The organism is Streptomyces sp. NPDC024555, assembly GCF_055559335.1.
On record NZ_JBVHKV010000019.1, the window covers coordinates 1 to 54,131 of the forward strand.

Below are 54,131 nucleotides of genomic sequence, written 5' to 3' on the forward strand. Positions count from 1 at the left end.
GCCTGTTGGGGGGCCCGCGCCCCCGCGGGGCCCGGCGGCCCGGCGCCGGGGGGGGGGGGGGGGGCCGCCCCCCCGGGGGGCCCCCCCCCCCCCCCCCGGGGGGGGGGGGGGGGGGGGGGCCCCCCCCCCCCCCCCCACGGCCGGATCAGGCGTACGGGTAGAACCCGGACCCGGTCTTGCGGCCCAGCCGGCCCGCGTCGACCATGCGCTGGAGCAGCGGGGGAGCGGCGTACAGCGGCTCCTTGTACTCGGCGTACATCGAGTCGGCGACCGAGGCGACCGTGTCCAGGCCGATCAGGTCGGCCAGCTTCAGGGGGCCCATGGGGTGGGCGCAGCCCATCTCCATGCCGTTGTCGATGTCCTCGCGGCTGGCGATGCCCGATTCGAACATCCGGATCGCGGAGAGCAGGTACGGGATCAGCAGCGCGTTGACGACGAAGCCGGAGCGGTCCTGGGCGCGGATCGGGTGCTTGCCCAGGACGTCCTGCACCAGGGCCTCGGCCCGGGTGACGGTCTCGTCCGACGTGGTCAGCGCGGGGATCAGCTCGACGAGCTTCTGCACCGGCGCCGGGTTGAAGAAGTGGATGCCGATGACCTGGTCCGGGCGGGAGGTCGCGACGGCCAGCTTCACCAGCGGGATGGAGGAGGTGTTGGAGGCCAGGATGGCGTCCGGGCGGGTCACCACCTGGTCGAGCACCTGGAAGATCTCGGTCTTGACCTGCTCGTTCTCCACGACGGCCTCGATGACGAGATCGCGGTCGGCGAACTCCCCGAGGTCGGTGGTGAAGCTGAGGCGGCCGAGCGTCTCGTCGCGCTCCTCCGCCGTGATCTTGCCGCGCTCGGCGGCCTTGGACAGGGAGTTGTGGAGCCGGGTGCGGCCGATCTCCAGCGCCTCGCCGGTGGTCTCGGCCACCTTGACGTCGAGGCCGCTGCGGGCGCACACCTCCGCGATGCCCGCGCCCATCTGGCCACAGCCCACCACTCCGACGCGTGCAATGTCGGCCATAGAGTCCGTCACCTCGTGCCTTTCGCTGTTCACGTTCGGCGGCTTCCGTCTGATTCCGGGCTCCACCACGACCCCACGACGTTACTCCGCGCCTCCCCGGGATCGGGGGCTGGGGCGGGCATGCTCGTTCCACCCCCGGATTCCCGGGGGACAGGGCGCGGACCGAGACGGCAGGAGCGGGGCGATGGGACGGATGGACCGCAGGGCGTTCATGACCGGGGCCACCGGCACGGTGGCGGGGGTGGTGGCCGCCGCGGCCCTCGCCGGAGACGCCGCGGCGACCGGGAGGGGCGGGGCCGGAGCGGCCGGTCCGGCCGGTGGCGCGCGCGACGTGGTCCACCGGGAGCTGAGAGGGATGTGGATCGCCACCGTGGCGAACATCGACTGGCCCTCGAAGACCGGTCTGACGGCCGCGAAGCAGCGCGCCGAACTCGTCTCCTATCTGGACGAGGCGGTCGACCGGCGGCTGAACACCGTGATCCTCCAGGTGCGCCCCAGCGCCGACGCGCTGTGGCCCTCCGCCTACGAACCGTGGGCGGCCTGTCTGACCGGCACCCAGGGCAAGGACCCGGGCTGGGACCCGCTGGGGACCGCCGTCGAGGAGGCCCACGCCCGCGATCTGGAACTGCACGCCTGGTTCAACCCGTACCGCGTCGCCAACCACACCGACCCCTCCCGCCTCACCGCCTCCCACCCCGCGCGCCGCAACCCCGGCTGGGTCGTGCCCTACGGCGGGAAGCTGTACTACAACCCCGGTCTGCCGGAGGTCCGGTCCTTCGTCCAGGACGCGATGCTGGACGCGGTCCGCCGCTACGACATCGACGCCGTGCACTGGGACGACTACTTCTACCCGTATCCCGTCTCCGGCCAGAGCTTCGCCGACGACGCCGCCTTCAAGAAGTACGGCGGGGACTTCTCCGGCCGGGCGGCCTGGCGGCGCGACAACATCGACCGGCTGGTGCGGGAGACCGGGGAGCGGATCAAGGCGCTCAAGCCGGGCGTGCGGTTCGGGATCAGCCCCTTCGGGGTGTGGCGCAACGCCTCCACCGACGCGCTCGGCTCACCGACCTCGGCCGGGGTGGAGACCTACGACGACCTGTACGCCGACACCCGGGGCTGGGTCCGCAAGGGCTGGGTGGACTACATCTGCCCCCAGCTCTACTGGAACATCGGCCTCGCCGCCGCCGACTACCGGAAGCTGGTGGGCTGGTGGGACACGACGGTCCGGGGCACGGAGGTGGACCTCTTCATCGGCGAGGCCCTGTACAAGGCGGGCGACCCCGCCCAGCCCGCCGCCTGGCAGGACCCGGCGGAACTCTCCCGCCACCTCGACGTCGCGGCCGAGTACGACCAGGTCCGCGGCCACGCCTACTTCTCCGCGAAGAGCGTGGTCACGGACCGCATCGGCGCGATGGACCGGCTCGTGGCCGACCACTACCGGTCGCGGGCCCGCGCGCCCCGCTGACCGGCCCCTGTCAGGACCGCGGATCCCGGTCCCGGCAGGCGCCGTGCCGCACGACGCTGTCCGGGCCGGGGGCGATCAGGTGTTCGTGTCCGTCCTCGGAGCGGACCCGGTACGGGGGAGTGCCCCCGTCCCCGAGCACTTCGAGGATCTCGGCTTCCCGGTCGTGCTGCCCCACGGTCCTGCCGTGCGTCAGCAGCCGGTCGCCCGTGTGTGCCTCCATCGGGAGTGACCTCCTCACGGGATGGCGTCCATGTCGACAAGTCTATGACCGGACGGCCGCCGGCCGCCGGGCCGCGACGGTCCCGGCCGGTAGGGTCCGGACATGACGCAGACATCCCAGGAACGTTACGAGATATCGTCCGACCCCTCCCGGCTGGACGCCGCCCGGATCCACGACTGGCTCTCCACCACCTACTGGGCCGAGGGGCGCGCCCGTGAGCACCACGACCGGGCCATGGCCGGCTCCCTGAACTTCGGCGCGTACGCGGTCGGCTCCGGCGAGCAGGTGGGATACGCCCGGGTGGTGACCGACTCCGCCACCTTCGCCTGGCTCTGCGATGTGTACGTCGACCCCGCGGCCCGGGGCCACGGGCTCGGCGTACGCCTCGCCACCGAGGCGCGCGACCACCTCGCCGCGGCCGGGGTCCGCCGGCTGCTGCTCGCCACGGACGACGCCCACGGCGTGTACGAGAAGGTCGGTTTCCGGCCACTGGAGCAGCCGGACCAGTGGATGAGCCTGCGGCTCGCCTGAGAACGGCCCGCGAAGGCGCTCTTGACCCGGGGCGCGTTCGGACCCACGATCTCGGCCATGAGTGTTCGAGTCACGCTCGTCGCCGCGGCACGCAGTTCGGCGCTGCTCGGCGAGCGCTTCGACGACGACCGGCCGCTCGACGAGGCCGGCTGGCACGAGGTGCAGTTCGCCGCCCCCGCGCTCGTCCCGCTGGGGGCGGCCGAACTGCGCTACTGCTCGCCGACCGCCCGCAGCCGTGCCACCGGCGACATGCTCGGCTTCGCGCCGCTGGTCCAGCCCGCCCTGCGCGACTGCGACATGGGGCGCTGGCGCGGCCGCACCCTCGCCGACGTCACCGCGCGCGAACCGGCGGCGGTGGACGCGTGGCTGGCCGACCCGCGCTCCGCGCCCCACGGCGGCGAATCCCTCCTGGCCTTCATCTCGCGGATCGGCGGCTGGCTGGACACCCGCCCCGCCGTCGAGGGCTCCATCGTCGCGGTCGCCGAACCGGCCGTCGTCCGGGCCGCCCTCGTCTACGCGCTGAAGGCCCCGCCCCCGACGTACTGGAACGTGGACGTCCGCCCGCTCTCCACGATCACGCTCACGGGACTGCCGCGCCGCTGGAGCCTCTGCCTGGAGACCGGCGTCCGCTGACCGGGAATCCCCGCGGATCACCGCCGCCCGCCCCTTCCCGCCGGTCCGACCAGTCGGTACGTTGAACGCGCACCGGGTCCACCGGGCGCGACCGGGCGAGGAGAGACCCCCAGTGCTACCGATCCAGGGCCACTGCGACGAGCGGTTCGCCGCGGTGCGCGCCGCGTTCGAGGCCAACTTCGCGACGCGGGACGAGCTGGGGGCGGCCTTCACCGTGCTGGTCGACGGCCGGCCCGCGGTCGACCTCTGGGGCGGCTGGGCGGACGCCGACCGCACCCGCCCCTGGGAGCGCGACACCCTCGTCAACGTCTGGTCCACCACCAAGGGGCCGCTGGCGCTCTGCGCCCATGTCCTGGCGGACCGGGGGCACCTCGACCTCGACGCCCCGGTCGCCGCCTACTGGCCGGAGTTCGCCGCGGCCGGCAAGGAGAACGTCCTCGTCCGGCATCTGCTCTCGCACCGGGCCGGCCTGGCCGGGCTGCGCGAACCGCACGCGCTGGAGGAGCTGTACGACTGGGAGCTGACGACGTCCCGGCTCGCGGCGACCGCCCCGTGGTGGGAGCCCGGCACCCGCTCCGGCTACCACGCCCTGACGTACGGCTTCCTGGTCGGCGAGGTGATCCGGCGGGTCGCCGGGATGTCGCCGGGGGAGTTCCTGCGGCGGGAGCTGGCCGAACCGCTGGGCGCGGACTTCTCCGTCGGGCTGCCCGAGAAGGCGGCGGACCGGGTCGCGGACCTCGTCGCCCCGGCGTCCGGCCGGCGCTCGCAGACCGCGCTCCTCGCACAGCTGGGACCGGTCGCCGTCGCCGCCCTGCTCAACCCGCCCACGGGCGCGAAGGCCGCCAACAGCGCCGGCTGGCGCGCCGCCGAGATACCCGCGGCCAACGGCCACGGCACGGCCCGCGCGGTCGCCGCGCTCTACGGCGTCCTCGCCGGGGGCGGCAGCGCGGACGGGGTCCGGATCCTGTCGCCGGAGGCCGCCGAACGGGTCCGCGAGGGGCAGGGACGCTGCCACGACCTGGTGCTCGGCGGCGGTTTCGCCCAGGAGACGGAGATCGCCCTGGGGCTCTGGCTGAGCGGGCCGGACGCCACCTACGGACCCAATCCGAGGGCCGTCGGCCACGACGGGGCGGGGGGCTCCTTCGGCCTCGCCGATCCGGAGAACGGGATCGCCCTCGGGTACGTCATGAACCGGATGGGCCCGCACCTGGCGAACGACCCGCGCAAGACGGCGCTGATCGGCGCGGTGTACGCGTCGCTGTGACCGGCGGCCCGGGGTGCCGGTGGAGGGTCCGGCGGCGCGACGGGGTCTCCGCGACGCCGCCGGACCCTCCGGGGGGCCGGGTCAGTCCTTCTCGCCGGTGTCCGGGGCGCCCGCGGTGAGGACCGCGAGCATCTCGGTGACGGCCGCCTCGGCGGCGGCCTTGTCCAGGCCGAGCCCGGTGAGCAGGCCCGCACCGTCCTCGTGCTCCAGCAGGGCCAGCAGGATGTGCTCGGTGCCGATGTAGTTGTGCCCCAGCCGCAGGGCCTCGCGGAAGGTCAGCTCCAGGACCTTCTTCGCGTCGGCGTCGAACGGGACCAGCTCGGGCACCTCGCCCTCGGTGGCCGCCGGAAGCGCTTCGGTGGCGGCCTGGCGGACGGTGTCCAGCACCACGCCCTGACCCTTGATGAAGACCGCCGCGAGCGCCTCCGGCTCGCTGAGCAGGCCCAGCACGAGGTGTGCGGTGCCGATCTCGGTACTGCCCGCGGCCCGTGCCTCGTTCTGCGAGGCCATCACGACGTTCCTGGCGCGGGTGGTGAAGCGGCCGAAGCCCTGGTTGGGGTCGAGGCCGGAGGCCCCGCCGGGGTCCTTGGCGACGAAGCGCTTCTGGGCGGCCTGGCGGGTCACGCCCATGCTCCTGCCGATCTCCGTCCAGGAGGCGCCCGAGCGCCGGGCCTGGTCCACGAAGTGACCGATCAGGTGGTCGGCGATGTCGCCGAGGTGGTCCGCGGCGATGACGGCGTCCTGGAGCTGGTCCAGGGCGTCCGTGTGGGCCTTCTTGATGGCTGCGATGAGGTCGTCGAGACGGACGGGGTGGCTCATGCCCTTGGGTTGCGTCATGTGTCAACGGTAGGTTGACAGTAAGGGCGGTGTCAACCTTTGGTTGACAGTGAAGATGTGTGCGATTCCGAGCCCGCGGGCCGCCCGGGAACGACAGAAGCGCCGGCCGACGGGGTACGTCGGCCGGCGCTTCCGGTTCAGCTGCGCCGTGCGCGGGCGGGGATCAGAGAACGCCGGAGTCGGCGATGGTGACCTTCGCCTTGGTGCGGCCGCTCTGCGAGCCCAGCGACTCGATCTTCTTGACCAGGGCCATGCTCGTCTCGTCGGCGACCTCGCCGAAGACCACGTGCTTGCCGTCCAGCCACGAGGTCACGATCGTCGTGATGAAGAACTGCGAACCGTTGGAGTTCGGGCCGCTGTTCGCCATGGACAGGAGACCCGGCTTGGTGTGGGCCAGCTTGAAGTTCTCGTCGTCGAACTTGGCGCCGTAGATGCTCTTGCCGCCGGTGCCGTCGCCGCGGGTGAAGTCACCGCCCTGGAGCATGAACTCGGGGATGACGCGGTGGAACGACGAACCCTTGTAACCGAAGCCGTGCTGGCCGGTCGCCAGCTCGCGGAAGTTCTGCGCGGTCTTGGGGACGATGTCGTCGAAAAGGTTGAAGACGATCCGCCCGGAGGGCTCGTCGTTGATGGTGATGTCGAAGTAAACCTGGCTCGTCATACAACCATCCTGACATCCCCCGGTGCGTCCGTGACGGGCGGGAGCGGTGATACGTCGCTCACGCCCGCGCGCGCCGGGGTTCCGGGCACCGGCCGGCGGGGCGCCCTCACACCCCGGTGGCGCCGTCGATCCGCTCCCGCAGCAGGTCGGCGTGGCCGCAGTGGCGGGCGTACTCCCCGATCATGTGCGTGTAGATCCACCGCAGGCTCACCTCGCCGCCCATGAACGGGGCGGTGTCCTCCGGCGAGCGCGCGGCGCAGGCGGCCCGTGCGACGGCGATCTCCTCCTGCCAGCGGGCGACGGCATCCGCGAGGGTGGCGTCCCGCGCCAGGTCGAAGCCCCCGTCGTGGCCACCGGAACCGGGCGCGTCCCCGTACACCGGCGGCACGTCCTCCCCGCCCAGAACCCGGCGGAACCAGTTCCGCTCCACCTCCGTGAGGTGCTGGACGAGACCCAGCGGCGTCAGCTCCGAGGGAGCGGCGGAGGCCGTCCGCGCCTGGGCGTCGGACAGGCCCTCGCATTTCAGCGCGACGGTGGCGCGGTAGAAGTCCAGCCAGGCGGCCAGGGAGGTGTGCTCGTCGGCGTTCAGGGGCGGCATCGGGCGTTCGGTGTGCGTCATGATCACCGATGGTGCCAGCAGGGTCTGACAACGACCTGCCGCACCGGCCTACGAGCGCCCGCGGGGCTTGCCGCGCTTGGCCGGCCCGCCGCCCTTCGCGCCCCGGGCGCCGCCCTTGGCCCCCTTGCCGCCCTTGGCGCCGCCCCCGGACCCCTTCGGGCCGCCGGAGCCGCCGCGCGGGTTCTTCCCCGCCGTCCCGCGGCGCGCGCCGGCCTCGCCGCGTGCGGACCTGTCCTTGGCCGGGGGAGCGGTGGTGCGGCCCCGGGAGCTGTTCACGGTCCGGCCGCGCACGATCCCGATGAAGTCCTCCACCAGATCGGTGGTCCGGTCCTCGGGCCAGGACAGCGCGACCTGCGACTCGGGCGCCCCGGTCAGCGGGCGGTAGGTGAGGTCCTTGCGGTGGTGCAGCCGGGCCAGCGACTGGGGGACGACGAGCACCCCGATCCCGGCCGCCACCAGCTCCACGGCGTCCGCCGTCGTCGCGGGCCGCTCGACCGCCGGCTTCCCGGGCAGTCGCTCCCAGTCCAGGGTGTCGTCGAGCGGGTGCAGCACCACGTCGTCGGCCAGCTCCTCCGGGGAGACCTCGTCGACGGCCGCGGCCACGTGGTCCTTGGGGATCACGACCACCGTCTGCTCGGTGTACAGGGGGATCGCGCTGAGCGCCGTACGGTCGACGGGCAGCCGGACGAAGCCCGCGTCGGCGCCGCCGTCGAGCAGCAGCGCCTGTGCCCCGGCGGCGGGCACCGGGACGAGGGTCAGGGGGATGCCGGGCAGGCGCTCGTTCCAGATACGCACCCACTTGGTGGGCGTCACCCCCGGGACATACGCGAGCCGGAACGAAGGGGATACGTCCGAGCCTGTCACCCCGCCAGGTTACCGGCCGTGGTCGGAGCCGGCGCACACGCTCGATACCCTGGAGCCATGACGTCGCACCAGACCGCCCAGACCATGAAGCCCGCGACCGCGGCGAAGAAGCTGGGTGTGTACCTCGAGGCCACCCCCGCCGAGTTCCAGGAGGGTGTCGTCTCGCGCGCCGAACTGGCGGCGCTCCAGAGCGACCCGCCCGAGTGGCTCCGCGAGCTGCGGCGCACCGGTCCCCACCCCCGCCCCGTCGTCGCCTCCAAGCTGGGCGTCTCCATCTCCGGCCTGGCCCGCGGCGGTGTGACGGAGGCCCTCACCACCGAGCAGATCGACGCGCTCAAGCAGGAGGACCCCGAGTGGCTGCGCAAGGAGCGCGCCACGCAGGCCGAGGTCCGCAAGGAAACCGTGCGCATCAAGGAGCGCGACGCGGAGCGCCGGGCGCGCTCGTAACCCGCTCCGTACCGACACCGCCGTGGGGGCGGTCTCCGCACCGCCGCTCAGCCGCGGCCCCGGAGGCCGCCCCCACGTCCGTACGCCGGACAGGGCCCGGAGAACGCCGCGTCCGCGGCGGCGGCCCGGAAAACCGGATGACGGGCGGCCGGCCCGCCGTCTACCGTGATGCGCATGGGAACGCTGTGATCGCCCCGCCCACGACCGCGTAGAGCCTCGCTCCGCCGTCGTGGCGCCCGACGCGTCCGTATCGAATCCGTTCCGCCGGCACGGCCGGGAACAGGGGCTTCCTCATGCACTCAGCACCTATCCATGCAGCACATTCATCCCGTACACCGCGCTCCCCGCACCCCGTGGAGCCTTCGCAGCTCGCGCTGCGCGACGTCACCAAGCGCTACCACGGGCGGACCGTCCTCGCCGAGGTCTCGCTGACCCTCGCCCCCGGCGAGAAGGCGGGCGTCATCGGGGACAACGGGGCCGGCAAATCGACCCTGCTCCGTCTTCTCGCGGGGGAGGAGCGGCCGGACGCGGGCGAGGTGACCGTCGTCGCCCCGGGCGGCACGGGCCATCTGGCCCAGGCGCTCTCCCTGGGCGCGCGGGCCACGGTCCAGGACGCCGTGGACATCGCCCAGGCGGACCTGCGCGCCCTGGAGACGGACCTGCGCCGGACCGCGGCCGCCCTGGCCGGGGCGGCACCGGGCCCGGAGCTGGACTCCGCACTCGCGGCGTACGCGCGTCTGACCGAGCGGTACGAGGCACGCGAGGGCTACGGGGCCGACGCCCGCGTCGACGCCGCCCTGCACGCGCTCGGACTGCCGGGGCTCGCCCGGGACCGGCGGCTCGGCACGCTCTCGGGCGGTGAACGCTCCCGGCTGGCACTCGCGGCGACGCTCGCCTCCCGGCCCGAACTGCTCCTCCTGGACGAACCGACGAACGACCTCGACGACCGGGCGGTGCGCTGGCTGGAGGACCAGCTGCGGGCCCACCGGGGGACCGTCGTGGCCGTCACCCACGACCGGGTGTTCCTGGAGCGGATCACCGAAACCGTCCTGGAGATCGACGGCGGCCGGGTCACCCGGCACGGGAACGGCTACGCGGGATACCTCACCGCCAAGGCCACCGAGCGCCGCAGACGCCAGGAGCGGTACGAGGCCTGGCGGGCCGAACTCGACCGCAGCCGTACGGTCTCGGCGTCCAACGCGGTCCGGCTGGCCGCCATCCCGCGCAAGCTGGACCTGGCCGGTTCCGGCGCGGGGGCGTTCCGGGCGCGCAGCCGCACCCACGGGGCGATGAGCCGTATCCGCAACGCGAAGGAGCGCGTCGCCCGGCTCACCGCGAACCCGGTGACGCCCCCGCCGGACCCGCTGGTGTTCACGGCCCGGATCACCACCGATGCCGGACAGGACCCGGGCCACGGGCCGGCGGCCGTGCTCGACGGCCTGGTCGTCGACGGCCGGCTCGGTCTGCCGGAGCTGCGGATCGGCCGCACCGAACGGCTGCTGGTCACCGGCCCCAACGGCGCCGGCAAGAGCACCCTGCTGCGGGTCCTGGCCGGTGAACTCCGCCCGGACGCGGGCACGGTGTCGGTGGCGGGCCGGGTGGGGCACCTCCGGCAGGAGGAGACGCCGTGGCCCGCGCACCTCTCCGTCCTCGGCGCCTACGCCCACGGCCGCCCCGGCGACCGCGACGCCCACGCCGAACGGCTGCTGTCGCTGGGCCTGTTCGAACCGGACGTCCTCGGGCGGCGGATCGGGGAGCTGTCCTACGGTCAGCGCCGCCGCGTGGAACTCGCCCGGCTGGTCAGCGCACCGGTGGACCTGCTCCTGCTGGACGAGCCGACCAACCACCTCGCCCCCGCACTGGTCGAGGAGCTGGAGGCGGCCCTCGCCGGCTACGGCGGAGCGCTGGTGCTGGTCACGCACGACCGGCGCATGCGGGCCCGGTTCGACGGCACGCGTCTGGAACTGGCGGACGGGAGGGTCGCCGGGACGCGCTGACGTTCCGGATCAGGAAGCGTCGGGAACACCCCGGGTGTCTACGGACCCCGGGGCGTTCCCGTCCCGCGTACCCCCGTCCCGCGTACCCCTGCCGTCCACCCCCCTGGCGTCGGCCCGCAGGCGCAGCAGATAGGCGGCGGTGAGGGCCACGGCGCGGTCGGGGTCGTGTGCGAGGTCCTCCAGCGCGCGGTCGGCCGCCGCTCCGGGGATGCCGGCCAGCGCCTGGGTCAGCCGGCCGCGTGCGGCCGGCGGGGTGGTGCCGGAGAGACGGCCGACCAGGTCCGCCGTGATGCGGTCGGCGGCGCCGGGGTCGTCCGCGAGGACGGCGAGCGCGTCGGCCGCTTCGGTGTCGTTCCTGCCCGCCACGATCAGGTCGACGAGGGTGGCGACGGCGGCGCCCGCGCCCCGCGCCCCGAGGGTGAGCGCCGCACGGCGGCGGACCACGGGGTCGCCGTGGTCCAGGGCCCCCTCCAGCCGGGCGGCGGCATGGTCGCCGGGCAGCTCGGCGAGGGCGAGCACCGCGCGTTCCCGTACGGCCGGGTCGGCCGCGTTCAGCCCCTCGGCCAGCAGGGTCGTCGCCCGGCCGTCCTCCGACCGGGCCAGCGCCCAGCGCAGCGCCCCGGCGACCACCGGATCGGCCTCGGCGAGCACGGCCTCCACCAGGGCTTCCGCAGGGACCGGCACCTCGTCGGCCGAGGAGAGAGCGGCCCGCTGACGGGCATCGGCGCTCGGCGATCCGAGCGCCCGCAGGATCGCCACCACCTGGAGCACGTCCTCCCAGCCGGCCGGCCCGGCGGCGTCGATCCGGCGCAGCCGGGTCAGCAGCTCCCGCTCGGCCGCGAGCCGCTCGCGCGTGCGCCGGACGAGATCGCCGACCAGGGCCGAGGGCGCGAAACCGGGATCGTCGAGCGCGCGCCCGATCTCGCGCAGCGACAGCCCGAGCGAGCGCAGGCTCTCGATGTGGAAGATCCGCCGGATGTCCTCGCCGGAGTACTCCCGGTATCCGGAGTCCGTACGCCCCGAGGGCCGCACCAGCCCGAGCGACTCGTAATGCCGGAGCATCCGGGCACTCACCCCGGACCGCCGCGCCACCTCACCGATCAGCACGCCCCGCCGTCCCTCCTCGTCGAACCCGCCCGGCGCGCGCCGCGCTCGGCCTTGTCGGTCAGTACGTCCTGCCGTCTCTCCGCGCGGGGCCTGCCCGGTATGCGCCGCGCTCGGCCTCTTCGATCAGTACCCCCTGCCGTCCCTCCTCGTCGACCCCGCCCAGCGCGCTCCGCGCTCGGTCTCCTCGGTCAGCACCCCCTACCGTCCCTCCTCGCCGGGCCCGCCCAGCGCCACGACGCGCTTGGCCTCCTCGGTCGCGTACCCGAAGTCGGCGTCCGGGTCACGCAGGAGCCGCAGGGTCGCGAGGGCGTGCGCCCGCGCTTCGGGCCGGCCGGCGGCCGCCGCGGCCTCCAGGACCGGTTCGACCGCCGCGCCCAGCGCGACCAGGGCCCGGCTGAGGCTCAGCCGCGTCTCCCGCCCGCCGCGCCCCAGCTGCCCCGCCATCACCGAGGCCGGTGCCCGCTCCCCGCCCTCCGGCACGAGCACGGCCGCGGCCCGCCAGGCGCTCCGCGCCACCGCGTCGTCCGGGTCCGTCAGCAGGGCATCGGTGATCGCCGGCCAGGCACTCCGGTCCCCGATCTTCGAGAGCGTGTGCAGCGCCTGACTCCGCGCCTGCGCCCGTTCCGAACGCAGCTCCCGCAGCAGCGGCGGAAGCGTCGCCTCCACCGGATGCCGGGTCAGCGCCCACGTCAGCATGTCCCGTACGAAGAACTCGGGCTCCACCCCGCACCGCTCGACCAGCACCCCGACGAACCGCACGTCCGGCGCCGACCCCACGGCCATCGCCGCCCGCAGCCGTACGGACGCCCGCCCGTCCTCCAGCCCCCGCAGCGCTCGTGTCACCGCGTCACCGTCCCGTTCCGTGATCGCCATCGTGACCACCTCCTCGCACCGCAGTGAAGTGCTTGTCACGGTGTCAAGGTCAAGCGGACGCACTGTAGCCTCGGCCCGGCCGGTCCGGGCGGGCCGTTGGCGAACGATCGGGGGCGGGGATGGACGACGTGCTGCTCCACGCGGTCCGCCGAGGAGACACCCGCGCCGTCGCGGCGCTCCTCGCCGACGGCGCGGACCCCGACACGGTCGGCGACGACGGCCTCCCCGTGCTCTGCGCCGCCGTCGACGCCTGCGACGACGCGGTCGCGGCCGTACTGATCGAGGGCGGTGCCGACCGCGACCGCAGGCTTTCCGACGGGAGCACGCCGCTGCTGAGGGCCGTCGACAGCGGTTCCCCTCAGCTCGTCCACGCCGCGTGGTGGGACGCCGGGGGGAAACCGACGACGACCGGGGCCGACGAACTGCTGGCCCGCGCCCGGCAGGGCCGCGAGGACGGCATCGCGGGCGTGCTGCGCCGCAGAACCGGTGCGGCGGGCCCGCTCCGGAGACGGCGCGTCGACAACGAGTGGTTCGCGTCGTGCGAGGAGGCCGGCCTGGCCGGGGTCACCGTGCGCGACGGACACGCGGCCGTCCTCACCCGGATCGAGTCCCACGTCGGGATCCGGGCGCCGTTCGCCGTCCTGCTCGCGCGTGCGCTCACCCGTCCGGACCCGGACCACGTGGTGTGGTTCGAGGTCCTTCTCAGGCTCGGGGACCGCCAGGACGAGGAGACCTGGCGGGCCGCCGTGGAGCTGGGCACGCACCCCGACCCCGTACGCCGCCGCTTCGCCGTCGACGTGCTGTTCACGACCGCCGTCTGGGCGCCGCCGCACGGCACCGAGGTGTCCGTGTACGAGGGGCGAGTCCTGGAGGTCCTGCTGTCCTGGGCGGCGCGCGAGACGGATCCACTCGTCCTGCAGGGCATCCTGTGCGGCCTCGCCCAGCACATCGACCCGCGGGTCGAAGCCGTGGGACTGCGCCACGTCGGGCACCCCGACCCCCGGATCCGCGCCGCCGCGGCCGCCACCCTCCAGGGCTGGGGCGAGCTGTTCTCGGAGGCGGCCCGGGGCGCGCTCGCCGCCCTGCTCCAGGACCCCGATCCGGCCATCCGCGCGGTCGTGTGCAACCGACTCGCCGAATGCGCCTCCACGTCCCCCGGAATCCCCGACCTGCTGGCCGGCCGCCTCGACGACGAGGACGGCACCGTACGGCTCTGGGCCGTCTACGGCCTGGCCGAACGCGACGACCCCCGCTGTCTCACCGTCGCCCGTCCGCCCGCCGAGGTGCCCGGCCCGGAGTGGTCCTGGATCCGGGAGGCGGCGGAGCGCTACGAGAAGCGGCGGGGGTCCCGTACGACGTGACGTGACGGGGGGCCGTGCCCCTGCGGCGTGCGTCGTGGGGCCGGGATCAGGCGTGCGCGGCCGCTTGACGTACGGTCAGCTCCGCCTCCCGCAGCCAGCCGAGGTACCAGTCGGCGAAGGTGACCGGCTGTCCGGAGGGGTCGAGGAGCGGGGCGAGGTCCATGTCGTCCGCCCGGGGATCGGACCAGACGGTGCCGCGATGGGTGCCGCTGACGATCAGCCACTCCCGCTGGGCGCAGCCGAGATGCGATATCACGAGGGCGCCCGCGGTGCGCTCGGGAGCGAACACGAGGGATGCCCAGCGCTCGTCCCACGCCTCCATGGCGTCGTCGAAGTCCTCGATCTCCTCGAAGTCCTCCTCCTCGGGGCGCACGGCCAGCAGCGCGTCGAGGACCTCGGGGTCCGGGCCCCGGTCGGGGAACGGCCGGGCGAGCAGCGAGGGATCGGCCAGGTCCGCGCCGTCCCCCTCCCAGCGCCAGCGGCCGTCCACCCGACGGGCCGGGAAGAGGCCGTAGGCGGGACCCGCGCCGCCCGCGGCCACCGAGGTGAGGAAACTCCGGTAGTCGTCCGGCAGCCGCACCCCTGTCTGCGCTTCGAGTTCGGCGAGCTCTTCGTCCGTCAGCGGGTCCTCCAGGACCCACCCGTGTCCGAGCGAGCCGAACACCGTGCCGCTGGACGGCTGGGCGCCCAGCGCGGCCACCCGCCGGCGGACGCCGCTCCACTGCTGATCATCCATGTGCAGAGCGTAGGGGGAGCCACTGACAGCGGGAGCGGTCGCACCGGCGCCCTGTCACGCGGGGGTGCCGAGCGGCGGCCCGTCGAGCACGCGGGGCTTGTACTCGACCAGTTGGATGCTGTCGTCGAAGGTGCGGTGCCCGGTCATGTCGAGGGCGACGTCCGGATAGCCGTCGTAGATGCGCTCCTCGCCCGTGGCCCCGGTGATCACCGGGAACATCACGACCCGGAAGCGGTCGACGAGTCCGGCCCGCAGCAGGGACCGGCACAGGGCGAGGCTCCCGATCGTGCTGAGGAGCCCCGTACCGTCGGACTTCATGGCCCGGACCGCCTCGACGGCGTCGCCCCGGACGAGCGTGCAGTTGGGCCAGGCCAGGGGCTCCTTGAGCGAGGAGGAGAACACCACCTTGGACGCCCGCGTCAGTTCGTCCACGGACGCCTCCTCCTCCGGCCTGAACTCGTCCTGCCCGTCCGGGACCTCGCCCCCGGCGAATCCCGACATCAGGCGGTAGGTGTTCGCCCCCATCAGATAGGTGACCTCGGGCTGCTCACCGAGCCAGGCGAGGTACTCCGGGCCCTCCATGCCCCAGAACCCGGGCCAGCCCTCTCCCGACGCACAGCCGTCGAGCGACGTGATGAAGTCGACGAGAAGCTCCGACATGACGTTCTCCCTCTCTCGGTTGTCATGAGCTTGGACCGGCCGGGAGCCGCGAACTCATCGGCCGCGCGGGGAACGGGCGGGAATCGGCCCGGCCGGCCCCGCACCCGCCACCCGCCGAATGATCACCACTCTTTGCATAAAAGTGCATGCATGCGTATAGTCATGCCATCGACGAGGAGGGTTCCGATGGTGGTACGTGCAGCGGTGGCAGGAGCGAGCGGATACGCCGGCGGGGAACTGCTGCGCCTGTTGCTGGTCCACCCCGAGGTCGAGATCGGCGCGCTCACGGCGAACTCCAACGCGGGGCAGCCCCTCGGCGCCCTGCAGCCGCATCTGCGACCGCTCGCCGGACGGATCCTGGAGCCGACCACCGCGGAGGTGCTCGCCGGGCACGACGTGGTCTTCCTCGCCCTGCCGCACGGGCAGTCCGCCGCCGTCGCCGAGCAGCTCGGCGACGAGGTGCTGGTGGTCGACATGGGCGCCGACTTCCGGCTGAGGGACGCCGCGGACTGGGAGAAATTCTACGCCTCGCCGCACGCCGGCACCTGGCCGTACGGGCTGCCCGAGCTGCCCGGGGGACGGGTGGCGCTCGCCGGGAGCAAGCGGGTCGCGGTGCCGGGGTGCTACCCGACGGCGGTCTCGCTCGCGCTGTTCCCGGCGTACGCGGCCGGGCTCGTCGAGCCGGAGGCCGTGATCGTCGCCGCCACCGGGACCTCCGGTGCCGGCAAGGCCCTCAAGCCGCATCTGCTCGGCTCCGAGGTCATGGGCAACATGTCGCCGTACGGCGTCGGCGGCGTGCACCGCCACACGCCCGAGATGATCCAGAACCTCAGCGCCGTCGCCGGTGAGCCCGTCTCCGTCTCCTTCACGCCGACGCTCGCCCCCATGGCCCGCGGCATCCTCGCCACGTGCAGCGCCAAGGCGAAGCCCGGGACGAACGCCGCATCGCTGCGGGCCGCGTACGAGAAGGCCTTCGCCGACGAGCCGTTCGTCGACCTGCTGCCCGAGGGGCAGTGGCCCGCCACCGCCGCCGTCTACGGCTCCAACGCCGTGCAGATCCAGGTCGCGTACGACGAGGCGGCCGGCCGCGCCATCGTCATCAGCGCCATCGACAACCTCGCCAAGGGCACCGCGGGCGGCGCCCTGCAGAGCATGAACATCGCCCTCGGACTCCCCGAGGACACCGGACTTTCCACGATCGGAGTCGCACCGTGAGCGTCACGGCAGCACAGGGATTCTCCGCGGCGGGCATCGCCGCGGGAATCAAGCAGAGCGGTAACCCGGACCTGGCCCTCGTGGTCAACAACGGCCCCCGCCGCGCCGCCGCGGGCGTCTTCACCTCCAACCGTGTCAAGGCCGCCCCGGTCCTCTGGTCCGAGCAGGTCCTCAAGGGCGGCGAGGTCACCGCCGTCGTCCTCAACTCCGGCGGGGCCAACGCCTGTACGGGCCCCCAGGGCTTCCAGGACACCCACGCCACCGCCGAGAAGGCCGCCGAGGTGCTGGAGGGCCACAGCGCCGGCGAGATCGCCGTCGCCTCCACCGGGCTCATCGGCGTCCTGCTCCCCATGGACAAGCTGCTCCCGGGCATCGAGACGGCCGCGGCCGCCCTCAGCGAGCACGGCGGCGAGAAGGCCGCCATCGCCATCAAGACCACCGACACCGTGCACAAGACCGCCGTCGCCGGCGGCGAGGGCTGGACGGTCGGCGGCATGGCCAAGGGCGCGGGCATGCTCGCCCCGGGCCTCGCCACGATGCTCGTCGTCCTCACCACCGACGCCGACGTGGACGCCGCCGGACTCGACGCGGCCCTGCGCGACGCCACCCGCACCACCTTCGACCGGGTCGACTCCGACGGCTGCATGTCCACCAACGACACCGTGCTGCTGCTCGCCTCCGGCGCCAGCGGCGTCACCCCGGAGCAGAAGGAGTTCGCCGAGGCCGTCCGCACCGTCTGCGACGACCTCGCCCGGCAGCTCATCGGCGACGCCGAGGGCGCCTCCAAGGACATCCGCATCGAGGTCGTCAACGCCGCGAGCGAGGACGACGCCGTCGAGGTGGGCCGCTCCATCGCCCGCAACAACCTCCTCAAGTGCGCCATCCACGGCGAGGACCCCAACTGGGGCCGGGTGCTCTCCGCGATCGGCACCACGAACGCGGCCTTCGAGCCCGACCTGCTGAACGTCGCCATCAACGGCGTCTGGGTCTGCCGGGCCGGCGGCGTCGGCGAGGACCGCGAGCTGGTCGACATGCGCTACCGGGAGGTCACCATCACCGCCGACCTCGCCGCGGGCACCGCGTCGGCCGTCATCTGGACCAACGACCTCACCGCGGACTACGTCCACGAGAACAGCGCGTACAGCTCATGACCACGGCGCGGAAGCACACCGCACTCCCGAAGGCGCAGATCCTCATCGAGGCCCTGCCCTGGCTGACCCGGCACAACGGCAAGACCGTCGTCATCAAGTTCGGCGGAAACGCCATGATCGACGAGGAGCTGAAGGCGGCCTTCGCCCAGGACGTCGTCTTCCTGCGGCACGCCGGCCTCAAGCCCGTCGTCGTGCACGGCGGCGGCCCGCAGATCAGCGCCCAGCTCGACAAGCACGGCCTGGTCAGCGAGTTCAAGGCCGGGCTGCGCGTCACCACGCCCGAGGCGATGGACGTCGTCCGCATGGTGCTGGCCGGGCAGGTCCAGCGCGAGCTGGTCGGCCTGCTCAACCAGCACGGCCCGCTGGCCGTCGGCATGACCGGCGAGGACGCCCACACCATCACCGCCACCCAGCACCGGCCCGTCATCGACGGCGAGGCCGTCGACATCGGCCGGGTCGGCGAGATCACCGCGATCGACACCGGCGCCATCCAGGCGCTGCTCGACGACGGCCGGATCCCGGTCATCTCCTCGATCGCCCGCTCCGCCGACGACGCGCACGTCTACAACGTCAACGCCGACACCGCCGCGGCCGCGCTCGCCGCCGCGCTGAACGCCGAGACGCTGATGGTCCTCACCGATGTCGAGGGCCTCTACGAGGACTGGCCGAACAGCGACGACGTGATCAGCCGCCTCACCGCCACCGAACTGGAGAAGCTCCTGCCGGAACTCTCCAGCGGCATGGTGCCAAAGATGCAGGGCTGCCTGCACGCCGTGCGCAACGGCGTGGAGACCGCGCGGGTCATCGACGGCCGGGTCCAGCACTCGATCCTGCTGGAGATCTTCACCGACGAGGGAATCGGGACGATGGTCGTCCCCGACGGACAGGGGGAATCATGAGCAACGCCGAGCTCGCGCAGCGGTGGCAGCAGTCGCTGATGGACAACTACGGCACCCCGAAGCTGTCCCTGGTGCGCGGCGAGGGGGCGTACGTCGAGGACGCCGACGGCACCCGCTACCTCGACTTCGTCGGCGGCATCGCGGTCAACGCCCTCGGCCACGGCCACCCCGCCGTCGTCGAGGCCGTCTCCCGGCAGATCGCCACCCTCGGCCACGTCTCCAACCTCTTCGTCGCCGAACCGCCCGTCGCGCTCGCCGAACGGCTCCTCCAGCTCTTCGGCCGCACCGGCAGGGTCTACTTCTGCAACTCGGGCGCCGAGGCCAACGAGGCCGCGTTCAAGATCGGCCGGCTCACCGGGCGCACCCACATGGTCGCCACCGACGGCGGCTTCCACGGCCGGACCATGGGCGCCCTGGCGCTCACCGGCCAGCCCAAGAAGCGCGAGGCCTTCACCCCGCTGCCCGGCGACGTCACACACGTCCCGTACGGGGACGCCGAGGCGCTGCGGGCCGCGGTGACCACCGACACCGCGCTCGTGATCATCGAGCCCGTCCAGGGCGAGAACGGCGTCGTCGTCCCGCCCAAGGGCTATCTGGAGGCGGCCCGGGAGATCACCCGGGCCACCGGCACCCTGCTCGTCCTCGACGAGGTGCAGACCGGCATCGGCCGGTGCGGCACCTGGTTCGAGCACCAGGCCCACCAGGGCGTCGAACCCGATGTCGTCACCCTCGCCAAGGGACTGGGCGGCGGACTGCCGATCGGCGCCACCGTGGCCTTCGGCGCGGCCGCCGACCTGCTCGCCCCCGGGCACCACGGCACCACGTTCGGCGGCAACCCCGTCGCCTGCGCGGCCGGTCTCGCGGTCCTGGACACCCTCGCCGCCGACGGCGCGCTGGACACCGTGAAGCGGCTCGGCGAACGCATCCGCGACGGCGCCGAGGGCCTCGGCCACCCCCTCCTGGACCATGTCCGGGGCTCCGGACTGCTCCTGGGTATCGTGCTCACCGCGCCCCGCGCCGCCCAGGTCCAGCAGGCGGCCCAGGAGGCCGGGATCCTGGTGAACGCGCCCGCCCCCGACGTCGTCCGGCTGATGCCCCCGCTGGTCGTCACGGACGCCGAGGTCGACGCGTTCCTCCGGGCGCTGCCCGGCATCCTCGACGCGGCGGCCGCGCACGAGGACGGGGGATCCGCGAAATGACGTACCGGGGAACGGGGCGACGACGATGACCGACGCGCAGGACACCGAGCACGGAGGGCCCTCCGTGCCGCAGACCCGCACGGCGCGCCACCGCCGGATCGTGGACATCCTGAACCGGCAGCCGGTGCGCTCGCAGAGCCAGCTGGCCAAGCTGCTCGCGGACGACGGACTGAGCGTCACCCAGGCGACGCTCTCCCGGGACCTCGACGAGCTGGGCGCGGTGAAGATCCGCAACACCGGCGGCGAGCTGATCTACGCGGTGCCCAGCGAGGGCGGATTCCGCACCCCGCAGGCCCCGCTGGGCGGCTCCGCCAAGGAGGAGCGGATGCGGCGGCTCTCCGCCGAACTGCTCATCTCGGCGGAGGCGTCGGCCAACCTCGTGGTGCTGCGCACCCCTCCGGGCGCCGCCCAGTTCCTCGCCTCGGCGATCGACCAGGCCGAGCTGCACGACATCCTGGGCACCATCGCGGGCGACGACACGCTCATGCTGATCAGCCGCGACCCGGCCGGCGGGCAGGCCCTCGCCGACCATCTGCTGCGGCTCGCCCAGAACGAGCGCTGAGTCAGTAGCGGGTGATCGCGGTCGGGCCCGAGCGGGTGCCGATCGCGAGGTGCGGACTGCGGGCCGGATCCGCCCAGGCCAGGATCCGGTCCATCGCGGCCGCCGGCACGGAGACGCAGCCGGCGGTCGCACCGCGCCCGTTCACATGCAGGAAGATCCCGGCGCCCCGGCCGCGCACGGGCCGGTCGTAGTTGAAGCCGACGACGAGCGCCCGCGCGTACTGCGTCCGGTACGTGATCAGATGCTCCGACTCCCCGGCCCGGCAGTCGGCGGGCCGCGGTTCGGTCCACCGGTTGTACGCGCGCGAGGCGTTGTCCTGGCACCACCAGGAGTCCTCGGTGACCTGCCGGTACGGGTAGCGCAGTCCGGGCCACGGGGCCCGTACCCCGAAGGCGTACGGCAGGTCGAACAGACCGGTCGGCGTGGTGGAGGTGCCCTGCTCCCGCGCGGTGCCCTCGGCCAGACCGTTCGCCCCGAAACGGGCGGGCGCGGACCCCTCCGCCACCCACCGCCCGGCCCGCAGGCTCCACCAGGTGACCGTGCCCGTCGTCGCATCCGTGCCGGCGGCCACGGCCGTGATCAGCTGACGGCCCCCGCCGGTGTCCGCCAGCCGCAGCGGCAGCGGACCGGCGTCCGGGGGCCGGGCCCCGACCAGTCCGGCGAGGGCGAACAGAACGGAACCGGCCACCAGAAGTCTGCGCATGCCCCGGACCGTAGGCCGTGCGCGCCCCGCCCACCCGCGCACCTGCTCCGTACGGCCCAACCGCTCACGGCGCCGGCGGCATCACCGGCAGCGGCAGCGGGAGCCCCGGCAGCCCGTCGATGCTGGTGGCGATGTGCTCCTTCTTCTCGAAGTACGCGCTCAGCGAGGCGTCGTCCTCCCGGGCGAACCGCTGCCCGTGCAGCGTGCGGTCCTCGTCGTACGTCATGAACGGCACGCCGTATCCGCAGGTGTCCCGGATCAGTTCGGCCGTCACCAGGACGACCGCGCGCAGCCCGTGGTGCGTGACGTCGACCCCGTCGAAGCGCGCGACGAGTTCCGCGAACCGCGGATCGTCGCGGAAGACCGGCTCGCCCCGGCCGTGCACCCGCACGATGTTCGGCGGGCCCTGGAACGCACACCACATCAGGGTGATCCGCCCGTTCTCCCGCAGATGCGCGACCGTCTCCGCATTGCTCCCGGCGAAGTCCAGATACGCCACACGGTGCTCGTCCAGCACCGCGAACGAACCGCTGACCCCCTTGGGGGACAGATTGACCGTGCCGTCCGCGTCCAGCGGCGCGGTCGCCGTGAAGAAGAGGGGCTGCGCCTCGATGAAGGTCCGCAGCCGGCCGTCGATACGTTCGTATGTCTTTCCCATACGACGAGTATCGGCCCCGACTCCCCGGCCGCCGGGGGCATTTCAGCCCGTGGGACGGGGGCTCCCGGCGGCTCGCGCCGAGGGGTGCGGCGACGCGAGGGGGTGAGCCGACTTTGACAAGGCATGCAGACCTCTGCATAGTTATGCCTGTCAGTGATCGTGGCAGCGGCCGTACGTGGACGGCGCCGGCCGCCCCGTGTCCGATCCCCCTGGTTCTTCCGAGGAGCACGCAGTGAGCAACGCCAACGGCAACGGCGACGTACGTCTCTGGGGCGCCCGCTTCGCCGACGGACCGGCCGAGGCGCTGGCCCGGCTGTCCGCGTCCGTCCACTTCGACTGGCGGCTCGCCCCGTACGACATCGCCGGCTCCCGCGCCCACGCGCGCGTGCTGCACAAGGCGGGGCTGCTCACCGAGGACGAGCTGAACCGGATGATCGCCGGGCTGGACCAGCTGGAGGCGGACGTCGCGGACGGCTCCTTCACGGGCACCATCGCCGACGAGGACGTCCACACCGCGCTGGAGCGGGGGCTGCTGGAGCGGCTGGGGCCGGACCTGGGCGGCAAGCTCCGGGCCGGGCGCTCGCGCAACGACCAGATCGCCACGCTGTTCCGGATGTACCTGCGCGACCACGCCCGGATCATCGGCGGTCTCGTGGCCGATCTGCAGGACGCCCTGGTCGGCCTGGCCGAGGCGCACCCGGACGTGGCCATGCCCGGCCGGACGCACCTCCAGCACGCGCAGCCGGTGCTCTTCGCCCACCACGTCCTCGCCCATGTCCAGTCCCTGTCCCGGGACGCGGAGCGGCTGCGGCAGTGGGACGAGCGGACCGCCGTCTCGCCGTACGGCTCCGGCGCGCTCGCCGGCTCCTCGCTCGGGCTCGACCCGGAGGCGGTCGCCGCGGACCTGGGCTTCGAGCGCGGCTCGGTCGGCAACTCCATCGACGGAACGGCCTCGCGGGACTTCGTCGCCGAGTTCGCCTTCGTCACCGCGATGATCGGCGTCAACCTCTCCCGGATCGCCGAGGAGATCATCATCTGGAACACGAAGGAGTTCTCCTTCGTCACCCTGCACGACGCCTTCTCCACCGGCTCCTCGATCATGCCGCAGAAGAAGAACCCGGACATCGCCGAACTGGCCCGGGGCAAGTCGGGACGGCTGATCGGCAACCTGACCGGGCTGATGGCCACGCTGAAGGCCCTGCCGCTCGCGTACAACCGGGACCTCCAGGAGGACAAGGAGCCCGTCTTCGACTCCTGCGACCAGCTGGAGGTCCTGCTCCCCGCCTTCACCGGCATGATGGCCACCCTGACCGTCAACCGCGCCCGCATGGCGGAACTGGCCCCGGCCGGATTCTCGCTCGCCACGGACATCGCCGAGTGGCTGGTCAAGAAGGGCGTCCCGTTCCGGGTCGCGCACGAGGTCGCCGGTGAGTGCGTCAAGGAGTGCGAGCACCACGGCATCGAGCTGGACGAGCTGACCGACGAGCAGTTCGCGAAGATCTCCGAGCATCTGACCCCCGAGGTCCGCACGGTCCTCGACGTGGCCGGCGCGCTGGCCTCGCGCAGCGGCCGGGGCGGTACGGCCCCCTCGGCCGTCGCGGTCCAGCTCGCCGAGGTCAGGTCCGACCTCGCCGTCCAGCACGCCTGGGCGGCGGCGCGCAAGTAGCCGTCCGCGCATCGCGGGCTACGTTGGGGGTAGGGGGTGAGGACCCCGCCTACCGAGGAGCCCGCGATGCCGTTCGCCCGACTTGCCGAAGCGACCACCCCGACCGCCCACATCGGGCTCGGCCTGGCGGCCGTCGGCAGGCCCGGCTACATCAACCTCCACCGCGACCGGGACCTGCCGGAGAGCCGCTCGGTGGACGCGCTGCGCGAGCGCACGCACGAACTGCTGGACGCGGCCTACGCGCAGGGCGTGCGCTACTTCGACGCCGCCCGGTCCTACGGCCGCTCCGAGGAGTTCCTGGCCGCGTGGCTGGCCGCCCGGCCCGAGGTCGGCGACGTCGTCGTCGGGAGCAAATGGGGCTACACCTACACCGCCGACTGGAGCGTCGACGCCGAGGCCCACGAGGTGAAGGACCACTCCCTGGCCACCTTCGAGCGGCAGCGCGCCGAGACCGCCGCGCTGCTCGGCGACCGGCTCGACCTCTACCAGATCCACTCGGTGACGGCCGACAGCCCCGCGCTCACCGACAAGGAGCTGCACGCCCGGCTCGCCGCGCTCGCGGCCGACGGCGTCAGCGTCGGCCTCTCCACCAGCGGACCCGGCCAGGCCGACGCGATCCGGGCCGCCCTCACCGTGACCGTGGACGGCGAACCGCTGTTCCGTACGGTCCAGGCCACGTACAACGCGCTGGAGACCTCGGCCGGGCCGGCGCTCGCCGAGGCCCATGACGCCGGGCTCACCGTCATCGTCAAGGAAGCCATGGCCAACGGCCGCCTCGCGGGCACCGAGGCCCCGGCCGTGATGCGGGAGATCGCGGACGCCGAGGGGCTCGGGGCCGACGCGGTCGCCCTCGCCCTCGTGCTGCACCAGCCGTGGGCCGGGGTCGTGCTCTCGGGCGCGGCGACCGTCGCCCAGCTCGCCGGCAACCTCCACGCGCCCGTCCTCGGCCTCGACGAGGAGCGGCGGGCCGGGCTGGACCAGCTGGTGGAGGAGCCGGAGGCGTACTGGCGGCACCGCGCCGCCCTGCCCTGGAGCTGAGACCGGCCGGTCAGCCGGCTGACCCCGGCCCGTCCGCCCACGCGGCCAGCGCCTCGAAGTCGGCCCGCTCCAGGCCCACCCGGGGGTCCGTCCACCGCAGCACGCCGCGACGCCCCCGCCGTGCTCCGCCACCCACGCCCGGTCGTGGTCGGTGATCTCGTCGTCGACCCAGGCGAACGGCCGCCCGGCCGCGTACTCCACGACGTACCGCGTCTTCCAGTACGTCCCGGCCGGGGCGCTGCCGTGCATCTCGGGCCAGTCGATGAACGGCAGTTCGGGCAGGCCCAGACGCGGGCCGATCCACTCGTTCGCCTCGCCCTTCCAGGTGGTGGCCCAGACCAGCTCGTAGCGGCCGCCGAGCGCCAGCAGCTCCTCGCCGTGGCGCGGGTCGAGCAGCACCGGCAGGGGCCGGCCGGAGGTCCAGCCGGTCGGCCGGGTCAGATGCCGGGTGAAGCCCGGGGGCGGCACCCGGCGGTCGAGCGCCGCGTACGGATTGAGCGGACCGTCGACGTCGATCAGCAGCAGCGGCTTCATCCCGCCATGGTCCTCCGGACGGCGACGGAGGCGCGAGCCACTTTCCGGTGAGACATTGATGTCTCAAATGGGTTAGTGTCGTCTCATGACCCTTGATCGTGAGCAGGTTCTGCGCAGCGCCGCCGCCCTGCTGACCCGGAAGTCCACCGCCACCATGGACGAGGTCGCCCGAGCGGCGGGCATCGGCCGCGCCACCCTGCACCGGCACTTCGCCGGACGGGACGCCCTGGTCAGGGCGCTGGAGGAGCTGGGCATCCAGGAGTTCGGGGCGGCGCTCGACGCCGCGGCGCTGGACGAGGGCACGGTCGAGGAGGCCCTGCGGCGCTTCGTCGTCGCGGTGGAGCCCAGCGCCGGACTGCTCTCCTTCCTGGTGACCGAGAACCAGCTCTTCGAGGGCGACGAGCAGAACGAGGGCTGGGACCGGCTGGACGCCCGCGTCTCCGCCTTCTTCCGCCGCGGCCAGGAACGCGGCGAGATCCGCATCGACCTCACCCCCGCCTGGCTGACCGAGGCGCTGTACGGGCTGATCAGCAGCGCCGCCTGGTCCGTCCAGGCCGGCCGGGTGGCCGCACAGGATTTCTCCCACATGATCGTCGAGTTGCTGCTCGGCGGCGCACGCCGGAGCGTGGAGCAATGAGCACCCTGGAACAACGGCCCGAACCCGCACCCGAGGCGTACCGGCCGGGACGGTGGATCGCGCTCGCGGTGCTCGTCCTCGCCGTCCTGCTGGTCGCGGTCGACGCCACCGTCCTCGGCCTCGCCACCCCGTTCCTCAGCGAGGACCTGGAACCGACCGGCACCCAGCTCCTGTGGATCGGCGACGTCTACTCGTTCGTCATCGCCGGGCTCCTCGTCTCGATGGGCAGCCTCGGTGACCGCATCGGCCGCAAGAAGCTGCTGCTCTGCGGCGCCACGGCCTTCGGCGCGGTCTCGGTGCTCAACGCCTACGCGAGCTCCCCCGAGATGATGATCCTGGCGCGGGCGCTGCTCGGTGTCGCCGGTGCCACGCTGATGCCGTCGACCCTGGCCCTGATCCGCAATCTCTTCCACGACGCCCGCGAGCGCAGCCTCGCCATCGGCATCTGGGGCGCGATGGCCTCGGCCGGCGCGGCCGTCGGACCCGTCGTCGGCGGATTCCTGCTGGAGCACTTCTGGTGGGGCTCCGTCTTCCTGATCAACCTGCCGGTCATGGCCGTGCTCGTGGCGGTCGGGATCAAGATGATCCCGGAGTCGAAGAACCCGGCGCCCGGCCCCTGGGACCTGCTCAGCGTGCTGCTCTCGCTGGTCGGCATGATCGGTGTCGTCTACGCGATCAAGGAGCTGGCCGCGCACGGCGGCAGCTGGGAGGTCGCGCTCGCCGGCATCGGCGGACTGGCGGCCCTCGTCTGGTTCGTCCGCAGGCAGTTCCGGCTCCCCGCACCCCTGCTGGACATGCGGCTCTTCCACCACCGGGGCTTCTCCGGCGCGGTCCTCGCCGATCTGCTGACCATCCTCGGCCTCTCCGGCCTGGTCTTCTTCCTCTCCCAGTTCCTGCAACTGGTCCAGGGACGCGGACCGCTGGAGGCCGGGCTCGCCGAACTGCCCGCCGCCGTCGGCGCGGTCACGGCCGGTCTGCTGGCCGGCACCGCCGCCCGCCGCTTCTCCGTGCGCACGGTGGTCTCCGGCGGACTCGCCGCCATCGGACTCGCCCTGGCCGCGGTCGCCGCCGTCCACAAGGACACCGGCTACCCGCTCATCGGCGCGCTCCTGCTCGTCGTCGGCGTGGGCGCCGGCTTCGCCTTCACCGTCACCTCCGACGTGATCCTCTCCAGCGTCCCCAAGGAGCACGCGGGCTCCGCGTCCGCGGTCTCCGAAACGGCCTACGAACTCGGCGCCGCCCTCGGCATCGCCCTGCTCGGCTCCATCGTCACCGGGGTCTACGCGGAGTTCACCGCCCCCGCCGGTACTCCGCCGGCCATCGCGGACGCCGCCCACGAATCGCTCGGCGGCGCGGTCGAATCGGCCAAGGCGCTGCCCGCCCACGAGGCGGAGACCCTCGTCTCCGCCGCCCAGCAGTCGTTCGTCGACGGACTCGGCACGGCCTCGGCGGTCGGCGCCGCCGTCCTCGTGGCCACGGCGGTCGCCGCCTGGTTCCTGCTGCGCGGGCAGGAACTGGAGGAGGGCATCGTGCACGACTGAGCCGTGCGCCGGACACCGCGAAGGGGCCCGTACCGAGTGGTGCGGGCCCCTTCGCGAGCACGGGGGACAGGCGTCAGGCCGCCTTGGCCTTCGTGGCGTACATGTCGACGTACTCCTGGCCGGAGAGCCGCATCACCTCGGCCATCACCGAGTCCGTCACCGCCCGCAGCACATAGCGGTCGCGGTCCATGCCCTCGTAGCGGGAGAACTCCATCGGCTCACCGAAGCGCACCGTGACCTTGCCCGGCCGCGGCAGGCCCGCGCCGCCCGGCTGGAGCTTGTCCGTGCCGATCATCGCGAACGGCACCACCGGCGCGCCGGTCATCAGCGTCAGCCGCGCGATGCCCGTACGGCCCCGGTAGAGCCGGCCGTCGGGGGAGCGGGTGCCCTCCGGGTAGATCGCGAAGGCCTTGCCCTCCTCCAGCACCCGGCGCCCCGTCATCAGCGCCGCGACACCGCCGCGCCCGCCGTCCCGGTCCACCGGGATCATGCCGACGCCGGTGAAGAACCAGGCCATCAGCCGGCCCTTGAGCCCCTTGCCCGTGACGTACTCGTCCTTGCCGATGAAGAACACCGGACGGTCGCAGCAGATCGGCATGATCATCGAGTCGATGAACGTCAGATGGTTGCCCGCGAGGATCACCGGCCCGGTGCCCGGAACGTTCTCGATGCCCTCTATCCGCGGACGGAACATCAGGCGCAGGATCGGTCCGAGCACTGCCTTGATGAGTGCGAGACGGGACAACGGTTCCTCCGGTGTAGTGGCCGGGCCGGCCGAGGCAGGGGATTGAGCGGGTCCGTGCAGGTGAGGACGATACTCGTGGGTACTCGCCGCACGCACATCGGGTTCATCCAGTGGATACGCAGTGTTGATGCGTGTTTCCGCCATGTTCGCCCAGGTGCCGCCGTCCGGACGGCACCGCTGCCTACGCTCGATCCTCGCACGACAGGTGCCGTACATCACATGCGAGGAGCATTCATGTCAGAGCGTGCGCAGGCCGCCCCCGGACGACGGACCGTCATGGGCGCGGGGGCCGCCGTAGTCGGAGCCGCCGCCCTCGGCGTCACCGGCACGGCACAGGCCGCGGAGAAGAACGCCGGAACGTCCGCGGGACACGGCGCCGGACACCGCCTCGACCTGCCCGTCCCCACGGTCATCGGCCACCGCGGCACCAGCGGCTACCGCCCCGAGCACACCCTCGGCTCCTACCAGCTCGCCCTCGACATGGGCGCCCACATCATCGAGCAGGACCTGGTGCCGACCCGGGACGGCCATCTCGTCTGCCGCCACGAGAACGACATCACCGCCACGACCGATGTCGCCGACCACCCCGAGTTCGCGAGCCGCCGGACCACCAAGACCGTCGACGGCACCGCCCTCACCGGCTGGTTCACCGAGGACTTCACCCTCGCCGAGCTGAAGACCCTGCGCGCCAAGGAGCGCATCCCCGGCAACCGCCAGAAGAACACGCTGTACGACGGCCGCTGGGAGGTCCCCACCTTCGAGGAGGTCCTGCGCTGGGCCGACCGCGAGGGCCGCCGCCGGTCGAAGCCGGTCTGGCTGTACGTCGAGACCAAGCACCCCACCTACTTCCGCGGCCTGGGCCTCGGCCTGGAGGAGCCCCTCGCCAAGCTGCTGCGCCGCTACGGCCGGCACCGCGCCCAGTCCCCGCTGATCCTCCAGTCCTTCGAGCCCAGCAGCATCCAGCGGCTCTCGAAGCTCGTCGCCACCCCGCGCGTCGTCCTGCTCTCCGGGGCCGGCTCCAAGCCCTGGGACTTCGTCGCCACCGGCGACCCCCGCACCACCGACGACCTGATCCGGCCGGCCGGGCTGAAGTGGATGGCCTCCTACGCCCAGGGCATCGGCCCCACCCTGGACCTCGTCATCCCCAAGGACGCCTCCGGCCGGCTCACCGAGCCGACCAGCCTGGTGCGCGACGCCCACGCCCAGGGCCTCGTCCTCCACCCGTACACGATGCGCAACGAGAACACCTTCCTGCCGGCCGAGTTCCGCCGGGGCACCGACCCCAACGCCTACGGCGACGCCTTCGGCGCCTTCGCCGCGTACTTCGCCACCGGCATCGACGGGATCTTCTCCGACAACCCCGACACCGCGCTCCTGGCCGCCGCGGACTTCGCGCGCACGTAACCGCCCGCGTCAGCACCCGGCCGGGGCGTGCCCCGGTCGGGTGGTCCCGGACGGTTCCGCGACCGGCGGGGCCCGCACCGGGTCGGGTGGGGGCGTGACCACGACCGATCTCTCCCGCACCCCGTCCGCCCCCGGCGCCGCCGCCCTCGTCCGCACCCTGTATCCGCTGGTCGGGGCCGAGGCGCGGGCGGAGGCCTGCGCCACCGGGGCGGCCGTCGACCCCGCCGACCTCGAACAGACCGTCTGGCTGCGGCTGCTGGAACGGCTGGCCGACCGGGGCGCGCCCGCCGACCCCGGCCGCTGGGTGCGCGACACCGTCCGGGCGGAGGCCCGCCGCGCCCGCCGCGCCGCCCGCCGCGAGCAGCCCTACGACGACCGGACCGCCGCCGCCCCCGCCGGCCCCGACGGCTGCCCCGAGCGGGCCTTCCTCCGCGCCGACCGGCGGCGGATCCTGCGCGCCGCGGTCGCCCGGCTCTCCGCGCCCTGCGCCCGCTTACTGGAGGCGCTGCTCGCCCCGGACGATCCGACCTACCGCGAGATCGCGGGGGCGTTGGGTATGTCACAGGGGAGTTTGGGCCCGATGCGTTCCCGATGCCTGGGTTGTCTGCGCAGAATGCTCGCGGCGGAGGTTGTAGCTCCTGAACTGCGGGGAAAGGAGCGGTAGACAACCGGCGGAACAGGTGAGCGAGAGGCATGCGCAGATGGGCATGAGCGTGATCATCTCGGCGGCGGAGACGCAGGACGCCGAGCAGATCTTGAAACTCCAGTACCTCTGTTTCCAGAGCGAGGCGGAACTGTACGGGAACTACCGGATCGACCCGCTCGTCCAGACCCTCGACTCGGTCCGCGCCGAGATCGCGACGAACCTGGTGTTCGTGGCGCGGCTCGGCGAGGAGGTCGTCGGTTCGGTACGGGGATCGACCGGACAGGACGGGGCCGGCGAGATCGGGCGGCTCTGCGTCCACCCCCGGCTCCAGGGCCACGGCCTGGGCGCCCGGCTGCTGGGCGCCGCGGAGGCCGGCCTCGCCGACCAGCGCGCGGCGACCCGCTTCCGGCTGTACACCGGCCACCGCAGCGAGGGAAATCTGCGGCTCTACCGGCGGGTGGGCTACGCCCCGGTCGGGAACATCACGGGCGTCGACGGCGTGCGGATGATCCTGCTGGAGAAGGAGGCCACGGCGCCCGCGTACGTGCAGAGCGCCTGAGCGCTCACGCGGTCCGCGCGCGGCGCAGCCACATCATCCCGGTGACCGGAAGGATCACCGGGATGAAGAGGTAGTCCCGGCCGAAGTACGACCACACGGTGGCGTCCGAGAACGCCGAGGGCTCCACCAGCGTCCAGGTCCCCACGACCAGCACCCCGGCCAGCTCGGCGGCGCAGCACACCAGCGCCGTCCGGCGCGCCCGCTCGCCCCCGCGCACCAGCGAGTAGGTGATGAAGCCGTAGACCAGGGCGGCGCCCGCCGACAGCACGTACGACAGCGGCGCCCTGCCGAAGTCCAGGATCATCTGCACCAGGGCGCGCGAGGCCGCGGCCACGGTGAAGACCCCGTAGAACCAGACCAGCACCCGGCCGGGGCCGGTGCCCAGGTCGAAGGGGCGCTTGGCGTCGGCGGCCGTCGCGGGTCCGCTCTCGGTGTCGGTCACGGTCAGTTTCCCCAGATGTCGTAGAGCCGTACTTCCAGCACGGCCAGCACCACCGCGCCCGCCGCCACCGTCACGGAACCCCACCGGGTCCGCTCGCTCAACGACAGGAACCCGGCCGCCGGTACGGCGAGGAAGGCCCCGATCAGATACGCGATGAAGATGGTCATGCCCTGGTCCGGCCGCTCGCCGCGGGCCAGCTGGACGACGCCCACCACCAGCTGGGCCAGTGCCAGCACCGAGACCACGGCCATGCCGATGAAGTGCCAGTCCTTGGTGGGCTGGTCCCGGTAGGCGGCGAATCCGCACCAGGCGGCGAGGGCGAGGGCGGCCACGGCGACCGCGATCGTCAGGGCGTCAAGCATGAGGTGAGGGTATTACGGGCGGTTCCGCCCCTCGCGTGCGCCCCCGGGACCGCCCGCGGGCGCCGTGGCCTTGACCACAGCCCGCCTCCGGGGCCGGTCCGCGACCGGGGCCGCCGAATCCTCGGGCGGTGCGGCGTTTACGCAGGTCACAGCCGTAGGCGGATCGGGTGGCGCCGGCGCTCCGCGCCATCCAGCACTGTCCGCTATTCGGACAGTCGGTTCGGTGGATCCGTTACGTCTGTTTTACTTGGCCCATGACCACGACGAGCAGCCGCACCCTTGCGACCGAGGCGAACACGACGCCCGGTGCTCGTTGTACGGGTCGAATGCGCGCCTTCTGAGGGCCCACGCCAGAGCCTCGCGCCCCGAAGCGAGACCGAGCCCAGCCGTTCCGCACCCAGCGGAACGTGCCCTTCCATGAGACGCCGCCCCGCTGCCGCACCGCGCAGGGCCACGCCGGAAACCGGCTCGGAACGTCCGATCGAAACGTCCGGACAGTCTCGACGGACGAATGCCCCGTGCCCGGCGGACACCGCGCCGCGCACTCGACAGTGACGGAAACCCTGTGATCACCACTACGGGCCTCACGAAGGTCTATCAGTCGCGCGGCCGTGAGGTCACCGCCCTGGACGGCGTCGACCTGCACGTCCGCGAGGGCGAGGTGTTCGGCGTCATCGGGCAGAGCGGCGCCGGCAAGTCCTCCCTCATCCGCTGCGTCAACCTGCTGGAACGCCCCACCTCCGGGACCGTGACCGTGGCCGGCCGGGACCTCACCGCCCTCGCGGGCCGGGGCCGCCGGGCCGGCAAGGAACTGCGCGAGGCGCGCAGCCGCATCGGCATGGTCTTCCAGCACTTCAACCTGCTGGCCTCCCGCACCGTCCGGGGCAACGTCGAACTGCCCCTGGAGATCCTCGGCGTCACCGGCCGCGAACGCTCCCGCAAGGCCCTCGAACTCCTCGACCTGGTCGGCCTCGCCGACAAGGCAAAGGCCTACCCCGGACAGCTCTCCGGCGGCCAGAAGCAGCGCGTCGGCATCGCCCGCGCCCTGGCCGGCGACCCCAAGGTCCTCCTCTCCGACGAGGCGACCTCCGCCCTGGACCCCGAGACCACCCGCTCCGTCCTCCAGCTGCTGCGCGACCTCAACCGGCAGCTCGGCCTCACCGTCCTGCTCATCACCCACGAGATGGACGTCGTCAAGACGGTCTGCGACTCCGCCGCGCTGATGCGGCAGGGCCGGATCGTCGAGTCCGGCACCGTCGGCGACCTCCTCGCCACCCCCGGATCCGAACTGGCCCACGAACTGTTCCCGGTCGGCGGCACCGCCTCCGGACCCGACCGCACCGTCGTCGACGTCACCTTCCACGGCGACGCCGCCGGCCGGCCCGTGATCTCGCAGCTCTCGCGTACGTACAACATCGACATCTCGATCCTGGGCGCCGCGATGGACACCGTCGGCGGCAAGCAGATCGGCCGGATGCGCATCGAACTGCCCGGACGCTTCGAGGAGAACGTCGTCCCGATCGGCTTCCTGCGCGAGCAGGGCCTCCAGGCCGAACTCGTCGACGACGCCCCCGCCCCGGACACCGCACCCGTTTCCGCACCGCTCACCAAGGAGGTGGCGAAGTGACCTGGTCCGAAATGCAGCCGCTGCTGACGCAGGGCACCGTCGACACCCTCTACATGGTCCTGTGGTCCACCGTCGTCACGGTCCTGGTCGGCCTGCCGCTCGGCGTCCTGCTGGTCCTCACCGACAAGGGCGGACTGCTCCAGAACACCCCGGTGAACAAGGTCGTCGGCGTCATCGTGAACATCGGCCGCTCGCTGCCGTTCATCATCCTGCTGATCGCCCTGATCCCGTTCACCACCTGGGTCGTCGGCACCTTCATCGGCCCCACCGCCATGATCGTGCCGCTCGCCGTCGGAGCCATCCCCTTCTTCGCCCGGCTCGTCGAGACGGCCGTGCGCGAGGTCGACCACGGACTGGTCGAGGCCGTCCAGTCCATGGGCGGGTCCATCCCCACGATCGTGCGCAAGGTCCTGCTGCCGCAGTCGCTGCCGTCGCTCGTCTCCGGGGTCACCACCACCGTCATCGTGCTCATCGGCTACTCGGCGATGGCCGGCGCGGTCGGCGGCGAAGGACTCGGCTCCAAGGCCGTCACCTACGGATTCCAGCGCTTCGACAACCGGTTCATGCTCATCACCGTCGCGCTCCTCGTCGTCATCGTCACCGTGATCCAGCTGATCGGCGACACGGCCGTACGCCTGCTGGCCCGCCGCGGCCGTACCGCCTCCTGAGACTTCTCTCCTCCGAGCCCGCACTCCTTGTCCGGGCGCACCACCATCACCACCTGAAAGAGGCACTCTTCGTGCGTAAGAACATCAAGATCACCGCGGCAGCCGCCGCCACCGCCGCCCTCGCCTTCGGTCTCACGGCCTGCGGCACCGACTCCGACCCGTCCGCCAAGAGCGGGTCCGGCGCCTCGGCGGACACCTCCAAGGCGCTCGTCGTCGCCGCGTCCCCGACGCCGCACGCCGACATCCTCGGCTTCGTCCAGAAGAACCTGGCGGCCAAGGCCGGTCTCAAGCTGGAGGTCAAGGAGTTCACGGACTACGTCCTGCCGAACACCGCCACCGAATCCGGCCAGGTCGACGCCAACTTCTTCCAGCACCAGCCCTACCTGGACGACTTCAACCAGAAGAACAACACCCACCTGGTCTCCGTCGGCACCGTCCACCTGGAGCCCCTCGGCCTCTACTCCAAGAAGGTCAAGGCGCTCTCCGACATCAAGGCCGGCCAGACCGTCGCCGTCCCGAACGACACCACCAACGAGGGCCGGGCGCTCCAGCTCCTCGCCGAGAACGGCCTGATCACCCTCAAGGACGGCGTCGGCACCAGCGCCAAGCTCAGCGACATCACCGACAAGAAGGGCCTGTCCTTCAAGGAGCTGGAGGCCGCCACCGTGCCCCGCGCCCTGAACGACGTGGACGCCGCCGTCATCAACGGCAACTACGCCATCGAGGCGAAGCTCAAGCCCGCCGACGACGCCCTCGTCCTGGAGAAGGCCGACGGCAACCCGTACGCCAACATCGTCGCGGTGAAGAAGGGCGACGAGAAGGACCCCCGCGTCCAGAAGCTCGTGCAGCTCCTGCACTCCGACGAGGTCAAGAAGTTCATCGAGGACACCTACCAGGGCTCGGTCATCCCGGCCTTCGGTACGGCCGCCAAGTCCTGACCCCGGCAGGGCACTTGTCCGACGAGCCCCGCACACCCCGCCCGGGTGCGCGGGGCTCCGTCGCGCCCACCCGGCCATGCGCGCGCCCCACCCGATGCTGCATGCTGTGCCTTTACACGGTCTTCGGCATGGAGCTGCGCATGACTTCCACCTTTCCGGACATCTCCATCAGCACGGACCGGTTGGTGCTGCGCCCGTTCGACATGACGGACGTCCCCGCGTACATCGAGATGATGAACGACGAACTCGTCACGGCCTGGACCGACGCACCCCACCCCTACACCCGCGTCGACGCCGAACGATGGGTCCGCCGGATCGCCCCCAGCAAGCGCACCGGCGGCGACGGCATCGCCCTGGCCGTCACCGAGTTCCTCACCCAGCGCCTCGTCGGCTCGGTCCGCCTCCGCCGCACCGACTGGCGCACCCGCTCGGCCGAGGCCGCCTACATCACGGCCCCCTGGGCGCGCGGCGAGGGATACGCCACCGAATCGGTGCTGGCCCTCGCCCAGTGGCTCTTCCGCGACCAGGGCTTCGAACGGCTTGAACTGCGCACCGCCGCCGACAACACCGCCGCCCAGCAGGTCGCGCAGAAGCTCGGCTGCATCAGCGAGGGCGTCCTGCGCAACGCCCGGATAGCCCGGTCGCAGACCGAGGACGGCGGATGGACCGACATCCGGACCGACCTGATCGTCTGGGGCCTGCTCCCCGAGGACCTCGAAGGCGTGGCCGAACAGCTCGCCGACGCCGGCGGCTACGGCACGTACCAGGACTGGAACTGACCGGGCGCCGGGGCGGGCGCGCCGCGTTGGTCCGGACCGGGTAACCTCACCCTGCCCGTCCCCGGGCATGCAAGCCCCCACCTGCGACGACTCAGGAGACTGACGACAGATGGCCGACCGGGTCACAGTGATCGGCTGGGACGGCTCACCACTGACCAGAGCGGCCACCGCCGCCCTCTCGGCCGCCACCCTCGTCGCCGGGGCCGCCCACCACCTCGCGCTGCCCGAGGTCCCCGCACGCGCCGAACGCATCCGCCTCGGCTCCGTCGACCTCGCCGCCCGCCGTATCGCCGGCCACCGCGGCAGCGCCGTGGTCCTCGCCGACGGCGACCCCGGATTCTTCGGCGTCGTCCGCACCCTGCGCGCCCCCGAGCACGGACTGGAGGTCGAAGTGGTGCCCGCCGTCTCCTCGGTCGCCACCGCCTTCGCCCGCGCCGGCATGCCCTGGGAGGACGCCCAGACCGTCGTCGCCCACCCCCGCACCCTGCGCCGCGCGGTCAACGTCTGCCGCGCCCACCACAAGGTCGCCGTCCTCACCTCGCCCGGCGCCGGCCCCGCCGAACTGGCCCTCCTCCTCGAAGGCGTCCACCGCACCTTCGTCATCTGCGAGGAACTCGGCACCGCACGCGAACAGGTCACCGTCGTCACCTCCGACACCGCCGCCGACCACGTCTGGCGCGACCCGAACGTCGTCATCGTCGTCGGCCAGGGCCCCGAGCAGCGCGCCGACGCCGGCTGGATCGCCGGCCGCCACCCCGCCTACCCGCAGGGCCTGCGCGGCTGGGCGCTGCCCGCCGACGCCTACCGGGACGACACCGGCCGGGAGGTCCCCGACACGACCGGCGAGGGCGAGTCCCCGCAGCTGCGCGCCGCCCAGCTCGCCCATCTGGGACCGCGCACCGGGGACCTCGTCTGGGACATCGGCTCCGGATCCGGGGCGCTGGCCGTGGAGGCCGCCCGCTTCGGCGCGGCGGTCCTGGCCGTCGACAGCGACCCGGAGGCCTGCGCCCGCACCACCGCCGCCGCGCGGACCTTCGGCGTCCAGCTCCAGGTCGTCGAGGGACGCGCCCCGCACGTCCTGGAACGGCTGCCCGAACCCGACGTCGTCCGCATCGGGGGCGGCGGCGTCCCCGTCGCCACCGCCGTCGCCGACCGCAGGCCCGAACGGATCGTGACCCACGCCTCGACCCGCGACGAGGCCGAGGCCCTGGGCGCCGCCCTCGGCGAGAACGGCTACACGGTCCGCTGCTCCCTCCTCCAGTCCGTCGAACTGGACACGTCCGCATGGTCGGAGCGCGAACGCACGGTCGTGTTCCTGCTGTCCGCGCTGCGTTCGGACCTTGCCCCCTGACCCGCCCGGCACGCGGCGGGAGGTAGGCTGGCCGATCGTTGCACCGCGCCCGGCCGTTCGTCGCTTCGTTCGTCAATGTCCGGAAAAGGGGACCGTTTTGGCCCCCGTTGTGGTACGGCAGAACCGGGGGACGCGCGACGTGGCGCAGTCCACAGCGAGCCGTGGCGAAATGACCTGCCGCGGCGGCGATCGGCCGCGAGAATGCAGTATGTCCGCGACCGCTTCGTGCCGCTCGGCGTGCCCGCTCGTTCCACTGGACGAGCGCCCGCGTGCCGTGTTCGGGCGTCCCGGGCGTAGGGCCGAAGGAGCACTGACGATGGGCGAGGGGTACGCATGAGTGACACCGGCCGGATCCCGGGCGAGGGACTGCCGGAGAACGCGGGCATGGTGGAGCAGCCGGGCATCCCCGCCCCGGACGGCTACTCCTTCCCCGACCACTCCGAGCACACGCCCGAGGAAGACGACCTCCTGCTGATGCCGAGCGCCCAGGGGGCGTGGGGCGAGCCCCACATCGTCCCGGCGCCGCACCACGGCCCGCTCACGGACCCGCTGCCCGGCCCCGCGCAGCCGCAGGGCCCGGTGCAGTTCCAGGAGCAGACCCCGGTGTACGCCGGACACCAGCAGTACGCCGAACCGCTCGCGCAGACCGGCCAGGGCACCCACGAGTCCGGCGGCCGGGACTCCGGCCATGTCGACCTCGGCGGGGTGCGCATGCCCCAGGCCGCGCCCGCCCCGTCGCCCGCGTCCCCGGCCCCGTCGCCCGTCCGCCGCCCGCTGCACCGGGGCCCGGCCTCGGCCGAGTCGCCCTCGTACGGCGGTACGTCGGGGATCGGCGTCGTCCGCTCGCTGGCCGACCGGGGCCCGGCCGGCGCACCGCAGCCCCGCGCGCAGACGGCCGTCCAGCCGCCCGCCGCCCGGCACGCCGGTCCCGCCACCGCCGAACCCGAGTACTTCGAGCTGCCCGCCGACGAGGCGGCCGTCCTGCCGGGCCCGCAGCTGGGCGAGATCCCGCCCCAGGGCTCCGGCCCGTGGGCGGCCCCGGCCGCCGCGCCCGTCGCCGAGCAGGCACCGGCCGCAGAAACGGTCGTCCCGGCGGCGGCCCCGGAAGCCGCCCGGGAGACGGTTCCGGAAGCCGCCCCGGCACAGGCGCCCGACGGGGCCGTGGCCCCCGAGGCCGTGGCCGACGCGGTGGTGACGGAGCCGGCCCAGGCCGGGAGCACTGTTGCCCCCGCCGCCGAGGTGCCCGCGCCCGAGACGGCCGCGGCGCCCGCGGGGACCCCCGTCGTCGAGGCGCCGGCCGCCGAGGCCCCCGTCGCGGAGGTGCCCGCGGAAGCGGCGCCGGTCGCACAGGCACCGGTCGCACAGGCACCGGTCGCTCAGGCCCCGGCGGAGGAAGCTCCGGCGGAAGAGGCCGCGCGTCCCGAGGCCGCCGCCGCCGAGGCCCCCGTCGTGGAGACGCCGCCCGCCGAAGCCGTGGCCACGGAGGCCCCTGCCGTGGAGGCCGCGGCCCCCGAGACCCTTCCGGACCAGCCGCGGCCCGAAGCGGCGGTCGTGGACGAGGCGCCCGTGACCCTGCCCGACGCGGCGCTCCCGGCCGAGAGCGTGCCGGTGCCCGGGGACGGGCAGCTGACGGACGGTCCGCCGTCCGCCGCGCCCGCGACGGCGGAGCCGGTGGCAGAGCAGTCCGTGGCGGTCGCACCGCCGGCGGAGCCGGAGGCACCCGCCGAGACCGCTGCCCGGCCCGAGCCCGAGGCGGCGGACGCCGGGACCGCTCCGGTCACGGAGAAGCGGATCGGCCCCATCGCCCTGGGCCCCGTGCCGGAACCCGAGGCGGAGAGCGGCCCCGAGGTCATCGAGACCCCCGACCTGACGCCGCACCAGCCGGAGGCGACGCTTCCGGAGACCGTGGCGGCCGAGGCGGCCGTTCCTGCCGAGGCGGCGGCGCCCGCCGAGGCACCGGTCGCGGCGCAGCCGCAACAGTCCGACGGTGTGAATCCCGAGGTACGTGAGGCGCCCGAGGCGCCGGTGGAGAACCCGGTCCAGGAGGCGGAAGCCGTGGTCCAGGGAGCGCAGGCCCCGGCACCGGCCGAGGCCCCGGCCGAGACCCGGCCCGACGCCCCCGCCCACGACGGCACCACGCCCCCGGCGGACGCCGGGGCCCAGGAGCCCCACGGACCCCAGGGATCCGAGCCGGCCGAGACCGTCGCCGCGTCCGACGACGCCCCCGCCGACGCCATCGACGAGGCGGCCGACCCCGTCCCGCCGGCCCCCGGCTACGACGACGCCGAGCGCGAGGCCGTCCTGCGCGTCATGCGCGAGCGCCGCGACATCCGCAACGGCTTCCGCGGCGACCCCGTCCCGCACGAGGTGCTGCTGCGCGTCCTGGAGGCGGCCCACACCGCCCCCAGCGTCGGGCACTCCCAGCCGTGGGACTTCGTCGTCATCCGCTCCGCCGAGACCCGCCGCTCCATGCACGAACTGGCCCAGCGCCAGCGTGACGCGTACGCCAAGTCGCTCCCCAAGGCGCGGGCCAAGCAGTTCAAGGAACTGAAGATCGAGGCGATCCTCGACACTCCGGTCAACATCGTCGTCACGGCCGACCCGACCCGGGGCGGCCGCCACACCCTCGGCCGGCACACCCAGCCGCAGATGGCCCCGTACTCCTCGGCGCTCGCCGTCGAGAACCTGTGGCTGGCCGCCCGCGCCGAAGGGCTCGGCGTCGGCTGGGTCAGCTTCTTCGACGAGCGCGAGATGGTCCGCGCCCTGGGGCTGCCCGAGCACCTCGAAGTCGTCGCCTACCTCTGCGTGGGCTACGTCGACGAGTTCCCCGAGGAGCCCGAGCTGATGCAGGCCGGCTGGTCCAAGCGCCGCCCGCTCTCCTGGGTCGTCCACGAGGAGACGTACGGCCGCCGCGCCCTGCCCGGCGAGGAGCCGCACGACCTGCTCCAGGAGACCGTCTCCAGCATCCGGCCGCTGGACGCCAAGGCGCTCGGCGAGGCCTGGGAGCGGCAGAAGCGGATGACGAAGCCGGCCGGCGCCCTCGGCATGCTGGAGATCATCTCCGCCCAGCTCTCCGGCCTCTCCCGGATGTGCCCGCCGCCGATCCCGGAGCCCGCGGCCGTCGCGATCTTCGCGGGCGACCACGGGGTGCACGCCCAGGGCGTCACGGCCTGGCCGCAGGAGGTCACCGGCCAGATGGTCGCCAACTTCCTCGGCGGCGGCGCCGTCTGCAACGCCTTCGCCGCCCAGGTCGGCGCCGAGGTGTGCGTCGTCGACGTCGGCGTGGCCACCGAACTGCCCGCCACGCCCGGACTGCTGCCCCGCAAGGTGCGGGCCGGCACCGCGGACTTCACCACCGGCCCCGCGCTCACCCGCGAAGAGGTCCTGGCCGCGATCGAGGTCGGCATCGAGACCGCCCGCGATCTGGTCGCGGCCGGCAACAAGGGGCTGCTCACCGGCGAGATGGGCATCGCCAACACCACCGCGTCCGCCGCCCTGATCTGCGTCTACACGGGCATGGACCCGGCCGAGGTCACCGGCCGGGGCACCGGCATCAACGACGAGATGCACGCCCGCAAGGTCGACGTGGTGCGCCGCGCCCTCGAACTGCACCAGCCGGACCCGGCCGACCCGATCGGCGTCCTGGCCGCCGTCGGCGGTCTGGAGCACGCGGCCATGGCCGGATTCCTGCTCGGCGGGGCCTCGCTCCGCACCCCGGTGGTCCTGGACGGGGTCAGCGCGGGCGCCGCCGCCCTCGTCGCCCGTGCCATCGCCCCGGAGGCCCTGGCCGCGTGCATCGCCGGCCACCGCAGCGCCGAGCCCGGCCACGTCGCGGCGCTCAACAAGCTGGGCCTGCGCCCGCTGGTCGACCTCGACCTGCGCCTCGGCGAGGGCACCGGCGCCCTGCTGGCCCTGCCGATCGTGCAGAGCGCGGCCCGCGCCATGCACGAGGTCGCCACGTTCGACTCGGCGGGTGTGACGGAGAAGTAGTCCGGCCGGCCACCGGGCCGCGTCCGGAGAGTCCCGCCCCGGCCCCCGGGCGCACGGCGGGACCGCTCCGGACCCGGCCCGGTGCCGCAGGGGCGCCACGGACCCCTCGGCCCTTCGCGGCGCGGCATCCCGTGTCCGGAAGGTCCGGGGCCCGCCGCCGGCACCCGGCCGCCGTCCTCGCACCCGCCCCCACCCCGTTCGCGAGGCCCGGGGCCCGCCGCCGGCACCCGGCCACCCTCTTCGCACCCGCCCCCACCCCGTATCGTGAACCCCACCACGATCCGCGACACCGCACGTCACAGCCGCTCCACCGTCGCAGCGGCCCGCAGCCCCCGCATCGCACGAGGAGCCCGCACCGCCATGGCCGAGCACGCCGATCACCCCGCCTACCCCGTCGGACTGCGCCTCAACGGGCGCCGTGTGGTCGTCGTCGGCGGCGGCCAGGTCGCCCAGCGCCGGCTCCCCGCCCTCATCGCGGCCGGCGCCGACATCGTCCTGGTCTCCCCGTCCGCCACCCCCTCCGTCGAGGCGATGGCCGACGCCGGTGAGATCCGCTGGGAGCGCCGCCCGTACGCCGACGGCGACCTCACCGACACCTGGTACGCCCTCATCGCCTCCGACGACGCGGCCGCCAACGACGCCGCCTCCGCCGAGGCCGAGCGCACCCGCACCTGGTGCGTCCGCAGCGACGACGCCGACGCCGCCACCGCCTGGACCCCCGCCACCGGCCGCAGCGAGGGCGTGACCGTCGCCGTCCTCAGCAGCGACGTCCACGGCCGCGACCCGCGCCACTCCGCGGCGGTCCGCGACGCCATCGTCGAGGGCCTGCGCGACGGCACGCTCGCCGCGCCCCAGCACCGCACCCGCGTCCCCGGCGTCGCCCTGGTCGGAGGCGGCCCCGGCGACCCCGACCTGATCACCGTCCGAGGCCGCCGCCTCCTCGCCTCGGCCGACGTCGTCATCGCCGACCGGCTCGGCCCCCGCGACCTCCTCGACGAACTCCCGCCGCACGTCGAGGTGATCGACGCCGCGAAGATCCCGTACGGCCGCTTCATGGCCCAGGAGGCCATCAACGCCGCGCTGATCGAGCACGCCAAGGCGGGCAAGGCCGTCGTCCGGCTCAAGGGCGGCGACCCGTTCGTGTTCGGACGCGGCATGGAGGAGGCCCAGGCGCTCGCCGCCGAGGGGATCCCGTGCACCGTCGTGCCCGGCATCTCCAGCTCCATCTCGGTGCCCGGCGCCGCCGGCATCCCCGTCACCCACCGAGGCGTCGCCCACGAGTTCACCGTCGTCAGCGGCCATGTCGCCCCCGACGACGCACGCTCCCTGGTCGACTGGGAGGCCCTCGCCCGGCTCCGCGGCACCCTCGTCCTCCTGATGGCCGTCGACAAGATCGGCGCCATCGCCCGCGCGCTCGTCGCCCACGGCAAGTCGCCCGACACCCCGGTCGCCCTGGTCCAGGAGGGCACCACCGCCGCGCAGCGCCGCGTCGACGCCACGCTCGCCACCGTCGGCGAGCGCGCCGAGGCCGAGGGCGTCCGCCCGCCCGCCGTCATCGTCATCGGCGACGTCGTCGCGGTCGGCCCCGGAACCCCCGCCGCAATCAACGAGTAACCATCGGTAACGGATCTTCCTCCAGACCGTTGGCACCACACACCGGACAAGGCAGTATCAAGCTGTGGCTGATCTCATCACCGTCGACGACCCCGACGACCCCCGTCTGCGCGACTACACCGGTCTGACCGACGTCGAGCTGCGGCGCCGCCGCGAGCCCGCCGAGGGCCTCTTCATCGCGGAGGGGGAGAAGGTCATCAGACGGGCCCGCCACGCCGGCTACGAGATGCGCTCCATGCTCCTGTCGGCGAAGTGGGTCGACCTGATGCGCGATGTGATCGACGAGGTCCCGGCGCCGGTGTACGCGGTCAGCCCCGAACTCGCCGAACGCGTCACCGGCTACCACGTCCACCGCGGCGCGCTCGCCTCCATGCAGCGCAAGCCCCTGCCCACCGCCGACGAACTGCTGCGCACCACCCGCCGCGTCGTCGTCATGGAGGCCGTCAACGACCACACGAACATCGGGGCCATCTTCCGCAGCGCCGCCGCGCTCGGCATGGACGCCGTCCTGCTCTCCCCGGACTGCGCCGATCCGCTCTACCGCCGCTCCGTCAAGGTCTCGATGGGCGCCGTCTTCTCCGTGCCCTACGCCCGCCTCGACACCTGGCCCAAGGCCCTGGAGACGGTCCGCGAAGCGGGTTTCAAGCTGCTCGCGCTGACCCCCGACGAGAAGGCCAGCAGCATCGACGAGGCCGCCCCCCACCGCATGGAGAAGGTCGCCCTGATGCTGGGCGCCGAGGGCGACGGCCTGTCCACCCAGGCCCTCGTCGCCGCCGACGAATGGGTCCGCATCCCGATGGCCCACGGCGTCGACTCGCTCAACGTCGGTGCCGCCGCCGCGGTCGCCTTCTACGCGGTGGCCACCGGCCGCCCGGAGTCCTGACCCGTACAAGCGGTGGCCACCGGCCGCCCGGAGTCCCGAACCGTACGTGCGGTCGCCACCGGCCACCCGGAATCCGGAACCGGACTCCTACCGCTCGTTCCCGGCCCGGTCGGCGTCCCCGCCCCGGGCCGGCTGCGTTCCGCCCTGCCCGGGGGCGGTGCCGTCGCTCAGGCTGTGAACCGGCCCGGCGCCGAGCCCGCGCGCGGGCCCCTGGCAGCCCTGGGCCGCGGCGATGCCCAGCGCGACCAGCAGCGTCACCACCACGAAGACCACCAGACGCTGCCGCAGCAGCCGCGGGTTGGCCGGGCGCCGCCCCGCCGAGGTCGGACGCGTGCCCGGACGCGTGCCCGGCCTGCCGTTCGTCCCGGGCGCCGGCCTCGGCCGCTTCCCCGGCTGGGTGCCCCCGCGCGAGTGCTGCTGCGGACCCGGGCGCGAACCACCGGTCCGGGGCGGGGCGCCCCGCCCCGGCGCCGTCTGCCGGCCCTGCGGGCGCGACACCGGCCCGGGACCCGGGGCCCGGCGCGTCTGCTGCTCGGTGTGCGGACCGCTCAGCCGCCCCGTCGGACGGTCGGCCTCCTGGGCCGACCGCTGGACCGGCGGCCGGCTCTCGTGCAGCCCCTGCGCCTCCCGCGCCGCGATCTCCTTGAGCCGCATGGAGAGTTGCAGGGTGCTGGGCCGCTCCTCGGGATCCTTCGCCAGACAGGCGCTCACCAGCGGGGCGAGCGCGTCGTGCACGTCGTACAGCTGGGGCTCCTCGTGCACCACGCGGTACAGCATCACCTCGGAACTGCCGTGCCCGAACGGTGAATCGGCCATCGCGGCGTACGCCAGGGTCGCCCCCAGCGAGAAGACGTCCGTCGCCGGCGTCACCGCCGCGCCGCGCACCTGCTCCGGCGCGAGGAACCCGGGCGAACCGACCGCCGTGCCGACGTGCGTCAGCGTGGACGCGCCGGTCGCCCAGGCGATGCCGAAGTCGATGATCCGGGGGCCCTTGGGGGAGAGCAGGATGTTCGACGGCTTGAGGTCCCGGTGCACCACACCGGCCTCGTGCACGGCCACCAGACCCTCGGAGAGCGCCGCCCCGATCGAGGCCACCTCGGCGGCCGACAGCGGGCCCTCCTCGGCGACCTTGTCGTGCAGCGACGGCCCCGGCACGTACTGCGTGGCGAACCACGGACGGTCCGCCTCCAGATCGGCCGCGACCAGCCGGGCCGTACAGCCGCCGCGGATCCGCCGCGCGGCCGACACCTCGCGCGCGAAGCGCGAACGGAACTCCTGGTCCTCCGCCAGATCCGGCCGGATCACCTTCAGCGCCACCCGCTGCCCGCGACGGTCCGAACCGAGGTAGACGACACCCATGCCGCCCGCCCCGAGCCGTCGGTGCAGTCTGAACGAACCGACGACACGCGGGTCCTCGCGCCGGAGCCGCATCATCGCCATGTCTGCCCATCCCCGCTGCCTGGTCCGCCTGACGAGGCACAGCTTACGTACCCGCCGCCCGGGGCGCTCAGAGGCCGCGCCCTCGCCGGGGAATCGATTGTCAGTGCCGGGTGGGAAACTTGAGGAGTGGTCAGGGAGCCGGGGATCCGGGCTCCCCGGCCCGTGCGAGATCTCAAGGGTCAGTCGCAGAAGGGGGATTGGATCAATGAAGGGCGATCGGGTCGAGATAGTCGTGGACGCCGGGGACACCACCCGGACCTACGAGGTAGTGGCCTCCAGGGCCGGCCGCAGGGTGGAGACGGCGGTCCGTCGCGGGGTGGTCGAAGTGAGTGAAGTCACCAGGAGCGGTTCGGTGGTGCGCACCGCCCGCTTCATGGCGACCAGGGTTCTCGCCCTGGTCGAACAGCCGGTCCCCAGGGAGGACGCCTCCGAGCACCCTGTGGGGGATGACCCCGGGGTCCGGTAGCCCCTTCTCCACCCAGGGGAGTACGCCGGCTCCCCATGGCTCATCCTCCGGGAGGCCCGGCATTCGGTACGAGGGCATGACGCCGACCGCCTCCCGGATCCCTAGTGTTGAGGTCAAGCGGCGGGCGTTCGCACTCGTCCCCCGAGGTCACACGCCCGCCGCCCCACGATCAGGTCAGGAGAGGAACCATGGCGGACACGGCAGCGCGGACGGTCGTCCGTACGCGGGGACACAAGGTCCACGCCCCGTTCGCCGGCCGTGCGGCCACCGGCCGCCGCCACCCGCTGGTGGCCACGGCGATGGTTCTTCCTCTGGCGGCCCTGCTCACGGTCGTCTTCGGCGGCTGGGACGCGGTGGTCACACAGGCGTCGTCCGTGGGCGTGATGCTGGGGCGCTGAGCGGCGCCCCGGGTCCGGAAGAGCGGTCCGGACCGGGACATCCGGCCAACAACCCCGTGGGGACGGGGGTGCGGCGGACGGCAGCGTTTGTCCGGTCAGCTGGGGAGCTGACCGGACATCGCGCTGTCCGGGCCCGGACGGACCCGGACACCGGAGCACACCGGACCACCGGCGTACGCTCTCCGGCGGACGGGCACCGGGCCCGGCCCGCCCATCCGTCCCACCCGGGGGAGCCCGTGACCGCCGACGCCGTACGCGCCCTGGGGGCCCTTGCCCACGAGGCGGTCCACACCACCGCGACCGGGGAGCCCCGTGAGGCGCCGGGCGCCGGCTGCGGCTGTCCCGCGCCCGTCGTCCTCGCGGACCGGGCGGACGGCACCGTGGTCCGCCTCGGCGCCGTCGTCGCCAAGGCGCACGCCCCCGGTACGGACACCGCCGCGCTCGCCGCGCGGCTCGGCCCGGCCGCCGACCCGGGGCTCGCCGGCATCCTGCTCCCGCCCCTGCCCGCCCCCTCCGCGGCCGGCGGCGCCGGTGCGCCGTACCTCACCGCACTCCACGGCCGCCCGGCCACCCTCTGGCCGTACGGCGCACCGGTGGACCCCGGCGACCCGGACCGGGCGCCCTGGGAGGAGGCCGGAGCGCTCCTCGCCCGGCTGCACCGGGTCGGGCCCCGGACCGCGGCCACCCCGCCGCCGGTGCCCGGACCGCGGGACGGGGGAGCGGACCGTACCCGGGCCGCCGCTCCGCCTCCCATGCGCGGCCCCGCCAAGGCCGCGCTCGCCGTGGCCCGGATGCGTGCCGCCCGGCCCGACGGCCCGGCCACCGCGCCCGTGCTCGCGGCCTGGGCGGCACTGCCCGCCTGGGCCCGGGACGAGGAACCCGCACCCGCGCACCGCATCCGCCCGCTCTGCCACGGCGACTTCCACCTCGGTCAGCTCGTCCGCCGGCCCGATCGGGGCGGCTGGCTGCTGATCGACGTCGACGACCTGGGGCCCGGCGACCCCGCCTGGGACCTCGCCCGGCCCGCCGCCTGGTTCGCGGCCGGACTGCTGCCGCCCGGGATCTGGGACCGTTTCCTGGCCGCCTACCGGGCGGGCGGCGGGCCTGCCGTCCGCGCCGACGCCGACCCCTGGCCCGAGCTGGACACCGCCGCCCGCGCCCTGACCGTGCAGACCGCCGCCCTCGCGCTCGCCAAGTGCGCGGCGGAGCGGAGGAATCCGGATGAGGTGGAACAGGTGATGATCGACTCCTGTGCCCGAATCGCCGCGCTCCCGCCCGAGTTGGCCGCGGCGGAACCGTCGTAGGCTGGGCCGGACGCCGCCGGGCCCACCTTCCGGCGACGGACGACCGACGGCGAGGAGTGAGCCCGAAGATGCAGTGTCCCAAGTGCCACGCGGCGATGCACACGTACAACCGCAACGGCGTTCAGATCGAGCAGTGCAGCGGCTGCCGGGGGATCTTCCTGGACTACGGCGAGCTGGAGACGCTGAGCCGCATAGAGGCGCAGTGGACCCAGCAGGCGCCGCCGGCCCCGCCGGTCCAGCAGGGCTACCCGGCGGCGCCCGCGCCGGCCTGGGGCGCCCCGCAGCACCACGGCGGGCACCACGGGGGCCACTACCGGCACAAGAGCTTCGGGCACATGCTCTTCTCCTCCTGATCCGCCGCCGTGCCGGGGCGTGCGCGCCGCGTCCGTCCCGGCACGGACCGCAGGAGAGGGAACGACGAAGCCCCGGTCGTCGAGACGACCGGGGCTTCGGGCTGTGCGCGATACTGGGATTGAACCAGTGACCTCTTCCGTGTCAGGGAAGCGCTCTCCCGCTGAGCTAATCGCGCAGGGTGAACCTGCGTGTACTGCGTGCGCGATACTGGGATTGAACCAGTGACCTCTTCCGTGTCAGGGAAGCGCTCTCCCGCTGAGCTAATCGCGCGGGGATCCTTGCGGACCTGTGGACGATACTGGGATTGAACCAGTGACCTCTTCCGTGTCAGGGAAGCGCTCTCCCGCTGAGCTAATCGTCCTTGGAGGTGGAGACGGGATTTGAACCCGTGTAGACGGCTTTGCAGGCCGTTGCCTCGCCTCTCGGCCACTCCACCAGGGATGGGGGCTCGGGAAGATCCCCCATCTTCTGCGAGCGGACGACCAGGTTCGAACTGGCGACCTCAACCTTGGCAAGGTTGCGCTCTACCAACTGAGCTACGTCCGCTTGTCGGTTCCGGTTCACTTGCGTGTCCCGGCGACGTGTTGAACTCTAGCGGATTCCGGGGCCAGTACAAAAACGCGTTTCCGCAGCGTGCTGACCTGCCCTCGCCCCGGCGCGGGCGGCGGGGCGCCGTCCTAGACTCGCCGACGTGCACGACCTTGCCCCCATGGCCCGCTTCGGCGGCCTCGTCGCCTCCGATCTCCGGGACGTGACCCACGATCCCGCCGCCCTGGAATCATCCGGATTCTGGGCGGTTTCGGCTGACTTCGAGGGCCGTCTCGTCTGCGCCCGCTTCGCCACCGTGCGTTCCGCGCCCGTGCCCGCCCCGGTGCCCGGCGCCTGGCGCGGCCCCGCGGCGGGCGACTGGACCTCGTCCCTGGACCGCGCCGCCTACACCGACGGCGTACGGCGCATCCGCGCGGCCATCGCGCGCGGCGAGGTCTACCAGGCCAACCTCTGCCGTGTGCTGACGGCGCCGCTGCCCGATCCGGCCGTCGCCGACGTCGACGCGCTCACCGCGCTGCTGGCCCGCGGCAACCCCGCCCCCTACGCAGGAACGATTCGGCTGCCCGGCCACGGCGTGGAGATCGCGACGGCCTCGCCCGAACTCTTCCTGCGCCGGGACGGCCGCACGGTCGAGTCCGGACCGATCAAGGGCACCGGCCGCACCGAGGCCGATCTCCTGGAGAAGGACCACGCGGAGAACGTGATGATCGTCGACCTGGTCCGCAACGACCTCGGCCGGGTCTGTGCCACCGGATCCGTCACGGTCCCCGACCTCTGCGTCGTCGAGAAGCACCCCGGGCTCGTCCACCTCGTCTCCACCGTGCGCGGCCGTCTCGCCGACGGCGCAGGCTGGCCCGAACTGCTGGCCGCCGCCTTCCCGCCCGGATCGGTCACCGGCGCCCCCAAGTCCAGCGCGCTGCGGATCATCGGGGAGCTGGAGACCGCCCCGCGCGGCCCGTACTGCGGCGGCATCGGCTGGGTGGACGCCGACCGGGGGACCGCCTCGCTCGCCGTGGGCATCCGCACCTTCTGGACCGACCGCACCGGCGCCGCGCCCGTACTGCGCTTCGGCACCGGGGCCGGGATCACCTGGGGATCGGATCCGGAACGCGAATGGGACGAGACCGAGCTGAAGGCGTCCAGGCTGCTCGCTGTAGCGTCGGGCACCTACGAAGCGACCGGAAGGACCGCACCATGAGGATCTGGGTCAACGGCGGGCTGCACGACGCCGACGACGCCCGGGTGTCCGTGCTCGACCACGGCCTGACCGTCGGCGACGGCATCTTCGAGACGGTCAGGGTGACCGGGGACGGCCCCTTCGCGCTGACCCGCCATCTCGACCGGCTGACCCGTTCCGCCGCCGGCCTCGGCCTGCCCGCGCCCGACCTCGACGAGATCCGCCGGGCCTGCGCCGCCGTCATCGAGGCCAACCCGGTCGCCCTCGGCCGGCTGCGGATCACCTACACCGGCGGGATCTCCCCGCTCGGCTCCGACCGCGGCACCGACGGCCCCGGACTGGTCGTCGCCCTCGGCGAGGTGAAGCGCCGCGCCGACAGCACGGCGGTGATCACCGTGCCCTGGACGCGCAACGAACGCGGCGCGCTCACCGGCCTCAAGACGACCTCGTACGCGGAGAACGTCCTCGCGCTCGCCCGCGCCCACGAGCGCGGCGCCTCCGAGGCCCTGTTCGCCAACACCGTCGGGCAGCTCTGCGAGGGCACCGGCTCCAATGTCTTCGTCGTCCTGGACGGGCAGCTGCACACCCCGCCGGTCGCCTCCGGCTGCCTGGCCGGCATCACCCGGGCCCTGACCGTGGAGTGGACCGGGGCCCGGGAGACGGACCTGCCGTTCGACGCCCTGGAGCGGGCCGAGGAGGTCTTCCTGACCTCCACCCTCCGCGATGTGCAGGCCGTCCACCGGATCGACGGCCGGGAGCTGCCCGGCGCCCCCGGACCCGTCACCGCCAAGGCCATGCGGGTCTTCGAGGAGCGCGCGGCCGACGATCTGGACCCCTGAGCGCGGCCGCTTCCCCGGGGCACGGCTTCGTAAAAGCGGGTGACGTGCCCCGGGGCAGCGGATAGAAAAACTCTGATGACCACCACACTCCGGCCGTCCGGGCCGGTCCAGACAGGCGCCGACGGCGCGCGGAGCCGCGCGTACGACGTGTGCGACAACGGGCGGCCCGTCGGCGCCGTCGAGATCGCGGCCGACCCGCCCGCCTCGGGCGGGCACGGAATGCTGAGATCCGTGCGGATCGACGAGCGGACGCGGCGGCGCGGCCGGGCCACCATCGCCTGCCTCGCGGCCGAGGAGGTGCTGCGCGGCTGGGGCTGCACCACCGTGCGGACCGAGGCCGCCGCCGACGACATCGCGGGACAGCGGCTGATCACGGGGCTCGGCTACACCGACAACAGCCGGAACATGATCAAGCGGCTCGCCGAGCCGCCGGCCCTGCCCGAGGGGCTGACCGCCCGGTCGATGACCCCCGAGGAGTTCGCCGACTGGGAGGAGCGCGCGATCGCGGGTTACGCGGAGAGCCTGGTGACGCGCGGGACACCGCCGGAGGCGGCCGCGGAGGCGGCCCGCGTCTCGCACGCCCGGCACATGCCGCACGGCCTGGCCACCGAGGGAGTGCGCCTCCACTACCTCCTCCACGAGGGCGAGAAGGCCGGCAGCGTCTGGGTGGCGCCCTTCGAGATGCACCCCGGCCGCCGGATCGGCTACGTCTTCGACGTCGAGGTGGACGAGCGGTACCGCGGCCGGGGCTACGGCCGGGCGCTGATGCACCAGGCCGAACGGCTCGCGCTGGCCGACGGCGAGGAGTGGATCGGCCTGCACGTCGTCACCTCGAACACGCCCGCGCTGCGGCTCTACCAGTCGCTGGGCTACGAGCCGACCCAGTACAACTACGTCAAACAGCTCTGACCGGGGCGGGGCCGGAGCGGCGGGCGCCCTCCGGCCCGGCCGCCGCTCAGCCCCGGTCGGCGAGCAGCCGGTCGGCGATCTCCTCGATCCGCTCGCGCAGCCCCTCCTGGCTCTTCCCGCCGTCCAGCCGCTCGTCACCGATCACATAGGTGGGCGTGCCGGTGACACCGATGGCCTTGCCCTCGGCCTGGTCGGCGTCGACGATCAGCAGATGCCGGCCGTCGATCAGCGCGGTGTCGAACTCCTCGGAGTCCAGCCCCAGTTCCTTCGCCACCTCGATGAGCAGCTTCTCGCCGGACCGCCCCAGTTCGTCGGTGCGGGCGAGCACCGCCTCGATGTAGGGCCAGTCCTTGCCCTGGACCGCGGCCTCCTCGGCCGCCTGCGCGGCGGCGTACGCGTGCTTGTGCTTCTCCAGCGGGAAGTGCCGGAACCGGATCTCGATCCGGTCGCCGTACCGGGCGCGCAGGGCGCGCACATCGGCGAGGGCCTGGTGGCAGTCGGGGCACTGGAGCTCGCACCAGAGGTCGAGGACGACCGGCGCGGCGGGGGTGGAATCGCTCATGGGCCCAGTCTCCCAGGGCGTACGCGCTCCTCACGACCGGTGTCCGGGCCGCGGGGGAGCGGGGCGGACTCGTCCGTACGGCGTGGGCGAAGCGGCACCTGGGGAGGAGCCCGGCCCTGAAATGTCCCTGAGGTGGGCAGGGGGCGTGGCCGCCCCCGGGGTCGCCGGTGCAGGATGGAAGGGACGTTTCCCCTGCGCCTGGAGGCACCGATGCTTGCCGAGACCATCTGTTCCGCGGTGTCGGCGGCGGGCCTGGGCATCGCCGCGGTGACCGCGTACCGGAAGCGCTTCCTCACCGCCGCCAGGATCGCGGCCTACTCCCTGGTGCCCATCGGCCTGGTGCTGACCGGGACCGTGGAGTGGCTGTCGGGCATCGCCTTCAAGCCCGGGGTGTGGCTCGGCTTCGGGCTGCTGGGGGTCGCCTGGGTGCTGTTCGCCACGACGCGCGCGGTCGAACGGCGCGGCGTCGGGACCCGCAAGGAGCGCAGGGCCGCGGCCCGTGCGGCCCGGGAGGGCGCGGTCGAGCCCGCGGCCTCGGCCCCCTCGCTCGGCGCCGGAACCGGCTCCACCGCCCCCGCCCGGCAGAACGCGGGCAAGCGGTCCTCCGGTGCGCCCGACGAGGACTTCAGCGACATCGAGGCCATCCTGAAGAAGCACGGCATCTGACCCGGACCCGGCCCGCTCCGGACCCCGGCCGGCGCCGCTCCCGGCCGGGCCGGAACGCCGTCCGTATGAATCGATTCACTCAAGATCCTTGACGCGGTTCGGTGCGGCGGCTAGCGTCCCGACCCGGTTGAAACAATTCACTCACGCCCGTCCGTGCGGTATCGGGGCCCGTCCGTACGATGGGGCGACGCCGCTGGAAGAGCGCGGCCGAGGGCACCGGTGGGGCAGGACAAGTGGCGCGTGTGGCAGGGATCAAGGACGTGGCCCGGCAGGCCGGGGTCTCCGTGGGCACGGTCTCCAATGTGATCAACCGCCCCGAGGCGGTGCTGCCCGAGACCCGCGCCCGGGTGCTGGCCGCCATCGAGGAGCTGGGCTACGTCCGCAGCGAGTCCGCCCGCCAGCTCCGGGCCGGCCGCAGCCGGATCATGGCGCTGCTCGTCCTGGACATGGGCAACCCCTTCTTCGTCGACGTGGCCCGCGGTGCCGAGCGCGCCGCCCGCCAGGCCGGACTCGGGGTGATGGTCTGCAACAGCGACCAGAGCCCCGCCGAGGAGGCGGAGTACCTCGGCCTCTTCGCCGAGCAGCGGGTCTGCGGCGTCCTCGTCACCCCGGCCGACGCCACCGGCCGCAACCTCGACTCCTTCAGCCGCCACCGCATCCCGTACGTCCTGGTGGACCGGGTCGCCTCCGGCACCGGCAGCTGCGCGGTCTCCGTCGACGACGTGCGCGGCGGCGCCCTGGCCGTCGGCCATCTCGTCGCGGCCGGACACCGTTCGGTGGCGTACGTCAGCGGGCCCGGCGACCTCCACCAGATCAGGGACCGCAGACAGGGCGCCCTGGCCGCGCTCGCCGAGGCCGGACTGCCGCCCGAGACCCTGGTGGAGATCCCCTCCGACCGCCTCGACGTGGCCGCGGGCCGGGACGCCGGAGCCCGGCTGCTCGGCCTTGTCCCCCGCCCCACCGCCGTGTTCTGCGCCAACGACCTGCTCGCCCTGGGCGTGCTCCAGGCCCTGTACGCCGCGGGCGTGCGGGTCCCGCAGGACATCGCCATCGTCGGCTACGACGACATCGAGTTCGCCGCCGCCGCTGCCGTACCGCTCACCTCGGTGCGCCAGCCCGCCGTCGTCATGGGCCGGATGGCCGCCGAACTCCTGCTGGAGGAGGCCGACGACGAGGACGGCGTCCACGAGCACCGCAGCGTCGTCCTCCAGCCGGAACTGGTCGTGCGCGCCTCCAGCTCCACGCCCCGCTGAGCCCGCCGCCCGGCCCCTGCCTCCTTCCCGACCGTCCTGGCCGTTCCGCACGCCCGAAATGGAGATCCCGTGTCCCTGTTCGACCTGCCCCTCGACGAACTCCGCTCCTACCGCCCCGAGTCGACCGAGCCGGACGACTTCGACGCCTTCTGGCGCCGCACCCTCGACGAGGCGGCCGAGCACCCGCTGGACGCCGTGTTCACGCCGTACGACGCGGCGCTGCCCCGGGTCGACGTGTACGACGTGTCGTTCGCCGGCTGGGGCGGCCACCGCGTGCACGCCTGGCTCAACGTGCCCGCCGGCGCCGAGGGCCCGCTGCCGACCGTCGTCAACTACCTCGGCTACGGCAGCGGACGGGGCCTGCCGCACGACCACCTCGTCTGGGCCGCCGCCGGCTGCGCCACGCTCGTCGTGGACACCCGCGGTCAGGGCGCGGTCAACAGCCACTCCGCGGGCTCCACCGCCGACCCGCACGGCGGCGACAACCCCCAGTCGCCCGGCTTCATGACCCGGGGCATCCTCGACCCCGACACCTACTACTACCGCCGGGTCTTCACCGACGCGGTGCGCGCGCTCGACGTGGCCGGCGCCCACCCGGCCGTCGACGCCGACCGGATCGTCGTCTACGGCGGCAGCCAGGGCGGCGGCATAGGCCAGGCGGTCGCGGGACTGAGCCCCCGCGTGAAGGCCGCCTTCGTCGACGTACCGTTCCTCACCCACTACCGGCGGGCCGTCGAGATCACCGACAAGGACCCGTACCAGGAGATCGTGCGCTTCCTGTCCACCCAGCACGGCCACGCCGAGCAGGTGTTCCGCACCCTGTCCTACTTCGACGGGATCAGCTTCGCCGCCCGCGCGCAGATGCCCGCGCTCTACTCGGTGGCCCTGATGGACCCCATCTGCCCGCCCTCCACGGTCTTCGCCGCCTACAACAACTGGGCCGGTCCCAAGGAGATCGAGGTCTACCCCTGGAACGGCCACGAGGGCGGCACCGGCGTCCACCGCGGCATCCAGCTGCGGAAGCTGCGCGACCTGCTCTGACGGCCGGAGGCAGGGGTGCGGGGAGCGGGAACGGGCGACACGGTCCGAACGGCTGCCGGGCACTCGGACGCCGGAGCGAAT

Annotated in this window: 54 protein-coding genes, 5 tRNA genes and 1 pseudogene; 37 read left to right on the forward strand and 23 right to left on the reverse strand. The window is 73.5% G+C overall.

Translation table 11 applies throughout. The annotated features are described in order from the left end of the window. Nucleotides 1-145: 145 nt before the first annotated feature. Entirely contained in the window at nt 146-1,006 is an 861-nt protein-coding gene (locus tag ACZ4FH_RS28560; protein WP_383645654.1) for a 3-hydroxybutyryl-CoA dehydrogenase, read from the reverse strand. A gap of 184 nt (nt 1,007-1,190) precedes the next feature. On the opposite strand from ACZ4FH_RS28560, the gene ACZ4FH_RS28565 reads away from it, so the two are divergent. Next, complete coding sequence (locus tag ACZ4FH_RS28565) at nt 1,191-2,471, forward strand: glycoside hydrolase family 10-like protein (RefSeq protein ID WP_467308472.1); 1,281 nt, start codon at nt 1,191-1,193, stop codon at nt 2,469-2,471. A 10-nt stretch (nt 2,472-2,481) separates the two neighbouring features. On the opposite strand, the gene ACZ4FH_RS28570 is transcribed toward ACZ4FH_RS28565, so the two are convergent. Further along, a complete protein-coding gene (locus tag ACZ4FH_RS28570) occupies nt 2,482-2,691 on the reverse strand; it encodes a DUF1918 domain-containing protein (RefSeq protein ID WP_467308474.1) in 210 nt (69 codons plus the stop codon). Nucleotides 2,692-2,793: 102 nt separating this feature from the next. On the opposite strand from ACZ4FH_RS28570, the gene ACZ4FH_RS28575 reads away from it, so the two are divergent. The 3 genes from ACZ4FH_RS28575 (at nt 2,794) to ACZ4FH_RS28585 (ending at nt 5,119) form a co-directional block, all read left to right on the forward strand. Continuing rightward, complete coding sequence (locus ACZ4FH_RS28575; RefSeq protein WP_467308475.1) at nt 2,794-3,222, forward strand: GNAT family N-acetyltransferase; 429 nt, start codon at nt 2,794-2,796, stop codon at nt 3,220-3,222. Nucleotides 3,223-3,279: 57 nt separating this feature from the next. Further along, nucleotides 3,280-3,855 (forward strand): histidine phosphatase family protein, encoded by a 576-nt coding sequence (locus tag ACZ4FH_RS28580; RefSeq protein ID WP_467308476.1) that lies wholly within the window; start codon nt 3,280-3,282, stop codon nt 3,853-3,855. A 112-nt stretch (nt 3,856-3,967) separates the two neighbouring features. Continuing rightward, nucleotides 3,968-5,119: a serine hydrolase domain-containing protein gene (locus tag ACZ4FH_RS28585; protein WP_467308478.1), complete on the forward strand. Its 1,152-nt coding sequence runs from the start codon at nt 3,968-3,970 to the stop codon at nt 5,117-5,119. A gap of 81 nt (nt 5,120-5,200) precedes the next feature. On the opposite strand, the gene ACZ4FH_RS28590 is transcribed toward ACZ4FH_RS28585, so the two are convergent. From ACZ4FH_RS28590 to ACZ4FH_RS28605, 4 genes are all read right to left on the reverse strand, one after another. Next, a complete protein-coding gene (locus tag ACZ4FH_RS28590) occupies nt 5,201-5,956 on the reverse strand; it encodes a Clp protease N-terminal domain-containing protein (RefSeq protein WP_467308479.1) in 756 nt (251 codons plus the stop codon). A 163-nt stretch (nt 5,957-6,119) separates the two neighbouring features. Next, the gene (locus ACZ4FH_RS28595; protein WP_467308480.1) at nt 6,120-6,617 is read right to left on the reverse strand and encodes a peptidylprolyl isomerase; all 498 of its coding nucleotides are present in this window, start codon (nt 6,615-6,617) and stop codon (nt 6,120-6,122) included. 106 nt (nt 6,618-6,723) lie between these two features. After that, the gene (locus ACZ4FH_RS28600) at nt 6,724-7,236 is read right to left on the reverse strand and encodes a DinB family protein (RefSeq protein ID WP_383645676.1); all 513 of its coding nucleotides are present in this window, start codon (nt 7,234-7,236) and stop codon (nt 6,724-6,726) included. Between the two features lie 48 nt (nt 7,237-7,284). Then, nucleotides 7,285-8,100: a LysR family substrate-binding domain-containing protein gene (locus tag ACZ4FH_RS28605; RefSeq protein WP_467308483.1), complete on the reverse strand. Its 816-nt coding sequence runs from the start codon at nt 8,098-8,100 to the stop codon at nt 7,285-7,287. Nucleotides 8,101-8,157: 57 nt separating this feature from the next. Here ACZ4FH_RS28605 and ACZ4FH_RS28610 point away from each other — a divergent pair, with 57 nt between their 5' ends. Beyond that, nucleotides 8,158-8,547 (forward strand): DUF5997 family protein, encoded by a 390-nt coding sequence (locus ACZ4FH_RS28610; protein WP_383645696.1) that lies wholly within the window; start codon nt 8,158-8,160, stop codon nt 8,545-8,547. Between the two features lie 353 nt (nt 8,548-8,900). Next, nucleotides 8,901-10,544 carry a TlrC/CarA/OleB/SrmB family ABC-F type ribosomal protection protein gene (locus tag ACZ4FH_RS28615; protein ID WP_467308484.1) on the forward strand — a complete coding sequence of 548 codons (1,644 nt, stop codon included), beginning with the start codon at nt 8,901-8,903 and terminating at the stop codon, nt 10,542-10,544. A gap of 9 nt (nt 10,545-10,553) precedes the next feature. Here ACZ4FH_RS28615 and ACZ4FH_RS28620 read toward each other — a convergent pair whose 3' ends face one another. Beyond that, complete coding sequence (locus ACZ4FH_RS28620; protein WP_467308486.1) at nt 10,554-11,651, reverse strand: MerR family transcriptional regulator; 1,098 nt, start codon at nt 11,649-11,651, stop codon at nt 10,554-10,556. Between the two features lie 198 nt (nt 11,652-11,849). Continuing rightward, nucleotides 11,850-12,524: a HEAT repeat domain-containing protein gene (locus ACZ4FH_RS28625; protein WP_467308641.1), complete on the reverse strand. Its 675-nt coding sequence runs from the start codon at nt 12,522-12,524 to the stop codon at nt 11,850-11,852. Between the two features lie 119 nt (nt 12,525-12,643). Here ACZ4FH_RS28625 and ACZ4FH_RS28630 point away from each other — a divergent pair, with 119 nt between their 5' ends. Next, nucleotides 12,644-13,885: a HEAT repeat domain-containing protein gene (locus ACZ4FH_RS28630; RefSeq protein ID WP_467308487.1), complete on the forward strand. Its 1,242-nt coding sequence runs from the start codon at nt 12,644-12,646 to the stop codon at nt 13,883-13,885. A gap of 46 nt (nt 13,886-13,931) precedes the next feature. Here ACZ4FH_RS28630 and ACZ4FH_RS28635 read toward each other — a convergent pair whose 3' ends face one another. After that, nucleotides 13,932-14,621: an SMI1/KNR4 family protein gene (locus tag ACZ4FH_RS28635; protein WP_467308488.1), complete on the reverse strand. Its 690-nt coding sequence runs from the start codon at nt 14,619-14,621 to the stop codon at nt 13,932-13,934. 54 nt (nt 14,622-14,675) lie between these two features. Further along, nucleotides 14,676-15,281 (reverse strand): dihydrofolate reductase family protein, encoded by a 606-nt coding sequence (locus ACZ4FH_RS28640; protein WP_467308489.1) that lies wholly within the window; start codon nt 15,279-15,281, stop codon nt 14,676-14,678. Nucleotides 15,282-15,467: 186 nt separating this feature from the next. Between ACZ4FH_RS28640 and argC the strand changes: the two genes are divergently transcribed. Genes argC through ACZ4FH_RS28665 form a run of 5 tightly spaced genes read left to right on the forward strand, consistent with a single transcriptional unit; the run spans nt 15,468 to nt 20,307 of the window. Then, nucleotides 15,468-16,496, forward strand: a complete 1,029-nt coding sequence (gene argC, locus ACZ4FH_RS28645; RefSeq protein WP_467308490.1) for an N-acetyl-gamma-glutamyl-phosphate reductase — start codon at nt 15,468-15,470, stop codon at nt 16,494-16,496. Continuing rightward, on the forward strand, nt 16,493-17,647 hold the full coding sequence (gene argJ / locus ACZ4FH_RS28650; protein ID WP_467308492.1) for a bifunctional glutamate N-acetyltransferase/amino-acid acetyltransferase ArgJ: 1,155 nt from the start codon (nt 16,493-16,495) through the stop codon (nt 17,645-17,647). The genes argC and argJ overlap by 4 nt, the downstream gene beginning before the upstream one ends. Next, a complete protein-coding gene (gene argB, locus ACZ4FH_RS28655; protein WP_383645730.1) occupies nt 17,644-18,546 on the forward strand; it encodes an acetylglutamate kinase in 903 nt (300 codons plus the stop codon). The genes argJ and argB overlap by 4 nt, the downstream gene beginning before the upstream one ends. After that, nucleotides 18,543-19,745, forward strand: coding sequence for an acetylornithine transaminase (locus ACZ4FH_RS28660; protein ID WP_467308494.1), 1,203 nt, complete (start codon nt 18,543-18,545; stop codon nt 19,743-19,745). Before argB ends, ACZ4FH_RS28660 begins: the two co-directional genes overlap by 4 nt. Nucleotides 19,746-19,770: 25 nt before the next feature. Further along, a complete protein-coding gene (locus tag ACZ4FH_RS28665) occupies nt 19,771-20,307 on the forward strand; it encodes an arginine repressor (RefSeq protein WP_383645741.1) in 537 nt (178 codons plus the stop codon). Nucleotide 20,308: 1 nt separating this feature from the next. Here the strand turns inward: ACZ4FH_RS28665 and ACZ4FH_RS28670 are convergent, their stop codons facing one another. After that, complete coding sequence (locus ACZ4FH_RS28670) at nt 20,309-21,010, reverse strand: L,D-transpeptidase family protein (protein ID WP_467308496.1); 702 nt, start codon at nt 21,008-21,010, stop codon at nt 20,309-20,311. Between the two features lie 64 nt (nt 21,011-21,074). Continuing rightward, nucleotides 21,075-21,668 carry a pyridoxamine 5'-phosphate oxidase family protein gene (locus ACZ4FH_RS28675; protein ID WP_467308498.1) on the reverse strand — a complete coding sequence of 198 codons (594 nt, stop codon included), beginning with the start codon at nt 21,666-21,668 and terminating at the stop codon, nt 21,075-21,077. Between the two features lie 232 nt (nt 21,669-21,900). Here ACZ4FH_RS28675 and argH point away from each other — a divergent pair, with 232 nt between their 5' ends. Beyond that, a complete protein-coding gene (argH, locus tag ACZ4FH_RS28680; RefSeq protein WP_467308499.1) occupies nt 21,901-23,334 on the forward strand; it encodes an argininosuccinate lyase in 1,434 nt (477 codons plus the stop codon). A gap of 66 nt (nt 23,335-23,400) precedes the next feature. Then, on the forward strand, nt 23,401-24,372 hold the full coding sequence (locus ACZ4FH_RS28685) for an aldo/keto reductase (protein WP_467308500.1): 972 nt from the start codon (nt 23,401-23,403) through the stop codon (nt 24,370-24,372). Between the two features lie 10 nt (nt 24,373-24,382). Here the strand turns inward: ACZ4FH_RS28685 and ACZ4FH_RS28690 are convergent. Then, nucleotides 24,383-24,906, reverse strand: a pseudogene (locus ACZ4FH_RS28690) (HAD domain-containing protein). An 85-nt stretch (nt 24,907-24,991) separates the two neighbouring features. On the opposite strand from ACZ4FH_RS28690, the gene ACZ4FH_RS28695 reads away from it, so the two are divergent. Both ACZ4FH_RS28695 and ACZ4FH_RS28700 read left to right on the forward strand, forming a co-directional pair. Further along, nucleotides 24,992-25,543 carry a TetR/AcrR family transcriptional regulator gene (locus ACZ4FH_RS28695; RefSeq protein ID WP_383645776.1) on the forward strand — a complete coding sequence of 184 codons (552 nt, stop codon included), beginning with the start codon at nt 24,992-24,994 and terminating at the stop codon, nt 25,541-25,543. Beyond that, complete coding sequence (locus ACZ4FH_RS28700; RefSeq protein WP_467308501.1) at nt 25,540-27,084, forward strand: MFS transporter; 1,545 nt, start codon at nt 25,540-25,542, stop codon at nt 27,082-27,084. The genes ACZ4FH_RS28695 and ACZ4FH_RS28700 overlap by 4 nt, the downstream gene beginning before the upstream one ends. 73 nt (nt 27,085-27,157) lie before the next feature. Here ACZ4FH_RS28700 and ACZ4FH_RS28705 read toward each other — a convergent pair whose 3' ends face one another. Then, entirely contained in the window at nt 27,158-27,829 is a 672-nt protein-coding gene (locus ACZ4FH_RS28705) for a lysophospholipid acyltransferase family protein (RefSeq protein WP_383645783.1), read from the reverse strand. A gap of 234 nt (nt 27,830-28,063) precedes the next feature. Between ACZ4FH_RS28705 and ACZ4FH_RS28710 the strand changes: the two genes are divergently transcribed. The 3 genes from ACZ4FH_RS28710 to ACZ4FH_RS28720 all read left to right on the forward strand — a co-directional run bounded on the left by ACZ4FH_RS28710 (nt 28,064) and on the right by ACZ4FH_RS28720 (nt 30,438). Continuing rightward, nucleotides 28,064-29,233, forward strand: a complete 1,170-nt coding sequence (locus ACZ4FH_RS28710; RefSeq protein WP_467308503.1) for a glycerophosphodiester phosphodiesterase — start codon at nt 28,064-28,066, stop codon at nt 29,231-29,233. 94 nt (nt 29,234-29,327) lie between these two features. Next, on the forward strand, nt 29,328-29,897 hold the full coding sequence (locus tag ACZ4FH_RS28715) for a sigma-70 family RNA polymerase sigma factor (protein ID WP_467308504.1): 570 nt from the start codon (nt 29,328-29,330) through the stop codon (nt 29,895-29,897). Between the two features lie 37 nt (nt 29,898-29,934). Further along, a complete protein-coding gene (locus tag ACZ4FH_RS28720) occupies nt 29,935-30,438 on the forward strand; it encodes a GNAT family N-acetyltransferase (RefSeq protein ID WP_467308643.1) in 504 nt (167 codons plus the stop codon). A gap of 4 nt (nt 30,439-30,442) precedes the next feature. Here ACZ4FH_RS28720 and ACZ4FH_RS28725 read toward each other — a convergent pair whose 3' ends face one another. Together ACZ4FH_RS28725 and ACZ4FH_RS28730 are read right to left on the reverse strand one after the other, a co-directional pair. Continuing rightward, nucleotides 30,443-30,880, reverse strand: a complete 438-nt coding sequence (locus ACZ4FH_RS28725) for a hypothetical protein (protein ID WP_383645797.1) — start codon at nt 30,878-30,880, stop codon at nt 30,443-30,445. A gap of 2 nt (nt 30,881-30,882) precedes the next feature. Then, complete coding sequence (locus tag ACZ4FH_RS28730) at nt 30,883-31,242, reverse strand: hypothetical protein (protein WP_467308507.1); 360 nt, start codon at nt 31,240-31,242, stop codon at nt 30,883-30,885. Nucleotides 31,243-31,807: 565 nt separating this feature from the next. On the opposite strand from ACZ4FH_RS28730, the gene ACZ4FH_RS28735 reads away from it, so the two are divergent. The 8 genes from ACZ4FH_RS28735 (at nt 31,808) to ACZ4FH_RS28770 (ending at nt 43,092) form a co-directional block, all read left to right on the forward strand. Continuing rightward, nucleotides 31,808-32,869, forward strand: a complete 1,062-nt coding sequence (locus ACZ4FH_RS28735) for a methionine ABC transporter ATP-binding protein (protein WP_467308509.1) — start codon at nt 31,808-31,810, stop codon at nt 32,867-32,869. After that, nucleotides 32,866-33,537 (forward strand): methionine ABC transporter permease, encoded by a 672-nt coding sequence (locus ACZ4FH_RS28740; RefSeq protein ID WP_450684898.1) that lies wholly within the window; start codon nt 32,866-32,868, stop codon nt 33,535-33,537. The genes ACZ4FH_RS28735 and ACZ4FH_RS28740 overlap by 4 nt, the downstream gene beginning before the upstream one ends. A gap of 71 nt (nt 33,538-33,608) precedes the next feature. Next, nucleotides 33,609-34,475 carry a MetQ/NlpA family ABC transporter substrate-binding protein gene (locus ACZ4FH_RS28745; RefSeq protein WP_467308511.1) on the forward strand — a complete coding sequence of 289 codons (867 nt, stop codon included), beginning with the start codon at nt 33,609-33,611 and terminating at the stop codon, nt 34,473-34,475. Nucleotides 34,476-34,576: 101 nt separating this feature from the next. Continuing rightward, on the forward strand, nt 34,577-35,254 hold the full coding sequence (locus tag ACZ4FH_RS28750) for a GNAT family N-acetyltransferase (RefSeq protein WP_467308512.1): 678 nt from the start codon (nt 34,577-34,579) through the stop codon (nt 35,252-35,254). A 109-nt stretch (nt 35,255-35,363) separates the two neighbouring features. After that, a complete protein-coding gene (gene cbiE, locus ACZ4FH_RS28755) occupies nt 35,364-36,605 on the forward strand; it encodes a precorrin-6y C5,15-methyltransferase (decarboxylating) subunit CbiE (protein ID WP_467308514.1) in 1,242 nt (413 codons plus the stop codon). Nucleotides 36,606-36,938: 333 nt separating this feature from the next. Next, nucleotides 36,939-40,595, forward strand: coding sequence for a nicotinate-nucleotide--dimethylbenzimidazole phosphoribosyltransferase (gene cobT, locus ACZ4FH_RS28760; RefSeq protein WP_467308515.1), 3,657 nt, complete (start codon nt 36,939-36,941; stop codon nt 40,593-40,595). 360 nt (nt 40,596-40,955) lie between these two features. Continuing rightward, nucleotides 40,956-42,209, forward strand: coding sequence for a uroporphyrinogen-III C-methyltransferase (cobA, locus tag ACZ4FH_RS28765; protein WP_385104142.1), 1,254 nt, complete (start codon nt 40,956-40,958; stop codon nt 42,207-42,209). A 64-nt stretch (nt 42,210-42,273) separates the two neighbouring features. Next, the gene (locus ACZ4FH_RS28770) at nt 42,274-43,092 is read left to right on the forward strand and encodes a TrmH family RNA methyltransferase (protein ID WP_383645849.1); all 819 of its coding nucleotides are present in this window, start codon (nt 42,274-42,276) and stop codon (nt 43,090-43,092) included. 87 nt (nt 43,093-43,179) lie between these two features. On the opposite strand, the gene ACZ4FH_RS28775 is transcribed toward ACZ4FH_RS28770, so the two are convergent. Next, nucleotides 43,180-44,532 carry a serine/threonine-protein kinase gene (locus ACZ4FH_RS28775; RefSeq protein WP_467308517.1) on the reverse strand — a complete coding sequence of 451 codons (1,353 nt, stop codon included), beginning with the start codon at nt 44,530-44,532 and terminating at the stop codon, nt 43,180-43,182. Between the two features lie 205 nt (nt 44,533-44,737). On the opposite strand from ACZ4FH_RS28775, the gene ACZ4FH_RS28780 reads away from it, so the two are divergent. From ACZ4FH_RS28780 to ACZ4FH_RS28795, 4 genes are all read left to right on the forward strand, one after another. Then, the gene (locus tag ACZ4FH_RS28780; RefSeq protein WP_467308519.1) at nt 44,738-44,998 is read left to right on the forward strand and encodes a hypothetical protein; all 261 of its coding nucleotides are present in this window, start codon (nt 44,738-44,740) and stop codon (nt 44,996-44,998) included. Between the two features lie 188 nt (nt 44,999-45,186). Then, the gene (locus tag ACZ4FH_RS28785) at nt 45,187-45,396 is read left to right on the forward strand and encodes a hypothetical protein (RefSeq protein ID WP_467308521.1); all 210 of its coding nucleotides are present in this window, start codon (nt 45,187-45,189) and stop codon (nt 45,394-45,396) included. Between the two features lie 236 nt (nt 45,397-45,632). Next, the gene (locus tag ACZ4FH_RS28790) at nt 45,633-46,700 is read left to right on the forward strand and encodes a phosphotransferase (protein WP_467308522.1); all 1,068 of its coding nucleotides are present in this window, start codon (nt 45,633-45,635) and stop codon (nt 46,698-46,700) included. A gap of 68 nt (nt 46,701-46,768) precedes the next feature. Continuing rightward, the gene (locus tag ACZ4FH_RS28795; protein WP_467308523.1) at nt 46,769-47,053 is read left to right on the forward strand and encodes a TFIIB-type zinc ribbon-containing protein; all 285 of its coding nucleotides are present in this window, start codon (nt 46,769-46,771) and stop codon (nt 47,051-47,053) included. Between the two features lie 104 nt (nt 47,054-47,157). Here ACZ4FH_RS28795 and ACZ4FH_RS28800 read toward each other — a convergent pair. From ACZ4FH_RS28800 to ACZ4FH_RS28820, 5 genes are all read right to left on the reverse strand, one after another. After that, nucleotides 47,158-47,229: transfer RNA gene (locus ACZ4FH_RS28800), tRNA-Val, on the reverse strand. A 23-nt stretch (nt 47,230-47,252) separates the two neighbouring features. Beyond that, nucleotides 47,253-47,324, reverse strand: a tRNA-Val gene (locus ACZ4FH_RS28805). Between the two features lie 19 nt (nt 47,325-47,343). After that, a tRNA-Val gene (locus ACZ4FH_RS28810) sits at nt 47,344-47,415 on the reverse strand. A gap of 1 nt (nt 47,416) precedes the next feature. After that, nucleotides 47,417-47,490 (reverse strand) — tRNA-Cys (locus ACZ4FH_RS28815). Nucleotides 47,491-47,527: 37 nt separating this feature from the next. Further along, nucleotides 47,528-47,600: transfer RNA gene (locus ACZ4FH_RS28820), tRNA-Gly, on the reverse strand. A gap of 163 nt (nt 47,601-47,763) precedes the next feature. Here ACZ4FH_RS28820 and ACZ4FH_RS28825 point away from each other — a divergent pair. From ACZ4FH_RS28825 to ACZ4FH_RS28835, 3 genes are all read left to right on the forward strand, one after another. Beyond that, entirely contained in the window at nt 47,764-48,801 is a 1,038-nt protein-coding gene (locus ACZ4FH_RS28825; RefSeq protein WP_467308645.1) for a chorismate-binding protein, read from the forward strand. Next, nucleotides 48,798-49,619 carry an aminotransferase class IV gene (locus ACZ4FH_RS28830; RefSeq protein WP_467308525.1) on the forward strand — a complete coding sequence of 274 codons (822 nt, stop codon included), beginning with the start codon at nt 48,798-48,800 and terminating at the stop codon, nt 49,617-49,619. Before ACZ4FH_RS28825 ends, ACZ4FH_RS28830 begins: the two co-directional genes overlap by 4 nt. Before the next feature lie 75 nt (nt 49,620-49,694). Further along, entirely contained in the window at nt 49,695-50,528 is an 834-nt protein-coding gene (locus ACZ4FH_RS28835; RefSeq protein WP_467308527.1) for a GNAT family N-acetyltransferase, read from the forward strand. 46 nt (nt 50,529-50,574) lie between these two features. Here ACZ4FH_RS28835 and ACZ4FH_RS28840 read toward each other — a convergent pair whose 3' ends face one another. Next, nucleotides 50,575-51,090 (reverse strand): DsbA family protein, encoded by a 516-nt coding sequence (locus tag ACZ4FH_RS28840; protein WP_467308529.1) that lies wholly within the window; start codon nt 51,088-51,090, stop codon nt 50,575-50,577. Nucleotides 51,091-51,300: 210 nt separating this feature from the next. Here ACZ4FH_RS28840 and ACZ4FH_RS28845 point away from each other — a divergent pair, with 210 nt between their 5' ends. From ACZ4FH_RS28845 to ACZ4FH_RS28855, 3 genes are all read left to right on the forward strand, one after another. Beyond that, nucleotides 51,301-51,756, forward strand: a complete 456-nt coding sequence (locus ACZ4FH_RS28845) for a hypothetical protein (RefSeq protein WP_467308531.1) — start codon at nt 51,301-51,303, stop codon at nt 51,754-51,756. A gap of 233 nt (nt 51,757-51,989) precedes the next feature. Next, entirely contained in the window at nt 51,990-53,009 is a 1,020-nt protein-coding gene (locus ACZ4FH_RS28850; RefSeq protein ID WP_467308532.1) for a LacI family DNA-binding transcriptional regulator, read from the forward strand. 69 nt (nt 53,010-53,078) lie between these two features. Continuing rightward, a complete protein-coding gene (locus ACZ4FH_RS28855; protein ID WP_467308533.1) occupies nt 53,079-54,050 on the forward strand; it encodes an acetylxylan esterase in 972 nt (323 codons plus the stop codon). Nucleotides 54,051-54,131 lie beyond the last annotated feature (81 nt).

Coding starts and splice junctions, on each gene's coding strand:
- ACZ4FH_RS28560 (WP_383645654.1), bottom strand. CDS start 1,006: ATGGCCGACATTGCACGCGTCGGAGTGGTGGGCTGTGGCCAGATGGGC.
- ACZ4FH_RS28565 (WP_467308472.1), top strand. CDS start 1,191: ATGGGACGGATGGACCGCAGGGCGTTCATGACCGGGGCCACCGGCACG.
- ACZ4FH_RS28570 (WP_467308474.1), bottom strand. CDS start 2,691: ATGGAGGCACACACGGGCGACCGGCTGCTGACGCACGGCAGGACCGTG.
- ACZ4FH_RS28575 (WP_467308475.1), top strand. CDS start 2,794: ATGACGCAGACATCCCAGGAACGTTACGAGATATCGTCCGACCCCTCC.
- ACZ4FH_RS28580 (WP_467308476.1), top strand. CDS start 3,280: ATGAGTGTTCGAGTCACGCTCGTCGCCGCGGCACGCAGTTCGGCGCTG.
- ACZ4FH_RS28590 (WP_467308479.1), bottom strand. CDS start 5,956: ATGACGCAACCCAAGGGCATGAGCCACCCCGTCCGTCTCGACGACCTC.
- ACZ4FH_RS28595 (WP_467308480.1), bottom strand. CDS start 6,617: ATGACGAGCCAGGTTTACTTCGACATCACCATCAACGACGAGCCCTCC.
- ACZ4FH_RS28600 (WP_383645676.1), bottom strand. CDS start 7,236: ATGACGCACACCGAACGCCCGATGCCGCCCCTGAACGCCGACGAGCAC.
- ACZ4FH_RS28610 (WP_383645696.1), top strand. CDS start 8,158: ATGACGTCGCACCAGACCGCCCAGACCATGAAGCCCGCGACCGCGGCG.
- ACZ4FH_RS28625 (WP_467308641.1), bottom strand. CDS start 12,524: ATGGCGATCACGGAACGGGACGGTGACGCGGTGACACGAGCGCTGCGG.
- ACZ4FH_RS28630 (WP_467308487.1), top strand. CDS start 12,644: ATGGACGACGTGCTGCTCCACGCGGTCCGCCGAGGAGACACCCGCGCC.
- ACZ4FH_RS28635 (WP_467308488.1), bottom strand. CDS start 14,621: ATGGATGATCAGCAGTGGAGCGGCGTCCGCCGGCGGGTGGCCGCGCTG.
- ACZ4FH_RS28640 (WP_467308489.1), bottom strand. CDS start 15,281: ATGTCGGAGCTTCTCGTCGACTTCATCACGTCGCTCGACGGCTGTGCG.
- argC (WP_467308490.1), top strand. CDS start 15,468: ATGGTGGTACGTGCAGCGGTGGCAGGAGCGAGCGGATACGCCGGCGGG.
- argB (WP_383645730.1), top strand. CDS start 17,644: ATGACCACGGCGCGGAAGCACACCGCACTCCCGAAGGCGCAGATCCTC.
- ACZ4FH_RS28660 (WP_467308494.1), top strand. CDS start 18,543: ATGAGCAACGCCGAGCTCGCGCAGCGGTGGCAGCAGTCGCTGATGGAC.
- ACZ4FH_RS28665 (WP_383645741.1), top strand. CDS start 19,771: ATGACCGACGCGCAGGACACCGAGCACGGAGGGCCCTCCGTGCCGCAG.
- ACZ4FH_RS28670 (WP_467308496.1), bottom strand. CDS start 21,010: ATGCGCAGACTTCTGGTGGCCGGTTCCGTTCTGTTCGCCCTCGCCGGA.
- ACZ4FH_RS28675 (WP_467308498.1), bottom strand. CDS start 21,668: ATGGGAAAGACATACGAACGTATCGACGGCCGGCTGCGGACCTTCATC.
- ACZ4FH_RS28685 (WP_467308500.1), top strand. CDS start 23,401: ATGCCGTTCGCCCGACTTGCCGAAGCGACCACCCCGACCGCCCACATC.
- ACZ4FH_RS28695 (WP_383645776.1), top strand. CDS start 24,992: ATGACCCTTGATCGTGAGCAGGTTCTGCGCAGCGCCGCCGCCCTGCTG.
- ACZ4FH_RS28700 (WP_467308501.1), top strand. CDS start 25,540: ATGAGCACCCTGGAACAACGGCCCGAACCCGCACCCGAGGCGTACCGG.
- ACZ4FH_RS28710 (WP_467308503.1), top strand. CDS start 28,064: ATGTCAGAGCGTGCGCAGGCCGCCCCCGGACGACGGACCGTCATGGGC.
- ACZ4FH_RS28720 (WP_467308643.1), top strand. CDS start 29,935: ATGGGCATGAGCGTGATCATCTCGGCGGCGGAGACGCAGGACGCCGAG.
- ACZ4FH_RS28730 (WP_467308507.1), bottom strand. CDS start 31,242: ATGCTTGACGCCCTGACGATCGCGGTCGCCGTGGCCGCCCTCGCCCTC.
- ACZ4FH_RS28750 (WP_467308512.1), top strand. CDS start 34,577: ATGCTGTGCCTTTACACGGTCTTCGGCATGGAGCTGCGCATGACTTCC.
- cbiE (WP_467308514.1), top strand. CDS start 35,364: ATGGCCGACCGGGTCACAGTGATCGGCTGGGACGGCTCACCACTGACC.
- cobT (WP_467308515.1), top strand. CDS start 36,939: ATGAGTGACACCGGCCGGATCCCGGGCGAGGGACTGCCGGAGAACGCG.
- cobA (WP_385104142.1), top strand. CDS start 40,956: ATGGCCGAGCACGCCGATCACCCCGCCTACCCCGTCGGACTGCGCCTC.
- ACZ4FH_RS28775 (WP_467308517.1), bottom strand. CDS start 44,532: ATGGCGATGATGCGGCTCCGGCGCGAGGACCCGCGTGTCGTCGGTTCG.
- ACZ4FH_RS28780 (WP_467308519.1), top strand. CDS start 44,738: ATGAAGGGCGATCGGGTCGAGATAGTCGTGGACGCCGGGGACACCACC.
- ACZ4FH_RS28785 (WP_467308521.1), top strand. CDS start 45,187: ATGGCGGACACGGCAGCGCGGACGGTCGTCCGTACGCGGGGACACAAG.
- ACZ4FH_RS28795 (WP_467308523.1), top strand. CDS start 46,769: ATGCAGTGTCCCAAGTGCCACGCGGCGATGCACACGTACAACCGCAAC.
- ACZ4FH_RS28825 (WP_467308645.1), top strand. CDS start 47,764: ATGGCCCGCTTCGGCGGCCTCGTCGCCTCCGATCTCCGGGACGTGACC.
- ACZ4FH_RS28830 (WP_467308525.1), top strand. CDS start 48,798: ATGAGGATCTGGGTCAACGGCGGGCTGCACGACGCCGACGACGCCCGG.
- ACZ4FH_RS28835 (WP_467308527.1), top strand. CDS start 49,695: ATGACCACCACACTCCGGCCGTCCGGGCCGGTCCAGACAGGCGCCGAC.
- ACZ4FH_RS28840 (WP_467308529.1), bottom strand. CDS start 51,090: ATGAGCGATTCCACCCCCGCCGCGCCGGTCGTCCTCGACCTCTGGTGC.
- ACZ4FH_RS28845 (WP_467308531.1), top strand. CDS start 51,301: ATGCTTGCCGAGACCATCTGTTCCGCGGTGTCGGCGGCGGGCCTGGGC.